The sequence below is a fragment of the Streptomyces sp. NPDC051963 genome (assembly GCF_044593495.1).
Classification (GTDB): Bacteria; Actinomycetota; Actinomycetes; order Streptomycetales; family Streptomycetaceae; genus Streptomyces.
Genome location: NZ_JBIUCC010000008.1, coordinates 561,181 through 616,850 on the forward strand (window position 1 = coordinate 561,181; position 55,670 = coordinate 616,850).

Sequence of the window (55,670 nt, forward strand, 5' to 3'; positions counted from 1 at the left end):
CTTCCTACATCAGCTTGAAGGGAGGACTATCCCGCTGTCAGTGCGTAACGTCACGAAAGGGACAGGGCTTTGGCCCTGATGTTTAGTGGTGAAACGGCTCTGAGCTGCGTAAATCCCTCTCTCGAGGGAGATAGGTCACATCCTGGGGGAGATTGGATCACAAAACGGCCCAGAACCTGGGTGGTTCCCGGGTTCTGGGCCTGAGGGTCACGTTGGGTCGTGCCTCAACTACCGTACGGGATCAGGTGTACGGGCTCAGCTCAGACGCTCGATGACCATCGCCATGCCCTGTCCGCCGCCCACGCACATCGTCTCCAGACCGAACTGCTTGTCGTGGAACTGGAGGGAGTTGATGAGCGTGCCGGTGATGCGGGCGCCGGTCATGCCGAAGGGGTGGCCCACGGCGATGGCGCCGCCGTTGACGTTCAGCTTGTCGAGGTCGATGCCCAGGTCGCGGTAGGAGGGGATCACCTGGGCGGCGAACGCCTCGTTGATCTCGACCAGGTCGATGTCGTCGATGGTCAGGCCGGCGCGGCCCAGGGCCTGCTGCGAGGCGGCGACCGGGCCCAGGCCCATGATCTCGGGGGAGAGGCCGGAGACGCCGGTGGACACGATGCGGGCGAGCGGCGTGAGGCCGAGCTCGCGGGCCTTGGTGTCGCTCATGATGACGACCGCGGCGGCGCCGTCGTTCAGGGGGCAGCAGTTGCCGGCCGTGACCAGGCCGTCGGGGCGGAAGACCGGCTTGAGGCCCTGGACGCCTTCCATGGTGACGCCGGCGCGGGGGCCGTCGTCCTTGGCGACGACCGTGCCGTCGGGGGTGGTGACCGGCGTGATCTCGCGCTCCCAGAAGCCGTTCTTGATGGCTTCCTCGGCGAGGTTCTGCGAGCGGACGCCGAACTCGTCCATGTCCTCGCGGGTGATGCCCTTGACGCGGGCGAGGTTCTCCGCGGTCTGGCCCATCGCGATGTAGGCGTCCGGCACGAGGCCGTCCTCGCGCGGGTCGTGCCAGGTCGTGCCCTCCTGCTGGGCGACGGCGGCGGTGCGGGCCTCGGCCTCCGCGAACAGCGGGTTGTGCGTGTCCGGGTGGCTGTCCGAGTTGCCCTTGGTGAAGCGGGAGACCATCTCGACGCCGGCCGAGATGAAGACGTCGCCCTCGCCGGCCTTGATGGCGTGCAGGGCCATGCGGCTGGTCTGGAGGGAGGAGGAGCAGTACCGGGTGATCGTGCAGCCCGGGAGGTGGTCCATGCCCATCTGTACGGCGACGATGCGGCCGAGGTTGTTGCCCTGCTCGCCGCCGGGGAGGCCGCAGCCGAGCATCAGGTCGTCGATGTCCTCGGGGTCCAGCTCGGGGACCTTGGCGAGGGCGGCCTGGATGATCGTGGCGGTGAGGTCGTCGGGGCGCAGGTCCTTGAGCGAGCCCTTGAAGGCGCGGCCGATGGGGGAGCGGGCGGTCGAGACGATCACGGCTTCGGGCATGACGGCTCCATTGGCGTACGGGTACGGGCAGGGCTGGTTTGGAAGTTACCCGTACGTATGAGCCAGGTCACGGGTGCGGGGGTGTGACTAGGACCGCAATTTTCTAAGCGCTTGCTTTTTCGGCTGCGGCGCTGCTCGCTTTCGGTGCTGCGGCTAGGACGGCTGTGGTGCCGGGTCCGTGACCGTCACCCGGCGCCGCCGCCTCCGCTTCAGGAGGGCCCAGGGGCCCCTCGGGCCCGTCGGCATTGCCGCTGTGACCTCGGTGCCGGCCTCGGAGGCTGCTTCGGCTGCTGCTCTGGCCACCGGGAGGAAGCCCTCGCGGCGGGAGGCGTCCGGGTGTTCCTCTTCGGCCGGCCAGAGGCCGAGGGAGGCGCAGACCGTGGGGAGGACGGCCATGGCGGCCGTTGCGTAGCCCTCCGCTGACGGGTGGTAGTGGTCGGGGCCGAAGAGTTCCCGTGGGTTGGCCGCGAACTCGGGGCCCAGCAGGTCGCCCAGTGACACCGTGCGGCCGCCCTGTTCGACGGTGCCGATCGTCTGGGCCGCCGCCAGCTGGCGGGACGCCCGGCGGGCCAGCCAGCGCAGTGGCTGCTGGACCGGCTCGATCGTGCCCAGGTCGGGGCAGGTGCCGACCACCACCTCCGCGCCGGCCGTGCGCAGCCGCCGTACCGCTGCCGAGAGATGACGCACCGAGCGCGTCGCCGGCATCCGGTTCGTCACGTCGTTCGCGCCGATCATGATCACGCAGACGTCGGGGGTGAGCGCGGGGTCCGCGAGGGCCAGCGTCACCTGGCGGTCCAGGTCGTCGGAACGGGCCCCTGGCAGCGCCACGTTCCGCAGGTCCACCGGGCGCTCCGCCACCGCCGCGAGACCGGACGCCAGCAGGGCGCCCGGTGTCTGGCCGGCCCGGCGGACGCCCTGGCCCGAGGCGGTGGAGTCGCCCAGCAGCGCGAGGCGCAGGGGCGGTGCGTCAGGGGTGGTGTAGGCGTCGCCGTACCGGCCGTTCGCGTTCGGCGGGTGCGGCGCCACGCCGTTGCCCACGTGACGCTTGGCCAACTGCACCTCCGCCAGCACCAGCCCCACGGCCGCGGCGCCGGCCAGGCCGACTCCGCCGCCTCCGTAGGCCGCGCCGGCCGCGATCCGCCTGGCCACCCTCGCCCTCGACATGCTCGTCATGCGTCGCCGCCACCTCCTCGTTGCCGTACATCCACTGCTTGCCCCGTACCGGGCGTCGCCCAATCTCAACGGGGAGTGAACGACCGCCGTGGGCCACGAACAGGTCATAGGCTGGCGGCACCAGTCACGACCACCCCTTTTGCAAGCATCCGGAGACAACGGTGCAATTCCACGACTCGATGATCAGTCTCGTCGGCAACACCCCGCTGCTGAGGCTCAACAACGTCACCAAGGGCATCAGGGCCACCGTCCTGGCCAAGGTGGAGTACTTCAACCCGGGCGGCTCCGTGAAGGACCGCATCGCGCTGCGCATGATCGAGGCCGCGGAGAAGAGCGGAGAGCTCCAGCCGGGCGGCACCATCGTGGAGCCGACCAGCGGGAACACCGGTGTGGGGCTGGCGATCGTGGCCCAGCAGAAGGGGTACAAGTGCATCTTCGTGTGCCCCGACAAGGTGTCGACGGACAAGATCAACGTCCTGCGGGCGTACGGGGCGGAGGTCGTGGTGTGCCCCACCGCCGTCGACCCGGAGCACCCCGACTCGTACTACAACGTCTCGGACCGGCTGGTGCGTGAGACGCCCGGCGCCTGGAAGCCCGACCAGTACTCCAACCCCAACAACCCCCTTTCGCACTATCACTCCACCGGCCCCGAGCTGTGGGAGCAGACGGAGGGGCGGATCACGCACTTCGTCGCCGGCGTCGGCACCGGCGGGACCATCTCCGGGACCGGGCGCTATCTGAAGGACGTCAGCGACGGCAAGGTGCGGGTGGTCGGCGCCGACCCCGAGGGGTCCGTGTACTCGGGCGGGTCCGGGCGGCCGTATCTCGTCGAGGGCGTCGGTGAGGACTTCTGGCCGACCGCGTACGACCGGACGGTCGCCGACGAGATCGTGCCGGTCTCGGACAAGGACTCCTTCCAGATGACCCGGCGGCTGGCCAAGGAGGAGGGGCTGCTGGTCGGCGGTTCCTGCGGTATGGCCGTCGTCGCGGCGCTGAACGTCGCCGAGCGGCTCGGGCCGGACGACATCGTGGTCGTCCTCCTCCCCGACAGCGGACGCGGCTACCTCAGCAAGATCTTCAACGACGAGTGGATGGCCGACTACGGCTTCCTGGAGGACGCCGGCCCCAGCGCCCGCGTCGCCGACGTGCTCGACGACAAGGAGCACGGCCACATCCCCTCGCTCGTCCACATGCACCCGGACGAGACGGTCGGTGAGGCCATCGAGGTGCTGCGCGAGTACGGCGTCTCGCAGATGCCGATCGTGAAGCCCGGCGCCGGTCACCCGGACGTGATGGCCGCCGAGGTGATCGGCTCCGTGGTCGAACGGGAGCTGCTCGATGCGCTGTTCACCAAGACGGCCTCGCTGGAGGACCCGCTGGAGAAGCACATGTCGCCGCCGCTGCCGCAGGTCGGCTCCGGCGAGCCGGTCGGGGACCTGATGGCCGTGCTGGGCAAGGCGGACGCGGCGATCGTCCTGGTCGAGGGCAAGCCGACCGGTGTCATCGGCAGGCAGGACCTGCTGGCCTTCCTCGCCAAGGGCAGTAAGTGACGGGAAACCTGCGGTGAACGGCCCGTGTCGCTGAGGAACTTGCGGCGATCGACGGCCTTCGTGGACTTCGCGGAAGTGGTACGAGCGCGTCACGTCCGCGCAGCACCCGCTTAACACGGGTCCGGCACATTAGTGGGTGTCGGCAGGGCGGGAGCGGCTCCCCGCCCCGGCCGGCACCGAAACGGCGTCAAGGACCTCCGGAGCGGCTCCCGGACCTCCATGGACGCCATGGACGCGCAAGCCCGGCCCTGACCAGGCCCGCGTCCCTCGCGGGGACCGCCGTCGTCCCGCCCCCCGGTATCGGGGGTGCGGCGGTCCCCGCGCATAGCCTTTTCTCAGCTACGCGGCGACCGGCCGCGGCGATTCGATCGGGCCGCGGCATTCAACCGGGCGGTTCAGCCCTCCCAGTCGCTGTCCTGCGAGGACGTGCGGCGGCGTCCGCGGAAGAGGCCGGGGTTGTTGCGGACGGCCTGCACCACGTTCACGCCGACGATGCCCGCCCAGGCGACGAGCAGGCCCGGCAGATCCGCGACGCCACCACCGATCCCGGACAGCGGGACCGCCAGGATCAGCGAGACGATGCCGAAGCCCCAGCGTTCGCCGAAGGAGTCGGAGTCGTTGGCCTTCGGTGACCGTGAGTCGCGGGCCACCACCATCTGCTGCTCGGCGAGCTGCCGGCGCACCCGGCGCTCCACCGCGCCGTCGATCCGCTGGTCGACCTTCTCCAGGAACGAGTCGACCAGCGCGGACTCGTAGTCCTCGCCCAGTTCCCTGCGGGCTTGCAGAGTGGCGTTGAGTTCCTTCTTGATCTCCGCGTCCCGCGCGTCCATTCCCGTCATGAGATCCACGGTAGGCAGCGCGGAAGCGGGCCGCACTGGGGTTAGCCCCCCTGTTCGGGTTCGGGCTACTCGGTGAGCCCGTGCTGCTCGGCGTACTCGTTCGCCACGTCCTCCGGGTCCTTCTTGTCCTTGTCCACCTGGCGGTTGAGCTCGGTGAGCTGAGCGGTGGTGAGGACGTTGCCGAGTCCGGCGAGGGCCTTGCGGACGGTGGAGTCGGCCTTGCGGTCGGCGATGAGGGGGACGACGTGCTGGCCGGGGATGAGGTTCTTGGGGTCGGTGAGGACCACCCAGTCGTTGGCCACGATGTCGGTGTCGGTGGTGAAGAGGTTCGCCACGTCCACATCGCCCTTCTTGAGGGCGCCCTTGACCAGCGGGCCGGAGGAGTCCAGGGACTTGAACTCCTTGAACTCCACGCCGTACACGTCCTTCAGGCCCACCGCGCCGACCTCGCGCTTCTTGACCTCCGGCGCGGCGCCGATGACCAGGTTGCCGTTCTGCTTCTTCAGATCGGCGAGGGAGGTCAGGCCGTACTTCTTCGCGGTCTCCCGGGTGACCACGAAGGCGTCGGAGTCCTCGGCCATGCCGTACGGCAGGATCTGCAGGCCCGCGGGGAGGGCGATGGCGAGGGCGTTCTGCATCTCGCCCTCCTCGGTCGCCGTGGCCTTGGGGGCGAGGTAGTGGAGCAGGGCGCCCTGGTACTCGGGGAGGAGATCGATGTCGCCGCCCTTGAGCGCGGGGATGAGGATCTCGCGGGTGCCGAGGTTGGGGCGGACCTTCACATCGACTCCGGCCGTGGTGAGCACGGCCGCGTACAGGTAGCCCAGCACCTGGTTCTCGGTGAAGTTGGCGGTGCCGATGGTGATGCCGCCCTTGCTGGAGCCGCCGCCACCGCTGGTGGTGCCTCCGCCGTCGAGGGAGGTGATGCCGCTGGAGCAGGCGGACAGGGCGGTGACGGAGCCTGCTGCGAACAGGCCGCCGAGGAGGGTACGACGATTCATTGCGGGTTCCCTAGGCGGTGCGGTGGCGGAAGAGGAAGCGCTGGAGGCCGGAGAGGGCGAGGTCGAGGGCGATGGCGACCACGGCGACGAGGACCGCGCCGCCCATCACCTGCACGAGGTCGCGCTGGGCGAGGCCGTCGAAGACATAGCGGCCCAGGCCGCCGAAGGAGACGTACGCGGCGATGGTGGCCGTGGCGACGACCTGGATCAGCGCCAGGCGCAGGCCCGTCATGATCAGCGGGAGGGCGAGCGGGAGTTCCACCTGGAGGAGGACCTGGTGGCCGCGCATGCCCTGGCCGCGTGCCGCGTCCTTCACATCCGGGTCGACGGCCGTCATGCCGGCGTAGGTGTTGGTGACGATCGCCGGGACCGCGAGGGCCACCAGGGCGACGTACACCGGAGTCATGGACAGGCCGCTGGAGAGGAAGACCAGCACGACCAGGCCGACGGTCGGCAGCGCGCGACCGAAGGACGCGAGGTTGATCGCGACGAAGGCGCCCTTGCCGGTGTGCCCGATCAGCAGGCCGAGCGGGAGGCCGATCGCGGCCGCGACGAGCGTGGCGATCAGCGAGTACTGGAGGTGCTCGGCGAGGCGGTGCGCGATGCCGTCGGAGCCCTGCCACTGCGTGCTGCTGGTCAGCCAGCTGCCGAGGTTCTTGAAGAGTTCGTACATCAGGCTCGCCGCCTCTTCCACGGGGTCAGGGCGTACTGGAGGGCGACCAGAGCCGCGTCCGCGACCACGGCGAGCAGCAGCGTGAGGACCACTCCCACGATCACCGGGGTCGGGAAGTCGCGCTGGAAGCCGTCCGTGAACAGCTGGCCGAGGCCGCCGTCGCCGATGTAGGTCGCGACGGAGACCAGGGAGATCGACATGACGGTCGCGATCCGTACGCCCGCCATGATCACGGGGAGGGCGAGGGGGAGTTCGACCGTGAGGAGCGTGCGCAGCGGGCGCGTGCCCATCGCCTTCGCCGCCTCCTTCGTCTTCGCGGGCACCGAGTCGAGGCCCTCGACGGTGTTCCGGAGCAGGACGACCAGGGTGTAGACGGTCAGGCCGATGACGGTCGTGGTGCGGGTCAGGCCGCTGACCGGGAGCAGCAGAACGAAGATCGCGATCGACGGGATCGTGAACAGGACGTTCGAGAGGCCGAGCAGGAAACCGCGCAGCGGGCGGATCCGGTGGGCCACGACCGCCAGCGGGAGCGAGATCAGCAGGCCGAGGAAGACCGCGCTCAGGGCCGCTTGGAGATGGGAGATCGTGAGGGTGGTGAGGTCGTCGGTGTGGTCGGATATCCACGACCAGTCGATGGTCATGCGGCCACTCGCGCTTCGGTGTGCGCGTTGCCCGCGTGCTCGTGGATGTCGTCGCGGGAGGAGACGCCGGTGAGGACGCCTTCGGCGTCGACCCGGGCGATCAGGCCGGTGGGGGAGGCGACGGACTCGTTGAGCGCGGACAGCAGGGAGTCGGTGTCCTTGAGCGGTCGCAGCGGGATCTGGGCGTCCTCGGAAGCCCAGTGGAGGGGCTTGCGGGCCTCGTCGAGTACGAGCGTGAAGGCGTCGCCCTCCGGCGCCGGGCCCTGCGGGACCTCCGCCAGGGTCTTCAGCGAGAGCAGCTTCAGACCGCGCTCGGCGCCGAGGAAGTCGGCCACGAAGTCGTCGGCGGGGCGGGCCAGCAGCTCGGCGGGGTTCGCGCACTGGACCAGGTGGCCGCCGGTGCGGAAGATCGCGATCTGGTCGCCGAGGCGTACGGCCTCGTCCACGTCGTGGGTGACGAAGACGATGGTCTTGCTCAACTCCTTCTGGAGCCGCAGCAGTTCGTCCTGGAGCTGGGTGCGGACCACCGGGTCGACCGCGCCGAACGGCTCGTCCATGAGCAGCACGGGCGGGTCGGCGGCGAGCGCGCGGGCCACGCCGACGCGCTGCTGCTGGCCGCCGGAGAGCTGGTGCGGATACCGCTTGCCGGTGTCGGCGGCGAGGCCGACGGTCTCGAGGAGCTCGGCGGCGCGGGAGCGGGCCTTCCGGCGACTCCAGCCGAGCAGGATCGGCACGGTGGCGATGTTGTCGAGCACCGTGCGGTGCGGGAAGAGCCCGGCCTGCTGGATGACGTACCCGATGGAGCGGCGCAGTTCGGCCGCGTCCTGCCGGGTGATGTCCTGGCCGCCGACCCGGATGGTGCCGGAGGTCGGCTCGACCATGCGGTTGATCATCCTGAGGGTGGTCGTCTTTCCGCAACCGGAGGATCCGACCAGCACGGTCACGCCGCCCTCCGGCATCTCCAGGGAGAGGTCGTTGACTGCTGTCGTGCCGTTCGGGAAGCGCTTGTGGACCGCGTCGAACTGGATCATGATGTGTCCCTTGCCCGGCTGTATAACGTCATGCAGAGTTCTTTGTGTCTGAATAGGTTGTCAATGCTCCGGGGTTAATCCGAGGTAACGGATGACCGGCAGACGAGATCGAATGTCTGAGTTGAGGGGAGTTTGGGCTTTATGTCGTCTCGGATCGTGGACGCGCAGGACGCTGTGCATACCGGCCTGGTCGTCCTCGACGGTGTGGGGCTCGGCGTCGCGGACGTCGTGCGCCTGGCCGGCGGTGCCGCGCGGCCGGTCCCCGGGACCGACGCCATGAAACGCGCCGAGGAGTCCTGGGACGCCGCCCGCCGTATCGCCGCGACCGGACGCGTCTACGGCCGGTCCACCGGCGTAGGCGCCAACCGGAACGAGGACATCCCCACCGAGGCCGCCGCCGGACACGGCCTTCGCCTGCTGCGCAGCCACGCCGGCGCCATCGGTGACGAACTCCCGGCCCGGCAGGTCCGCGCCATGCTCGCCGTCCGCGCCAATCAGCTGCTGGCCGGCGGCTCGGGTCTGCGCCCCACCGTCGTCACGGCCCTGTGCGAGGCGCTGGAGAGCGGCGCGTATCCGGTCGTGAACGAGTTCGGCTCCGTCGGCACCGGCGATCTCGCCGCCCTCGCACAGGTCGGGCTCGCGCTGGCCGGCGAGCACCCGTGGCGCGGCTCGGGCGCACCCGAACCCCAGCCCCTCGACAACAACGACGCCCTCGCGCTCATCAGCAGCAACGCCCTCACCCTCGGCCAGGCCGCCCTCGCCCTGCACGAGCTGCGCGGGCTGATCGGCGCCACCCAGGTCGTCGGCGCGCTGTCGCTGCTCGCCGTCGACGGGTCGTACGAGGCGTACGCCGCCCCCGTGCACGCCGCCCGCCCGCACCGGGGTTCCGCCGAAGTCGCCCGTCGGATGCGGGAGTTGCTCGGTGCTGCGGACCGGCCCACGCCTCCCCTCGGGCGGATCCAGGACCCGTACGGCTTCCGCTGCCTGCCGCAGATCCACGGGCCCGCGCAGGACGCCGCGGACGCGCTGGAGGAGGTGCTGAACATCGAGATCAACGCCGCCGCCGAGAACCCGCTGATCTCCCCCGAGGACATGACCGCCTACCACCACGGCGGCTTCTACCAGGCCCAACTCGCCCTGTCGCTGGACCACTTCAGGCTCGCGCTCACGCAGGTGGCGAGGTTGTCCACCTCCCGTCTGTCCACCCTCAACGAGCCCGCCTACACCCGTCTGAAGCCCTTCCTCGCCGACAACGAACCCGCCTCGTCCGGCGTGATGATCCTCGAGTACTCGGCCGCGGCCGCCCTCGGTGACCTGCGGGCCTTCTCCGCGCCCGCGTCGCTCGGCCACGCTGTACTCTCCCGAGGCGTCGAGGAGCAGGCCAGTTTCGCCTCGCTCGCCGCCCGGCAGACACTGCGCGCGTGCAGTGCGTACCGTCTCGTCGTCGGCTGCGAACTCGTCGCCGCCGTAAGGGCGTTGCGCCTGCGCGGCCTCAGGCCCGACCCTGAGCTGCCGGTGGGCAGGGCGCTGGAGCTGGCCGAGTCGGTGCTCGACGACGACCTGGCCGACCGGCCGCTCACGGACGACGTGACGGCCGCCGCCACACTGTTGGACCGGTTCACGGACATCTGGAGGGGGAGCGAGTCATGAGCGCGGACAGGAGTACGGGTGTGACCGACAGCCCGGCCGCACGGCTTCAGGCGCTCTTCGAGGGGCACCGGCTGACGCCGACCCAGCGGCGCATCGCGCACAGCATGGTGCGGCAGGCCGCCGACGTGCCGTTCCTGTCCAGCGTGGAGCTGGCCGAACTGGCCGGGGTCAGCCAGCCGTCGGTGACCCGGTTCGCGGTCGCCCTCGGCTTCGACGGCTACCCCGCGCTGCGCAAGCACCTGCGCGAGGTCGCGCCCACCGAACAGACGGCGGCCTCGGCCTCGTACAACGAGTACCAGCAGGCCGTCGAGGCCGAGATCGAGAACCTGCGGCATCTGGCGGAGCTGCTCGCCGACCCGCGGCCGGTCGCGAGGGCGGGCAGGCTGCTGGCCGCGTCCCGGCCGCTCCTGGTGCTCGGGCTGCGGGCCGCGGCCTCCCAGGCGTACGGCTTCGCCTACTTCGCCGCCAAGGTCCATCCGGACGTCCGGCTGCTCAACGAGGGCGGCACGATGATCCACGACCGGATCGACGCGGCCGTCCGGGCCGGCGCCACGACCCTGCTGTGCTTCGCGCTGCCCCGCCATCCGCGCGAGGTCGTGGACACACTGGGCTATGCGAAGGAGGCCGGGCTGACGGTGGTGACGGTCGCCGACTCCGCCTTCGCGCCGGTCGCCAAGGTCTCCGACCTGCTGCTGCCCGCCGCCGTCGGCACCGGGCTCGCCTTCGACACGGCCTGCGCGCCGATGCTGCTCGGGCGAGTGCTGCTGGAGGCGATGTGCGACGACCTGCCGGACGCGCAGGCCCGCCTGGAGGAGTTCGATGCGAAGGCGGCGGCGAAGGGGCTCTTCGTCGAGTGACGCGCCTCTCAGATTCGTCTCACGTTGTGCCGCTAGCCTCCCGCTCCAACGAGGACTGTGAGTCGACACGACGAGGAGGCGGAACGTGTCTCGGGGAGGTCAGGGGCTGGCTCGGGTGGCCGTCGTCGTACGGGCCGGAGCGGCACCCATGTGGTGGCTGGGGGTGTTCGCCGCGGGCATCGGGATCCTGGTGCCGGGGCTGACGGGACGCCGGATCGGCGTGCTCGCCGGGGCCGCGCTGTTCATCGTGGCGACAGCCGTGGTGGCTTGGGCCCGGCGCAGGCGATACGTCGCACTCGCCCGATCGGCCGCCCGCGCGAGCAAGCACGACGTACTCCAGGACCGCCATGTGACGGTACGGAACTGGCGCCGCGGACACCGGTGGTGGCTGCTGCTCGCCTTCCTCGCCGCGCTGGGCAGCGCCTTCGCCGTGCCGGTAGCCGGCGGGGCGTTGCTGGCGGGGTGCGGGGTCGGGCTGTGGCTGAAGGCGGCATGGCTCGGCCGGCGCGAACGGGCCGGGGAGGCGTTGCTGTGGGTGCGGGTCGACTGGCTCGCCGGGAACGGCGGACGTCCGGCCGGCAAGACCGTGAAGGCCTACCGCAGCACCGGCATCGCGGCGGGCGACGCGGCCCCGGGCGGGGCACGCGTCGCTGCGCGGGCCTGAGCGGCTGGGTAGTGCCGCGATGTGTCGTCGGTTCGGTGCGGCGCCGTCGTGGCTGGTCGCGCCCGCGCGGCGGAGCCGCACATTGATACAGCCCCGCGCCCCTGAAGGGGCGCTGCTGAGCCGTACGCTCAGACTTCGATGTCCTGCTCGATCTTCTTCAACTGGTGGCGGGCCATCGCCAGGTTGGAGCGCTTCATGTCCAGGACCAGGTAGAGGAAGAGTCCGTTGCCGCTGCGGCCGCTGAGCAGGCGGATCAGGTGGTACTGGTCGGTCAGCGTGATCAGGATGTCCTCCAGCTGGCCCTTGAGCCCGAGGTGCTCCATCGTGCGCATCTTGGCCCGTACGACATCGGTGTTGCCGGCGGCGGCCACGCCCAGGTCGAAGTTCTTGCTGCCGCCCAGGGTGCCGAGCGCCATGCCGCTGGTGTAGTCGACGAGCGCGACTCCGGTCGCGCCTTCGATGGAGGTCAGGGCCTCTTTGAGTGCGGTCTCGGTGTTGGCCATGTCGGGGCTCCTCTCAACTTTCGGTGGTGGTGGGTGTGCTGCGGTTGGTACGGGGGGTTCTGGTGCGCGTGGGCGGGGACTTGGCGGGCGCTCTGGCCGGGGCCTTGGCCTGCGCCTGGGGCTTGGTCTGCGGCCGGGCGTCGACGAGCTCTCCGATACGGGTCGCCGCGCGCCGGCCCTCCAGGTGCAGGCGGCCGACGCTCACGTCGTCCCGGGCGAGCAGCGTCAGTACGGCGGTACGGCCCGCCGCATACGTCGCCACATAGCCCTGCACGCCGCGCACCAGCAGTTCGCGCAGCTCGCCCTGGCCGGTGACGTCCGTCATCCGTACCGCCACGCCCAGCGCGGCGGCGGTCAGGGCGGCCAGGCTCTCCGGTTCGGAGCCGGGGGTGTCGGCGGCGATGACGAGGCCGTCGACACTGGCGGCGAGGGCGCCGGTGAGCTGCGGGACGCGGGCTCTGAGCCGGTGGAGTTCGTCGGCTATTGCGGGGTCGGCCGCCATCAGGGTTCTCCTCGGTCGGTCAAAGGGCCTCCAGCGCATCCCTGACCCTCTTCAGCAAGGCGATGTCGGGGTCTTGCGTCGGCAGCGGCTCGGCGGGCACGGAGAGTCGGTCGCCGGGTGCCTCGGCCGGCGTCGTGGTCACCAGTCCGGCCGCCGCCAGCCGCCGTACGTCCACCAGCGTGTGGAAGGCCGGGCGGCCCAGCTCCCGGGCGATGTCCGTCGCCGTCCGTGTGCCGTCCACCCGGGTCAGCACCGCTCTCTGCCGCGGTGTGACCCGTGGGGCGTCGGCGGGGTCCGCCCTGATGAGGGGATCGGCGTCCATGGTGGGATCGGGCCAGATGGCGTCGAGGAGGTCGCGGCGGCGCAGGGTCTCCTGTTCCACGGCGGCCACCGGGACCGGGTGGCCGGAGCCGGGCGGGGGCTCGGCCTCGTAGCGGAAGCGGCCCGGGGTGCTGCTGGGGGACAGGGCGAAGTACGCGGCGTCGTACAGCGCGACCAGGTGGCAGATCTCCAGCGCGCCCTCGGCCAGGGCGTCGCCGGCCGCGCGGAGCACGTCGAGGCCGGGGGAGGACGGACTCTCGGCGTGCACCACGCGGCCCTCGGCGAGGTGGAGCGTGCCGCGTTCGCGGAGGAGGACGCCGGTGGCGCGCTCGTCCGCGAGGCGGCCGAGCATCGGCGACGCTCCGCCCCACGTACGCCGGCCGGCCACCGCCCGGTCCCGCACCGGCAGACGGGGCGGCGGCGTGGCAGGGGAGGTTCGGACGGTCGTCATCCCAGCACCAGCCGTCCGGCCATCTCACCGAGCCGGATGCGGGCCAGCGCGAGGTTGCCCTCCGCGCGGGCCAGCCACAGATGCAGAAAGACGCTGCTGTCGAAGGACGTCCACACGAACCGCAGCACGTGATAGCTGTCCCGGTTGCTGATGATCAGGTCCTCGACCGGGAGATCGGCCTCATCGGCGTCGTCGCCCGGCGCGAACGCCCGGTGTTCGGCGGCCAGTCGGGCCAGCTCCGCGGTCTCCGCGGCGGTCGTGTCCGGATCGCCGCCGGGGGACTCGCCGACCGTGCCCAGGGCCAGGCCGCTGGTCCAGTCGACCAGGGCGGCGCCCCGGGCGCCGGGCAGGCGCATGGCTTCCAGTAAGCACTCGTCGATTCCGGGCACCGTGGCTCCCCTCCCGCCTGGCGTTCGGCTGAGTGACGCCGAAACTACGCTCCGTGTGAGCGGCGGGTGAGGCTTCTGGCATTTTCCAGTGGAACATGCGGCGAGTGACTAAGGTGGGTCAACTGACCTCTTTTCCCCACCCGTTCAACCTTGGCCTGCCGGATGCGTCAAGGGCGCCCGGGCGTGCGAAGGGTGGTGAGTGCGGTGGCGTGCGCCCCTCCCGATTCGCCCACGATCTCGTCGAGGCTCTGCGGCTCCCGCACGGTCGCGAAGGCGACGCCCCCGGACCCGTCCGGCGTGAAGCCGTAAACCCCCGGTCGGGCAAGGGAGTTGTAGGCGTAGTGATGCGCGAAGTAGTAGGCGCCCGTGTCCAGCGCCGCCGCAAAGTCGCCCTGCTCCAGCAGGGGCAGCGCCCGCCCCTCGGCGAGCAGGTCGCCCGCGAAGCAGGCCGGACCGGCCACGTCCTGCACCACCTCGGGCCCCGCCTTGGGCCGCCCCTTCCCGTCGTACGCCGCGATCCTGAGCGGCCACGACCGAGGCACGTACACCGTCCGCGTCGCCACCTGCACGCCCGCGTGCGTGACCGCGACCGGCCGCCCGCCCGCGCTCTTGGCGTACTCGACCCGCGCCACCACCGTCCCGTGCTTGGCCAGCAACGACCGACCGAACTCCGTGACCAGCCCGTACCGCCCGTCGAACAGTCCCGGCACCGCCTCCCGCAGCACGCGCGCGTACTGGGCGTACGTCGGCGTCGTCGCGTCCGACCCGAAGTTCACCGGCAGCCCGCCGCCGATGTCGATCGTGTCGATCTGCGGTCGCCCGAGCCGCCGGTTGATCTCCTCGGCCAGCGCGAACATCTCCGCGGTGCCCTGCGCCATCAGCTCCAGCGGGATGCCTTGCGACCCCGTGTGCGCATGCAGCCGCGTCAGCCACGGGCGCACGGCATACGCCCGCACCACCCACTCCCGCGCCCCCTCGTCCCGCAGTGCCACCCCGAACTTCGAGGTCGCGGTGGCCGTGGACGTCGCCTCGATGGAGCCCCCGCCGACCTGCGGATTCACCCGGATCCCGATGGGCGAGCGGCTGACGGCGGACCGCATGAGCCCGTCGATACGGTCCAGCTCCTGCGGATTGTCCGCATTGACGGCGATACCCAGCGCCAGCGCCTCGCGCAGTTCGGCCGGGGTCTTCGCGGGCGAGTCGAGCACCGTCCGGGCCGGCGGCAGTCCCGCCGCGCGCGCCAGCGCCAGCTCGCCCGGGCTCGCCACCTCGGCGCCGATGCCCTCGTCGTGCAGCAGCCGCAGCACCGGCACCAGCGGGGTCGCCTTCACCGCGAAGGCGTGCAGCACCGGCGTGCCCGGCGCGACGACCGCGTCGAACGCCGCCCGCAGCTCGGCCGCCGACTCCCGGATGCCGGTGACGTCGAGAAGGCCGACGATGGGGGTGTCGGGGCCGAGCAGCCCCCGCTCCACGGCAGCGCGGACCGCGTCGTCGCGGCGGCCGGTCCGATCGAGGCCGTTCCCGCGGTGGTCGGTGACGTCGTCCATGGCATCCCCCGTCGTGTCGTTGCCTGCGTCCGGCCTGTGTATCCAGCCAAACATCCGTGACCTACCTGTGCCGACGCAAGAATGTATTGACTAGTTCTATTCAGGAAGCCAGGATGTGAATAACGGCCGAAACAATCCGCGGTACATCCGCTAGGAGGCAGACCATGTCAGGACCCCGCCCCGTACGAGCGCCGCGCGGTACGGAACTGAGCGCCCTGGGATGGCAGCAGGAGGCCGCCCTGCGGATGCTCCAGAACAACCTCGACCCCGAGGTCGCCGAGCACCCCGACAAGCTCGTCGTCTACGGCGGCACCGGCAAGGCCGCCCGTGACTGGCGCTCCTTCGACGCCATGGTCCGCACGCTGCGGACGCTGAAGCAGGACGAGACGATGCTGGTCCAGTCGGGCCGCCCCGTCGGCGTCATGCAGACCCACGAGTGGGCGCCGCGCGTCCTCATCGCCAACTCCAACCTCGTCGGCGACTGGGCCAACTGGGAGGAGTTCCGCCGCCTCGAGCAGCTCGGCCTGACCATGTACGGCCAGATGACCGCCGGCTCCTGGATCTACATCGGCACCCAGGGCATCCTCCAGGGCACCTACGAGACGTTCGCCGCCGTAGCCGCGAAGAAGTTCAACGGCACCCTCGCCGGCACGATCACCCTCACCGCCGGCCTCGGTGGCATGGGCGGCGCCCAGCCGCTCGCCGTGACCATGAACGACGGCGTCGCCCTATGCATCGACTGCGACCCGCGCGCCATCGAGCGCCGTATCGAGCACCGCTACCTCGACGTGCGCGCGGACTCCCTGGAGCACGCCCTCCAGCTGGCCGTCGAGGCCCGCGACGCCCGGCGCCCGCTCTCCATCGGCCTCCTCGGCAACGCGGCGGAGCTGCTGCCGCGCATGCTCGCCGAGGGCGCCCCCATCGACATCGTCACCGACCAGACCTCGGCCCACGACCCGCTGTCGTACCTGCCGCTGGGCGTCGACTTCGACGACATGGCGTCCTACGCGGCGAAGGACCCGGCCGGTTTCACGACCCGTGCGCGTGAGTCCATGGCCAGGCATGTCGAGGCCATGGTCGGCTTCATGGACGCCGGCGCGGAGGTCTTCGACTACGGCAACTCCATCCGCGGCGAGGCCCAACTCGCCGGTTATGAGCGGGCGTTCGCCTTCCCCGGCTTCGTCCCTGCCTACATCCGGCCGCTGTTCTGCGAGGGCAAGGGCCCCTTCCGCTGGGCCGCCCTGTCCGGTGAGGCGTCCGACATCGCCAAGACCGACAAGGCGATGCTCGACCTCTTCCCGGAGAACGAGTCCCTCGCCCGCTGGATCAAGCTGGCCGGTGAGCGCGTCCACTTCCAGGGGCTGCCCGCGCGTATCTGCTGGCTCGGGTACGGCGAGCGGGACAAGGCCGGTGAGCGGTTCAACGACATGGTGGCGAGCGGTGAGCTGGCCGCTCCGCTGGCGATCGGGCGGGATCACCTCGACTGTGGGTCCGTGGCGTCTCCGTACCGGGAGACCGAGGCGATGCTGGACGGCTCCGACGCGATTGCCGACTGGCCGTTGCTGAACGCGATGGTGAACGTGGCTTCGGGTGCGTCCTGGGTGTCCATCCACCATGGTGGTGGGGTCGGCATGGGCCGGTCCATCCACGCCGGGCAGGTCTCGGTCGCCGACGGCACGAAGCTTGCCGGTGAGAAGATCCGGCGGGTGCTGACGAATGACCCGGGTATGGGTGTCATTCGGCACGTGGATGCCGGGTACGACATCGCGGAGTCCGTTGCGGATGAGCGGGGTGTTCGGGTGCCTATGCGTGAGGGTGACGACGCGTGACCCTTCCGGGAGATGAGCGGGGCGGCAACCGTCCGGCGGGGGCTCAGGTCTCGTCGCCGGGTGCGGGGTCGGCTGTGCCCACCCGTTCCGCCCTGCGGAACGACTGCCCACAGCCTGGCGGGTCGTCTGCGCAGCCCGTATCGGCTGTGGGTGCGAGCGGTGGTTCCTTCCATGGCATGTGGCGGGAGCTGCTTCCCATCGGCCGTCACCCCGACTCCCGGGGCTATCGGCGCTTCGCCTGGACCGGTGCTGATGCCGAGTGCCGGGAGTGGTTCAAGGGGCAGGCCGAGGCTCGTGGGCTGAGCTATGAGGTTGACCGCAATGGCAATCAGTGGGCGTGGCTCGGGGACCCAGCCGGAGGGGATGCGGTCGTCACGGGGTCGCATCTTGACTCCGTGCCGGACGGGGGTGCCTTCGACGGGCCTCTCGGGGTCGTGTCCTCCTTTGCTGCTGTCGATGAACTCCGCCGACGGGACGTGCACTTCACCAAGCCCCTCGCCATCGTCAACTTCGGCGACGAGGAGGGCGCGCGGTTCGGGCTGGCCTGTGTCGGGTCGCGGCTGGTCGCCGGACAGCTCGGCGTCGAGCAGGCGCATCGGCTGACCGACGGGGACGGGGTGACGCTGCCGCGGGCCATGGAGGCCGCCGGGTACGACCCCGAGGCCATCGGGCCCGACCCCGAGCGGCTCGCGCGCATCGGTGCCTTCGTCGAGCTGCACGTCGAGCAGGGACGGGCGCTGGATCTGTCCGGCGACCGGGTGGGCATCGCCAGTGCCATCTGGCCGCACGGGCGGTGGCGGTTCGACTTCCGGGGTGAGGCCAACCACGCGGGGACCACGCGGCTCGTGGACCGGCGTGACCCGATGCTGTCGTACGCCGAGACCGTGCTCGCGGCTCGTCGGGAAGCCCAACTCGCCGGCGCCGTCGCCACCTTCGGCAAGATTGCCGTCGAGCCCAACGGTGTGAACGCGATTCCCTCCTTGGTGCGCGGCTGGCTCGACTCCCGTGCCGCCGACCAGCGGACCCTCGACACCGTGGTCAACGGCGTCGAGAAGGCCGCCCGGGAGTACGCCGAGGCGCACGGCGTCGACCTCGCGGTGGTGCGTGAGTCCTTCACTCCCGTCGTCGAGTTCGACCACGCCCTGCGCGACCAACTCGGCCGGATCCTCGGCAAGGACACCGACCTCAAGGTGCCCGTCCTCGGCACCGGCGCCGGACACGACGCGGGGATCCTCTCCGGGACCGTCCCCACCGCCATGCTGTTCGTACGCAACCCCACGGGCGTCTCGCACTCCCCGGCCGAGTTCGCCGCCGAGGACGACTGCGTGGCCGGGGTGCTCGCACTCGCCGACGTACTGGAAGGGCTGGCCTGCACGTGACGCAGCGGACCTACTGGCTGGAGCACGCCTGGCTCGACACGCACGTCGAGCCGGGCGTGGCCGTCGACGTCGTGGACGGCCGCATCGCAACCGTCCACACCGATGTCCCCGCCCCGCCCCCCGGCGCCGAGATCCTCCGCGGACTCACCCTCCCCGGGCTCGCCAACGCCCACAGCCACGCCTTCCACCGCGCCCTGCGCGGCACCGTCCAGGTCGGCTCCGGCACCTTCTGGACCTGGCGCGAGGTGATGTACGCGTTCGCCGACCGGCTGACACCCGACACCTACCACGCACTGGCCCGCGCCGTGTATGCCGAGATGGCTCTCGCCGGCGTCACGTCCGTCGGTGAGTTCCACTACGTGCACCACGCCCACGGCGGCACCCCGTACGCCGACCCCAACGCCATGGGCGAAGCCCTCATCGCGGCCGCCGCCGACGCCGGTATCCGCATCACCCTCCTCGACACCGCCTACCTTTCCTCCGGCTTCGGACAGCCGCCCAACACCCACCAGCTCCGCTTCTCCGACGGCAGCGCGGACGCCTGGGCGGAACGCTGTTCAGTTCTCAAGGAACGGGATCACGCGCGGATCGGTGCGGCGATTCACTCCGTACGGGCCGTGCCCGCCCGCCAGTTGGCGACCGTGGCGCGATGGGCGGAGGAACGGCGGGCCCCGCTCCATGTGCACCTGTCCGAGCAGACCGCCGAGAACGACGCCTGCCGCGAGGCCCATGGCCGCACCCCCGCCCAGCTCCTCGCCGAGCACGGTGTCCTCGGGCCGCGCACCACCGGCGTGCACAACACCCACCTCACCGACGAGGACATCGCGCTGCTCGGCGGCAGCGGCACCGGCACCTGTATGTGCCCGACCACCGAGCGGGACCTCGCCGACGGCATCGGACCGGCCGTCGCCCTCCAGCGCGCCGGCTCCCCGCTCTCCCTCGGCTCCGACAGCCACGCCGTCATCGACCTGCTCGAAGAGGCGCGCGCCATGGAGCTGAACGAGCGGCTGCGCACCCGCACCCGCGGTCACTGGACGGCCGCCGCCCTGCTGCGCGCGGCCTCCGCCGACGGCCATGCCGCGCTGGGCTGGCACGACGCGGGCACCATCGAGGCGGGCGCCCTCGCCGACCTCACGACGATCGCGCTCGACTCGGTCAGAACCGCGGGGCCGCTGCCCAGGCTCGGCGCCGAGACGGCCGTATTCGCCGCGACGGCAGCGGACGTACGCCACACGATCGTCGGCGGGCGGTACGTCGTACGAGACGGAACGCATGCCCTTGTGCCGGATGTGCCGCAGGCCCTCGCCCGGGCTGTGGACGCCCTGCGCGCCTGACGGCGCCCACCGAACCGAGCCCCCACGAGGACGCAATGAGCAGCAGCACCGTCATCACCAACATCGCCACGCTGGTCACCAACGACCCCTCCCTCGGATGGGGGTCCCCCCGCTCGAGCAAATTCGAGAGTGGGGGAAGAACTCCCCTCGGTCTGATCCAGGACGCGGCCGTCGTCATCGACGGCGACCGCGTCGCGTGGACCGGTGAATCAAGCAAAGCACCCGCCACTGACAGTCGCGTCGACGCCGGCGGCCGGGCCGTCCTCCCCGGCTTCGTCGACTCCCACTCGCACCTCGTCTTCGCGGGCGACCGGACGCAGGAGTTCAACGCCCGGATGTCCGGCCGGTCCTACAGCGCGGGCGGCATCCGTACGACGGTCGCCGCCACCCGGGCCGCGAGCGACGAGGAACTCGACGCGAACGTCACCCGTTATCTCGAAGAGGCCCTCCGCCAGGGCACCACCACCTTCGAGACGAAGTCGGGGTACGGCCTGACCGTCGAGGACGAGTCCCGCGCCCTGCGCATCGCCGCCGCGCACACGGACGAGGTCACCTACCTCGGCGCCCACATCGTCTCCCCGGACTACGCAGACGACCCGGCCGGCTATGTCGCCCTGGTCACCGGCGAGATGCTCGACGCCTGCGCCCCGTACGCCCGTTGGATCGACGTCTTCTGCGAGAAGGGCGCCTTCGACGGCGACCAGGCCCGCACGATCCTCACGGCGGGCAAGGCGAAGGGCCTGCACCCGCGCGTCCACGCCAACCAGCTGTCGTACGGCCCCGGGGTCCAGCTCGCCGTGGAGCTCGACGCCGCCAGCGCCGACCACTGCACGCACCTCACGGACGCGGACGTCGACGCCCTCGCGGGCGGCGCCACCGTTGCGACCCTCCTCCCCGGCGCCGAGTTCTCGACGCGTGCCGAGTGGCCGAACGCCCGCCGTCTCCTGGACGCGGGCGTCACCGTCGCCCTCTCCACCGACTGCAACCCCGGCTCGTCGTTCACCTCCTCCGTCCCCTTCTGCATCGCGCTCGCGGTACGGGACATGGGGATGACGCCGGACGAGGCGGTGTGGTCGGCCACGGCGGGCGGCGCGGCAGCCCTCCGCCGCGACGACATCGGCCGCATCACTCCGGGCGCGCGCGCCGACCTCACCCTCCTCGACGCGCCGAGCCATGTGCACCTGGCCTACCGGCCCGGCGTGCCCCTGGTCACCGGCGTGTGGCGCAGGGGCGAGCGGCTGGTGTGAGGGCGGGGCGCCGGCGTCACTGGGGAGGGGCCGCCTTCGTCCGTACCGTCAGCGGGTTGACGAAGTCGCCCTGACCGGCGTTGTACTGCTTCTCGTGGAAACGCTGGCCGGCGCCTGATCCGTACATCCGGAAGAACCACTTGCTCTGCCAGGCCTCCTTGGCCATGCCCAGGGCCACGTACTCCGCCTGTGCCTTCGCGCGCGTCACCTTCGCGAGTTCCTGGATCATCTCCACGATCCGGTCGCTCTCGAACATGCCCTTGGGCGTCTTGCCCTCGCTGTTGAAGAACCCACTGGTCTTCTTCTTGTACGCGTCGAGCAGTTTGCCCTCCAGCTGGTGCAGTGCCTTCTGCGCCTGCTGGTCCCGGGTGTAGTTCTCCAGCGTCACCCAGTCGTTGCCGTCCGCGCTGCGGGCGACGACTCCGGCGAAGTGGTAGTTCCACACGTCCTCGTGCGTTCGGTCCGTGGACGTAGCGCCCTCCGCGGCGGTCGCGTAGTCGATCTTCTTGTCGCTGCCGATCGACAGGGTGGCGAAGGCCTCGCCCACCTCCGGCAGGGCGTAGTTGTTGACGCCCAACTGCTGTGCGGCAGCGTCGGCTTCAACGGGATGCTCGCGCAGGGCGGTGCCGTACTGCTCGGCCGCGGAGGTGTCGGACTCGGGCGCCGTGCCCCCGGTCATCTCACGAACCAACTCCGCTATGCGCCCGGCGATCTCGGCGCCCTTGCTTTCGCTCCAGGGCGCGGTCTCGTCGGCGGAGGTCCCCCGGAGCGAGATCTCCATCGCGTAGCTGCCGATCACCTTGCGTGCCACGTCGATGCACTGCACCTTGATCAGATCGGCGAACCCCGCGGCCCTGGCCTGCTCCTCCTGGCCGTCGACCTCGGGCGTGACGCGCTGGAGGTCTCCGTTCTCGGTCTGGACCGTTCCCCCGGACTGCACCAGGGTGTAGGCGCTGCCGCGCGCCTGAAGTTCCGCGACCGACTGGTTGAACACCGCCGGGGACGCGTAGAACTCCTTGGGCTCGCGCTCGGTGTTGTGGACGGCGAGCGTGCCGTCGTTCGAGATCAGCAGGGAGACATCACCGGGATGGTGCACCCGGATGTCCATGTGGTCGACCTCGGCGCCGATCAGTTGGTTGGGCGACTTGCCCGGACGCAGCACGGCGTCGGGCCCCTGCGTCACGAAGTGGTCGACCTTCTTCCGGCTGCCGAGGTCCGTGTTCTCGCCCTCCACACCGCTGAAGCCGCCGGACGCGTACCGCTGCACGGCCGGCAGCGCGGCGGTCGCGCCGCCCGCCGACGATCCCTCGGGGAGCGCCCGTTGGACATCCGGTACCGGTCCTGCCAGCGCACGGGACGCGTTCGCCTCGGCCGCCCGCTCGAACCGGTCCGCCGGGTCGCTGACGGCGAGCCCGTCTCCGTGGTCGGTGCCGGCGACGGGTCCCTGCCGCTGCTGGATGACGTGGGTGAGTTCGTGGGCGAGGGTGTGCTTGTCCCCGCCGCCGTCGCCGACCACGATGTGGCTGCCGGAGGTGTACGCACGGGCCCCGAGCTCCTTCGCGGAGGCACGGGCCGCGTGGTCGGTGTGAAGGCGCACGTCGGAGAAGTCCGCACCGAGACGCGCCTCCATTTCACCGCGGACGGTGTGGTCGAGCGGACGTCCCGCCCCACGCAGGACGCCATGGACGGCAGACCGCTGCACGGCCGGCTGATCCCGATGCCCGCACTCCGGACCGTGCTGATGCTGCTCCACACCGTCGCCGAGTCCGTGCCCGGCCCTGCGGAGCATCTGCACGACAGCGGAGTTCCCGGCGCTGCGCTGCCGCCCGAGAAGGTCTGCCGAGGGCGCGCCGAGTGCCCGCGCGAAGGACGAGGCGTCGGCCGACTCGGGGGTACGTCGCGCCACCACCGGCTGCTTCTGCGGCATGTCGTCTCGACGTTGGGCGTGCATGAATCTCCTTGGCGTCCCGGGAGCGCTCCAGCCACATGTACGGTGCTGTGGCCGGCCGGGCAAGGGCCCCGAGGGCAGAGAAGCTGCACGCTCCACCGCCCTTTCGTACCCGGGCGCGTCCCATCACGGCGTGCGGATGCCTTCAGGGAAACAGGACGACGAAAAGCGGCCCGGCGCGATGCCGGGCCGCCCTTGTGGCAGGTGTCGAGGGCGGGTCACTCCTCGACTGTCAGGCCCTTCCGGAGCCGTACCAGCGTGCGCGACAGGAGTCGGGACACGTGCATCTGCGAGATGCCCAGCTCGTCGCCGATCTCCGACTGGGTCATGCCGGCGACGAAGCGCAGGGAGAGGATCTTCCGGTCCCGGGACGGGAGTTCCGCGATCAGGGGCTTCAACGACTCGACGTACTCGATGCCTTCGAGCCCGTGGTCCTCGTAGCCGATGCGGTCCGCGAGGGCGCCCTCCGCGTCGTCCTCCTCGGGCTGGGCGTCGAGTGAGCTGGCCGTGTAGGCGTTGGACGCCGCCATGCCCTCGACCACCTCGTCCTTGGTGAGGCCGAGCCGCTCCGCCAGCTCTCCGACCGTTGGGGCGCGGTCGAACTTCTGGGCCAGCTCGTCGCCGGCCTTGGCCAGGTCGAGCCGGAGCTCCTGGAGTCGGCGCGGTACGCGCACGGACCATGAGGTGTCACGGAAGAAGCGCTTGATCTCGCCGACGATGGTCGGCATCGCGAAGGTGGGGAACTCCACACCGCGGCTCAGCTCGAAGCGGTCGATCGCCTTGATCAGGCCGATGGTGCCGACCTGGATGATGTCCTCCATCGGCTCGCTGCGGGAGCGGAAGCGGGAGGCGGCGAACTTGACCAGCGCGAGGTTGAGTTCGACGAGTGTGTTGCGGACGTACGAATATTCGTGGGTGCCTTCCTCCAGCGACTCCAGCCGCTCGAAGAGGGTCTTGGACAGGGCCCGCGCGTCCACCGGCCCCACCTCGTCGTACGGGGGGATGTCCGGGAGACCGGCGAGCAGGTCGTCCTGCTCTGGGGGTACGTCCGCGTCCGCGATGGGATCCAGATGTTCCGGGGGGGATGTCGACGTCGCTGTATGGGTATGCGATGCGTCGAGCCGGGGTGACATGATGTCCTCCATCGTTCTCGGCATATGGCTGCCGAAGCCTGTACGTGCACTGCGGTGTGCGGCGCCTCCAAAGCCGGCCGTGTTTGGTTACGTGTACTTACTAGCCCTACCCGGTTTACCGAGCTCCCCGCAAGTGCGTTCTGTGGGGAAATGTCCGTTTCTGGGCGGATGTTCGGGTGTCGGAGCACGTAGGGAAGGCGTAGTGTTCGAGGGCGTCAGTCAGCAGTCACGACGTCGGGAGAGAGAGACGGCATGGACCGCGGCACGGTCGGCAGCGCACAGTCTGGCCGGCTTTTGGTGGAGGTCAGGGAAGAGGGCCCCAGTGCCGTCGTGACCCCGGCGGGTGAGCTCGATCACCACACCGCCGATTTGTTGCGTGAGCCACTCGAGGAATGTCTGGCCAAAGGATTCAGCAGGCTGGTCGTCGACTGCTCCCGGCTGGAGTTCTGTGATTCGACCGGACTCAATGTGCTGCTCGGTGCGCGACTCAAGGCGGAGGCCGCCGGCGGCGGCGTGCATCTCGCCGGAATGCTGCCCGTGGTGGCGCGTGTGTTCGAAATCACGGGGGCCGAAGCGGTCTTCACCGTGCATGACTCGCTCGAGGCGGCTTTGGCCGACCAGACCGGCTGAATCGGCCGGTATGAGCGCCCCGCCCGCCCCTCGGGGACCGGCGGTTTCCGGGCGTCGCACCCTTCATACGGCCTCTGTGGCCGAAGACGGGGGTGTTCCCCGGGTTCGGCAGGGCAGGAGAAACGCGTACTGCCCTTGTAGCCGTACTGACCGTGTAGTGACTTTTGAATCGTGAACTGGTGAATCGGTGAGGTGAAGCGCTGATGAGCACCACCCGGCCCCACTCGCCGGGCGACCGCGGCCCCGAGCCAAGCGGCGCGGAGCCCGGCGGCGCTTCGGGGGCGCCAGGGGGCCGACAGGTCCGCCGGCTGAGTTTTGCCGGCGCGAGCGGGATCGTTCCGCTCGCCCGTGATTTCACTCGGCAGGCGTTGCACGAGTGGGGTTGGATGCCGGCCGCGACCGCCGACCAGCGGGCGGCCGCGGAGGACGTTCTGCTGGTCGTCTCCGAGCTGGTCACCAATGCGTGTCTGCATGCCGAAGGACCGGACGAGATGCTGATCGCCTGCGACAACAAGGTGATCCGTATCGAGGTCTCCGACCGGGGTGCGGGTCAGCCCGCGCCGCGGACTCCGCATCGCGCGGGGCGGCCCGGTGGGCACGGGATGTTCATCGTGCAGCGGCTCTGCCTGGACTGGGGAGTCGTACGGACTTCCGGGGCGGCCGGTAAGACCGTGTGGGCCGAGCTGGGGGCGCCCGCGTAACCGGCGCCCTCCATCGGCACACTTCCAACACTCCCTTTGTCTTCCCTCCTTACACGCCCCGGCGTACCTTGACGGCTCGATCTGATGTGCCGTCAGGAACTCGAGAGGGAGCGGAACCGTGTCGTACCGGAAACGAACCGCCGCGCTCGCGTCCGTCGCGGCCCTGGCCGGCTCGGCGGTGCTGATGGCCGCCCCCGCAGCCCGGGCCGAGGTCGTCGACGTCAACTACCAGTGCAAGACGCCGATCGGTGACAAGTCCGCCGTATCGCCGATCGACATCAAGGGCGTCGAGAGCGGCAGCGGCTACAAGATCACCATGTCGTGGCAGAAGGGCGTCTCGTCCAGCCCGGTCGAACTGGGCAAGGGAGCGATGAACCCGAGCGCCACCATCAAGCTGGGCGGCGCCGACAGCGGCACGATGTCCGTCACCGGGCCCGCCAACCAGGAAGCGATTCCCGCCAACACCCCCATCAAGATCAATGACTTGACGGGCACCTACACCCCGAAGAAGACCGGCAAGGTCACCTTCACGGCGGCCATCCTCACCATCAAGGCGCTCGGCACGACGACGACCTGCACCCCGTCCAACAGCCCCGGCCCCTCCCTGACCCTCGACGTCACGGCCGCCGAGGGCGCCACCGGCTCCACCCAGTCCGGCGCCGACTCCGGTGCCGAACTTCCGCAGACCGGCCCCGAGGACTCGGCCATCGCCCTCGGCACCCTCGGCGGCACGGTGCTGCTGGCGGGAGCGGCGGGCGCGCTGTGGCTGACGCGGAGGAACCAGACGGCGCGCTGACCGTCGTCGCACGACTGTTGGAGCCGCCGATGTCGTCCGCCTACCGTGTCCTGATCCTCGCTGCTCTCGTCCTGGTGGGTGCCGCCCCGGCCGCCTCCGCCGCCGAGGCATGGTCCCTCGCGCCCTCCGGCGGTGGGCGGCCGTCCTTCTACGCCGAGGGTGCGCCCGGGACGGTTCTCCAGGACACGGTGTCCGTGCTCAACCGGAGCGGGGAGCCGGTCACCGTGCGGCTGCGCGGGACCGGGCTCGCGGTCGCCTTCACCGACGGCTCGGTCCGGGTGCCCGCCCGTACGCGCGCCGATGTCCCCTTCACCGTGAGCGTTCCGGCGGGGGCCGCGCCCGGCGATCTCGCGGGCGCGATCGTCGCGCGTGACGGCGACGGGCGTTCGGGGACGGTGGCGCTGCGGCTGCGGCTGCGGGTGGTCGGGCCCACGCTGTCCGCGCTGACCGTCGAGCACCTGACGGTGGGCGCCACCGGTATCTCGTACGAGCTGGTCAACCGCGGTACGACCACCCTCGTCCCGACGCTCGCCGTCCGCGCCGACGGCGCCTTCGGCCGCCGCGTCCTCGACCGCGCCCCGCGGACCCTCCCCGTCGAACTGGCCCCCGGGCGCCGCGTGAAGCTCACCGAGCCGTGGGCCGACCGGCCGGCCCTCGACTCGGTCGACGTGCGGCTGACGGTGACGGCGGCGGGCGGGGCGCGTGACGAGGCGGGGGCGTCGGTGTGGTGCGTGCCGTGGGGTGCGGTGGCGGGAGGAGTGGGTGCGGTGGCCGCGTTCGGTGCGCTGGCAGTCGTACGACGTCGAAGGCGCCGTACGGACGCAGGCGACGCGGTGCCCGAACCCCCGCGTACGGAGGTCGAGTTGACGGGAGCGGTGACGTGAGCGGCAAGGTGCGGATCTCGGTGCTCGTCGCGGTGCTCGCGCTCCTTGTGGCGCCCCTGGTGGCACCGGCGGCCGCGGCGGAGAAGCCCGCCGTCGAGTTGTCCAAGTCGCAGGCGGGGACCGGGGGTTCGATCACCGTCACCGGGAGCGGCTGGCGGGCGCGGGCGCTGCTGATGATCCTGATCTGCGGGCAGTCCGTACCGTCCCGTGGAGTGATCGGCGGGACCAACTCCTGTGCCAACGCGGACGGGCGGGCGGTGACGACGGACGGTGAGGGCCGGTTCGAGCGGAAGCTGCCGGTCGCCGAGCCGCCGGTGCCGTGTCCCTGCGTGGTGCATGTCGCCACCGTGACCGGGGCGAAGGCCGAGGCGGACGCCGTCTTCCAGGTCGCCGGGCATGCGGTGGAACCCCTGCCCGCGGAGGCGGCCGGCGGGCGGCTGTCGGTGCTGACGGACACGCGGCTCGACGGGTCCGGTGGGCTGCTCACCTGGTTCGGGGCGCCGCCCACGCGCTCGCTCGTCTTCACCGTCGGCAATGTCGGCACCTCCACCATCAAGAACCCGGTCTTCCAGGTCGGCACCTCGCACGGTGTGTTCGCCCCCGAGTGGCAGGACCAGCAGTGGCGCGGCACCGTCGGGCCCGGCCGGAAGGCGCGCATCGAGCTGCCGGTCGAGCTGTCCGGCGGTGCGCACGGCGACTACACCGTCTCGCTCAAGTACGGCGGGAAGGTCCTCGCCGAGCAGCCCTGGGGCGTGGGCCGGCCGTGGGGCGTGACCCTGTTCTGGGTCCTGGTCTGCCTGGTCGTTCCGGCGGCGGTGTTCCGCGTCGGGATGGCGGTGGTGGACCGGGTGCGGCCGCGTCGCAGCACCGGGCGCGGACGGCTCCGTATGCCCGAACTCTCCCTGCACCTGCCCAAGTTGACCGCGTCCGCCACGGGGCGCGACGTATCCACCACTTCGACTTCGACCTCGACCCTGCCGTGGTTCACCCCGGACGCCGATCCGGGCACGGCCGGTCAGCTCTCCGCACCGCACGACGACAGTCCGACGAGTCCTACGACTCCCACCAGGAAGGGACAGACGTGAGCAAGCCAAGGAGAGTCACACCGGCCCGCGGACGCAGAACGGGCGCGGCGGGCGTCGCCATGATGCTGGGCGGCGCGGGCATCCTGATCGGCGTCACCGCCGCGCCCGCCCAGGCCGCCGAGGTGTCGTACGCCACCGAGTGCATCCCGCCGGCGATCTCCGGACTGCCGCCGGTCCAGGGCACGACGAAGGTGGAGATCACCGCGCCCGCCGAGGCCAAGGTCGGCGACGAGGTCGAGATCACCTGGAAGTTCGTCCAGGCCGCCTCCAAGAACCCCGACATCCTCGACCTGGAGAAGGACACCGTCCAGCCGACCGGGACCCTCAAGGCGGCGGGTGCCCAGACCGGGAACATCGCGATGGAGGGACCGCGGACCAATCCGCCGATCCCCAAGAACAGCGACATGAAGCTGTCCGACATGAAGGGCAAGCTGAAGCTCACGGCGGCCGGAGAGGTGACGCTGACGCCCGAGGCGTACAACATCAACGTCAACAAGCCGATCTCCACGGACACCAAGTGCTCCCCGAAGGAGACGGTGCAGAAGGCCGCGACCATCAAGGTGACGGACGGCGGCGGGAGTTCGGGCGGTACGACGGGAGGGTTGCCGACGGGGCTGCCGACGCTGCCGACCGGACTGCCCACGGGATCCTCGCCGTCACCCAGTGAGAGCGAGACGGGCGGCGACACGGGCGGTGGGTCCGCCGGCGGTTCCGACACCGGAGGCTCCAGCACCGGCGGGGACGACGGCGGCCAGACCGACTTCACGGGCAAGGAGGTCCAGGTCCCGTACAAGTGCAAGACGCCCATCGGAGACAAGGAAGCGACCTCGCCGGTGCAGATCAACGCCAAGAAGGACGGCGGGAGTTTCGACCTCATGGTGCAGTTCAAGAAGTCGGTGATGGACAGTCCCGCCGACATCCCGGCGGACTCGGTCAAGCCGTCGATGGAGGTGGCCCTGGGCGGCGCCGACACCGGCACGGTCCATGTGGAGGGTCCCACCAACGCCGAGCCCATCGAATCGGGCGACCCGATCGAGATCCCGGACCTGACCGGCACCTACAAGCCGGGCGCGAGCGGCGAGTCGACGCTGTCGCCGGGCGTCCTCACGATCGAGGCCCTCGGTACGACCACGACCTGCACGCCGGCCAAGTCGGAGGTCTCCCTGACCCTGGACACCACCGAGCAGGCGAGCGGCGCCTCGGGCGGCGGCTCCGGTTCGGCCGGTTCGGCCTCCGGCGGCGGTTCGTCGACGGACGGCGGCCTCGCCGCCACGGGCTCCGACGAACACGGCATCCTGAAGGCCCTGGCACTGGTGGCGGGGACGGCCGTCCTCCTGGGCGGCGCGGTGTTCACGTTCATGCCGCGACGCAGGCTCCGCTAGCGGGCCCCCAGGGGCGAGGGGAACCGCGCACGTCCCCGAAACGCACGGAGGGCGCTGCACCCACGTGGATGCAGCGCCCTCCGTCGGCTCAGCCGGGCCGGGCAGGTCTCAGTTGACGTTGCCCATCAGTTCCTTGACCTTCTTGCGGTACATCCACACCGCGACACCGGCGATGACGGCGAGCGTGGCCTCCAGGGCCACGATGCCCGTCTTGTTGAGGTCGACGCCGGCGATGGAGAGCAGACCGGTCGTGGCGTCACCGGCGGTGACGGCCAGGAACCAGACGCCCATCATCTGGGAGGCGTACTTCGCGGGGGCCATCTTCGTGGTGACCGACAGGCCCACCGGGGAGACCGTCAGCTCACCGACGGTCTGGACGAAGTAGATCGCCGCCAGCCACAGCGCCGCCGCCTTGTGACCGCCCTCGGCGATCGACAGCGGGGCCAGGAAGAGGAAGAAGGACGCGCCGACCAGGACCAGGCCCGTCGCGAACTTCGCCGCCGTGCTCGGCTCCTTGCCGCGCCGGGCCAGCGCCAGCCACAGCCAGGCGAAGACCGGCGCCAGCGCCATGATCATGACCGGGTTGACCGACTGGTACCAGGAGACCGGGAACTCCCAGCCGAAGACGGAGTTGTCGGCGGAGGACTCGGCGAACAGCGACAGCGTCGAGCCACCCTGGTCGTAGATCATCCAGAACACGGCCGCGGCCACGAAGAACCAGATGTACGCGGTCAGCTTCGACTGCTCGGCACGGTCCAGCTCCTTGTCCCGCTTCATCCGGGCGATCACCATGATCGGGATGATCAGGCCGGCGAGCGTGATCGGGACCAGCAGCCAGTTCAGCGTGTAGACGCCGGAGACGCCGACGACGGCGTAGAAGACGATCGCGACGGCCGCCCAGAAGCCCGCCTTGCGCAGCGTCGCCGCCTTCTGCTCGGCGGTCAGCGGCGTCGGGACGATGTCCGAGCGGGAGCTCAGGTGCCGGCTGCCGAGCAGGAACTGGGCGAGACCCAGGCCCATGCCGAGCGCGGCGAGCGCGAAGCCCAGGTGCCAGTTCACGTTCTCACCGACGGTGCCGATGATCAGCGGAGCGGCGAACGCGCCGACGTTGATGCCGATGTAGAAGAGCGTGAACCCACCGTCGCGGCGCGGGTCGTCCGGGCCGTCGTAGAGGTGCCCGACCATCGTCGAGATGTTGGCCTTCAGCAGACCGGAACCGATCGCGACCAGACCGAGGCCCGCGAAGAAGCTGCCGGACCAGGGGAGAGCCAGGGTGAGGTGGCCGAGCATGATGATCCCGCCCGCGACGGCGACCGTCTTGCGGGGGCCGAGCACGCGGTCCGCGAACCAGCCGCCCGGGAGGGCGAGCAGGTACACGAGCGACAGGTACACCGAGTAGATCGCGGTCGCGGTGGTCGCACTGAGGTGCAGGCCGCCGGGGGCCACCAGGTACAGCGGGAGCAGGGCCCTCATGCCGTAGTAGGAGAACCGCTCCCACATCTCGGTCATGAACAGAGTGGCCAGTCCGCGGGGGTGGCCGAAGAAGGTCCATCCGGAACCGGGGGTGCCCGGCTCAAAGGATTCCTTCGTCAGGCTGGACGCCATGGTCGATCCTTGCTGGTCGGGACGCGCTCGAAGAGCGATGCGCGCCCGGTGGGGGGCGGCCGGCACCGGCCGGGACAGTCCGTCCACCCCCACGCCCACGGGGAGTCCGCTCCGGGTCACGGAACGGTGAACGGTGCCCACCGGGATCCACGCCCCCACCGACTGGGGGCCCGGCCACAGGTCATTCCTTTCAGGGCTGGCCGGGGCCAGCCCGCACACAAAAGAGACCTTCAGCGTCAAATACTCGCCAAAGGTCCCCGCGGTGCTACAGGCGTTCGTTCACCATAAGGCAGGACACCGCCGGATATGGAAGGACTTGAGACACGGATCACAGGTGTCGGCGGAACCGCAAGCATACTTTCCAAGGTCTCCATGACATTCGCATCCCAGAGCCGCAGGTTCGGCCGGGAGAGTCCACAGGTAAGAATCGTTCCATGGGACGGTAAGAATCCGGCTCGCCGATCACACCCCGGCTCTTGTCATCCGCGGACTACCATCACTTCATGACCCGTGTACTGCTCGCCGAGGACGACGCGTCCATCTCGGAGCCGCTGGCCCGCGCCCTGCGCCGGGAAGGGTACGAGGTCGAGGTGCGTGAGGACGGACCCACCGCGCTCGACGCCGGCATCCAGGGCGGCATCGACCTGTGTGTCCTGGACCTCGGCCTGCCCGGCATGGACGGCCTGGAAGTGGCCCGCCGGCTGCGTGCCGAAGGCCACACCGTCCCGATCCTCATCCTCACCGCGCGCGCCGACGAGGTGGACACCGTCGTCGGCCTGGACGCCGGCGCCGACGACTACGTCACCAAGCCCTTCCGGCTCGCCGAGCTGCTCGCCCGGGTACGGGCCCTGCTGCGGCGCGGCGCCGCCGAGCCGCAGCAGCCGCCCGCCACGCACGGCGTGCGCATCGACGTCGAGTCGCACCGCGCGTGGATGGGCGACGAGGAACTCCAGCTCACCGCCAAGGAGTTCGACCTGCTGCGGGTCCTCGTGCGGGACGCCGGACGGGTCGTCACGCGCGACCAGCTGATGCGCGAGGTCTGGGACACCACCTGGTGGTCGTCGACCAAGACCCTCGACATGCACATCTCCTGGCTGCGCAAGAAACTCGGCGACGACGCGGCGAACCCCCGGTACATCGCCACCGTGCGGGGCGTCGGCTTCCGCTTCGAGAAGAGCTGAGTAGTACGCGTCCATGCGCCGTCGACTGATCCAGTCCACGCTCGCCGTGGTGCTCGTCGTGATCGCCGTCTTCGGCGTCTCCCTCGTGATCGTCGAGACCCGGACGATCAGCAGCACCGCGCAGGAGCGCGTGGACTCCGAGGCGATCCGGCTCGCCAGCATCGTGGACAGCCGGCTGATCGCCACCGGGGCCGTCACGGCCGACGTGCTGCGCGAACAGGTGCCGGCCGAGCGCTACGCCGTGATCCGCATCCCGGGCCGGCAGCCCATCGAGATCGGCACCAAGCCCTCCGGCGACACCATCAGCGCCACCCGCAAGGGCGAGCAGAAGGAGACGGTCACCGTCCAGGAGCCGCGATCCGTGGTGACCCGCGAGGTCTGGCGGACGCTGCTGATCATCGCGGCGGTGGCGCTGCTGGCGGTCATCGCCGCCGTGCTGCTCGCCGTACGGCAGGCCAATCGGCTCGCCTCACCGCTCACCGACCTCGCCGAGACCGCCGAACGGCTCGGCTCCGGGGATCCGCGGCCCCGGCACAAGCGCTACGGCGTCCCGGAGCTGGACCGTGTCGCGGACGTGCTGGACGGCTCCGCCGAGCGGATCGCCCGCATGCTGACCGCCGAACGCCGGCTGGCCGCCGACGCCTCCCATCAGCTCCGTACGCCGCTCACCGCGCTGTCCATGCGGCTGGAGGAGATCACCCTCACCGACGATCCGGACACGGTGAAGGACGAGGCCACGATCGCGCTGGCGCAGGTGGAACGGCTGACGGACGTGGTCGAGCGGCTGCTCACGAACTCCCGCGACCCCCGCACCGGCTCCGCCGTCACCTTCGACCTCGACGAGGTCATCCAGCAGCAGCTCGCCGAGTGGCGGCCCGCCTACCGCAGCGTGGGGCGGGCGATCGTCAGCTCCGGCAAACGGCATCTGCACGCCGTGGGGACACCGGGTGCGGTGGCACAGGTGCTGGCCGCACTGATCGAGAACTCGCTCATGCACGGCGGCGGCACGGTCGCGCTGCGTACACGCGTCACCGGTAACCAGGCCGTGGTCGAGGTCACGGACGAGGGGCCGGGGGTGCCCGCCGATCTCGGGGCGCGGATCTTCGAGCGGGCGATCAGCGGGCGGAACTCCACGGGCATCGGGCTCGCGGTGGCCCGGGATCTGGCGGAGGCCGACGGGGGGCGACTGGAGATGCTCCAGGCCGCGCCGCCGGTGTTCGGACTGTTTCTGTCGCGTACGGCGACGAAGAAGTCCGGGGCGACGGGGGATTCGGAGCCGACGGTTCGATAGGCCGTCGAGCTGCGGGCATGCGGGCCGCCCGACTACAGGGAGCGGCGCCCCGCTGCCGCCGGTGCCGGACGCTCCTCCGCCGGCGACCCCTTGCGCTGCTCCGTCAGGAACGATTCCGCGTCGGAGATCGCTTCCTTCGCCGGGAGGGTCTTGAAGACCCAGGTGCGGTAGGACCAGAAGCGGAAGAGGGTGGCGACGCCGATGCCGAGGAACTTGAAGACGTTGCTCTGGAGGGGGCTGTCCCAGCCGAAGCCGTAGGTCGCCGCGTAGAGCACGCCGTTCTCGATGACCAGGCCGACCGCGCTGAACAGCAGGAACAGGGTCAGTTCCTTGGTACGGCCGCTCTTGTCACGGTCGCGATACGTGAAGTAACGGAACCCGACGTAGTTGAAGACGATCGCCACCACCGTCGCGATGACGCTCGCCCGCACCACCTGGAGGTCGGTGACATGCCGTACCAGGTTGAACACGAGGAGGTTGACCAGGAGCCCCGCGCCACCCACCGCCCCGAACTTGGCGATCTCACGCCCGAGCCGGTCGATGCGCTGTCGCAGCGCTTGGGGGGCCGAATGAAGCCCCGAGGAACCATGTCCCATGGTCGTGCAGGCCCCCATCGGGTCGAATTCGTCAACGCAGCCATGCTAACCACCCCCCATGGCAAACGCCTGTGGGCCGGAGCACACCCAGGGGAAAGGCAGCGGAAAGCCTTGGGAAAGGCGCGGAAACCGGCCGCGGTGGCGTGACCGATACCCTGGGGTCGTGACGTTCCCGGTAGTCGGCATGGTCGGCGGAGGCCAGCTCGCTCGTATGACACACGAGGCAGGCATCCCGCTAGGCATCAGGTTCAAGCTCCTCAGTGACACCCCTCAGGATTCCGCGGCGCAGGTCGTCGGTGATGTCGTCATCGGCGACTACCGCGACCTGGACACGCTGCGCGCCTTCGCACGCGGCTGTGACGTGATCACCTTCGATCACGAGCACGTCCCGACGGAGCATCTGCGGGCCCTCGAAGCGGACGGCATCCCCGTCCGCCCCGGCCCCGACGCGCTCCAGCACGCCCAGGACAAGGGCGTGATGCGCGCGAAGCTCGACGCGATCGGCGTGCCCTGCCCACGGCACCGCATCGTCGGCGATCCGCAGGACGTCGTCGCGTTCGCGGATGAGGGCGACGGCTTCCCCGTCGTCCTGAAGACCGTCCGCGGAGGCTACGACGGCAAGGGCGTGTGGGTCGTACGGACCGTCGAGGAAGCGGCCGAGCCCTTCCGCGCCGGCGTGCCCGTCCTCGCCGAGGAGAAGGTCGACTTCGTCCGGGAGCTGGCCGCGAACGTCGTACGGTCGCCGCACGGTCAGGCGGTCGCGTACCCCGTCGTGGAGTCCCGCCAGGTCGACGGCGTCTGCGACACCGTCATCGCGCCCGCCCCCGACCTCGACCGCCATCTCGCCCTGCGCGCCGAGGAGATGGCGCTGCGCATCGCCAAGGACCTGGACGTCGTCGGCCACCTCGCCGTCGAGCTGTTCCAGACCCGCGACGGCCGCATACTCGTCAACGAACTGGCCATGCGCCCCCACAACTCCGGTCACTGGACCCAGGACGGCGCGATCACCAGCCAGTTCGCCAACCATGTCCGCGCGGTCCTCGACCTGCCCCTCGGCGACCCGCGCCCCCGCGCGAAGTGGACCGTCATGGTCAACGTCCTCGGCGGCGACTACCCCGACATGTACTCCGCGTACCTGCACTGCATGGCCCGCGACCCCCAGCTGAAGATCCACATGTACGGCAAGGACGTGAAGCCCGGCCGCAAGGTGGGCCACGTCAACACTTACGGCGACGACCTCGACGACGTGCTGGAGCGCGCCCGTCACGCTGCCGGCTACCTGAGAGGCACGATCACCGAATGAGCCCCGCTCACCCGTCGCCCGACCACCACCCCTCAACGAGCGCTGACGCGCGCCCCTTTCCTTTGGTCGGCATCGTCATGGGGTCGGACTCCGACTGGCCCGTCATGGAGGCCGCCGCGCAGGCCCTCGACGAGTTCGAGATCGCCTACGAGGTCGACGTCGTCTCCGCGCACCGTATGCCGCGCGAGATGGTGACGTACGGGGAGCAGGCCGCCGAGCGCGGCCTCAAGGTGATCATCGCCGGCGCGGGCGGCGCCGCCCATCTGCCCGGCATGCTCGCCTCGGTCACCCCGCTGCCGGTCATCGGCGTCCCCGTGCCGCTGAAGTACCTCGACGGCATGGACTCGCTGCTGTCCATCGTGCAGATGCCGGCCGGCGTCCCGGTCGCGACGGTCTCCGTCGCCGGCGCCCGCAACGCCGGTCTCCTCGCCGCCCGTATCCTCGCCACCCACGACGAGGAACTCCTCGGCCGGATGCGGGATTTCCAGCAGGACCTGAACGACCAGGCCACCGAGAAGGGCCGGCGCCTGCGCGCCAAGGTCGAGGGCACCAACGGCTTCGGCTTCAGGAAGTGACGGCCATGACCTCACTGGAGGAAGCCCGGGAGTTGCTGCGCGACTTCCCGGTCGTCGACGGGCACAACGACCTGCCCTGGGCGCTGCGCGAGCAGGTGCGCTACGACCTCGACGCCCGTGACATCGCGACCCACCAGAACGCCCATCTGCACACCGACATCCCGCGGCTGCGGGAGGGCGGTGTCGGTGCGCAGTACTGGTCGGTGTACGTCCGCGCCGACCAGCCCGAGCCCGTGGCGGCGACGCTGGAACAGATCGACTGCGTACGGCAGTTGCTGGCGCGTTATCCGAAGGACCTGAGGCCCGCGACGACGGCCGCCGACATGGAGGCGGCGCGCGCGGAGGGCCGGATCGCGTCGCTGATGGGCGCCGAAGGCGGCCACTCCATCGCCAACTCCCTTGCCACGCTACGGGCGTTGTCGGCGCTCGGCGTGCGCTACATGACCCTCACCCACAACGACAACGTGGACTGGGCGGACTCGGCGACGGACGATCCCGGCGTCGGGGGTCTGTCGGCCTTCGGCCGTGCGGTGGTGCGGGAGATGAACCGCGAGGGCATGCTCGTGGACCTCTCGCACGTGGCGGCGACGACGATGCGGGACGCGATGGACGCGACCCTGGCGCCGGTGATCTTCTCCCACTCGTCGTCGAGGGCCGTCTGCGACCATCCGCGCAACATCCCCGACGACGTGCTGGAGCGGCTGGCCGGCAACGGCGGCATGGCGATGGTGACGTTCGTGCCGAAGTTCGTGCTCCAGGCGGCCGTGGACTGGACGGCCGCCGCGGACGACAACATGCGCGCGAACGGCTTCCACCATCTCGCCACCACGCCCGAGGCGATGAAGGTCCACCGTGACTTCGAGGAGCGGCACCCGCGCCCGGTCGCCACCGTGTCCACGGTCGCCGACCACCTCGACCACATGCGCGAGGTCGCCGGCATCGACCACCTCGGCATCGGCGGCGACTACGACGGCACGGCCTTCACCCCCGACGGGCTGAACGACGTCTCCGGCTACCCGAACCTGATCGCCGAGCTCCTCGACCGCGGCTGGTCGAAGCCCGACCTCACCAAGCTGACCTGGCAGAACGCGGTACGGGTACTGGGCGCCGCCGAGGACGTGGCCCGCGAGGTCCGGGCGACCCGGGGGCCGTCCAACGCGACCATCGGGGAACTGGACGGCTGATCGCCGACCTGGTCCGGTCCCGGGAGTCGTGGTCGTACCCCCGAACGCACCGCCCACCAGGAAGCGCCCTCGGCGGCGTGCGACGGTGACCGTATCCCCCGGGACGATCACGACGTACGGAGCCCGCCATGGCAGACCTCCAGGACGAAGTGCACACGACGAGCGACGTCGACGGGCCGTTCGAGGACGAGGCCTTTCCGGCGGACCCGGCGGAGCCCTTCGTGTCGGTGTCCGACCCGGACACCGACCCCCTGGAGCGGGCGCACGCCATCCTCGCCGCGCACCCTGTGGCCGACGGCTACAGCGGGCTGCCGTGGGCGCTGCGGCACCTGCCCTGGTACGACCTGGAGACAGGTGAGGCGGCCGTCGACACGGACATGCCGCGGCTGCGCGAAGGGCATGTGGGTGCGCTGTTCTGGTCGCTGCACCTGCCCGAGGGCATGGACGGCGACCGGGCCGTCGGGGCCACGCTGGAGCAGCTCGACCTGGTGCGGGCGGTGGTCCGTACCCACCCCGAGGGCCTGCGTCTGGCCTGCACCGTCGGGCAGACCACGGACGTCCGCCGGTGCGGCCGGGTCGCCGTGCTGCTGGGCCCCGCCGACGCGGCCGCCGTCGGCGACTCGCTCGGCATCCTGCGCTCCCTGTGCGCGCTGGGCCTGCGCGTCCTCACCCTGTCCCGGGTGTCCTGGGCGAGCGAGGCCGGGCTCACCCGGTTCGGCGAGGAGGTCCTGCGGGAGATGAACCGGCTCGGCGTGCTCGCCGACCTCTCCGGCGCCTCCGGGGAGACCCTCCGCCGTGCCTTGACGGTCTCCAAGTCACCCGTTCTCTGCACCCGTTCCGCCGCTCACGCCCTGCGCCCGCACCCGGCCAACCTCCCCGACGACCTGCTCGTCGAGCTGGGGGAGGCCAAGGGCCTGTGCATGGTGCCGCTGACCGCCAAGCAGACCGGCCCGGCCGTCCGCGACGTCGCCGACCACCTCGACCATGTGCGGGCGCTCGCGGGCCCCGAGTCCGTCGGCCTGTCCGGCACGTACGACGTCGGCACCGCCCACCCGCTCGAACTCGCCGACGCCTCCTGCTATCCGCGCCTCATCGCCGAGCTCCTCGGCCGAGGCTGGCCGGAGGCCGATATCACCCTGCTGACCTGGGGAAACGTACAGCGGGTCCTGCGCAGTGCCGACTTCACGGCCCGCGCCACACAGCAGCGCCGCGAGCCGTCGACGGCGAAGATCGCCGAGCTGGACGGGTGATCAGGCCTCCGGGATCATGCACAGGCAGAACGGGTGCCCCGCCGGGTCGGCGAACACCCGGAAGTCCTTCTTGCCGCCCTCGTCGTCCAGGTCCAGCGGCCGCGCTCCCAGCGTCAGCACCCTCTCCTGAGCGGCGTCGACGTCGGCCCAGCTGGGCCCCGCGTCGAAGTCCAGATGGAACTGCTGTCCGTTCCGGTCCGCCCGCGGCCACTGGGGCGGGGTGTAGCCGTGGGAGTACTGGAAGCCCAGTCGGGGACCCCCGGGCACCTGGAGCACGACCCACTCCGGGTCCTCCTCGTCCACTTCGGGCGTACCCCCCGCGACCTGCGCGTAGAAGCCGGCCAGCGCGCGCGGATCGGGGCAGTCGAGGACGACGTTGCGCAGACGTGCCACGGGTGCCATGAGGTTTCTCCTCGTCAGCTCTCGATCAGGTCTCGTCCCTCCCGCGCGGAGCGGCCGCCCGGGAGCCCACCAACAGTAGGCACAGTACGGCGACCCCGGCGACGATCCCGCTCAGCAGGAGCAGCGGGTCCAGGGGCCGTGCCGAGGCGACGGGCTGCGTCTGCGGGGCCGCCGCGGCCGCCGAGGGGGACGTGGCCGGCACGGCCGGGGCGGCGGTGGTCGTGGGCATGACCATGGACGGGGTCGGGGTCGGGGTCGAGGAGGGCGATGCCGGTGCCTTGCTCGTCGCCGTCGGCCTGGCCGGGGCCGTCGTCCGGTGCTCGTCGTGTCCCTGGCCCGAGGCGGTCTCCTGGTGCGTGTGGGTGGGCGCGGGCGCCGCGGTGGTGGCGGGTGCCGCCGCCCGGACCGTGATCCCGGCCGTCATGTCGGGGTGCACGGTGCAGTAGTAGCCGTACGCACCGGCGGTGCCGAAGGTGAAGCTCCAGCTCTCGCCCTTGTCCAGCATGGGGGAGTGGATCGACACCGGGCCCGAGGTGGTCTTCACGTCGTGCGGTGCCGTGTCCTGGTTGGTCCAGGTCACCGTGGACCCGGCGGGGACGGTGAGGTTCGCGGGGGAGAAGGCGTACCCCTGCATCGTCACCCGGTACGTGGCCGCCGACGCCTCGCCGGGCACGGCCACCGGGAGCGCGGCGAGAGCGAGTACGGCCGCCGGCAGGGCCGCCCGCCGTGCCGTCCTCATGCGAACTCCGCGGCGAGAAGCAGCCGCAGCCGGGTGGCCGGGCGCAGCAGGCCGAGGCGGAACCCGGTCGCCCGGCGCAACAGCCGGTACGGCAGCCGGGCGGTGCCCACGACGAGCAGCCGGTCGTCGGCACACTCCACGACGCGCAGGCGCAGCAGGGCGGGGAAGAGGATCCCGCGCAGCTCCAGGTCACCGGTCAGCTGCAACCGGCGTCCGCCGTCGAGGGGTTCGACGTCCTCGGACGTGAGCGCGACCGGGGCGCCGGACCGGTCCAGTCCCTCGAACTCGAAGCGCAGGGCGGGGCGTTCGGCATCGTCGGGCACGGTCAGTGCGGCCGAGGTGAGGGTGATGCGCCGGCGCCGGGTGGGCAACGGGCCGTACCAGGCGGTGAGTTCGACGAGCGAGCGGCCGGGGGCCACGGTGTACCGGCCGGGCAGGGGCAGCCCGGTCGCCGAGTCGCGTGACTCCGGCGGGGGCGGGACGGTGGGCAGGGTGACGGTCGTCATCCCGGATCTCCTTGGAAGCGGTTCCCGAGGTATGGCGGAGGTGTGGAGAATGGGGCGGGCGCCGGTCCGGCCGACTGAGCCTCGGCCGGACCGGCGTCCACCTTCGGGGAGGGTCAGCAGCTGCCGGTGATGAAGTCCTCGGTGGGCGCGAGCATGTGCTCGGCCCAGACCGTGTGCATCTTCACGTAGCTGTCGACGTCGAGCAGATCGGTGATCTGCTGCCCGAGCGACTCCTCCAGGTGCGCCGAGTTGATGTGGGCCAGCAGCACGCTGAGCGTGTCGTCGAGGACCGTGCCGCCGCCTTCGACGGCGGGCTTGAGGATGCTCTCGACCCACACCGTGTGCATCTTGATGTACGAGTCGAGCGCCAGCGCGTCCTGCACCTGCTGCCCCGGGGACTGCTCCAGGTGCGCCGAGTAGAGGTGCTGGAGGATCGGCAGCAGCACGTTCTGGACGCTGGTGCACTGCTCGTCGCCGCCGTCACCGGTGCCGCCCGTGGCCGTCGGGGTGGCCGTCGGCCCGGTGGTCGGGGTGCCGGTCGGTGTCGCCGTGGGAGTGGCGGTGGGCGTCGATGTCGGCGTGGCGGTGGGCGTGGGTGCGGGCGTCGATCCGCCGCCGTCGGACGGCTCGACGACCTTCACCGACGCCACCATGTCCGGGTGCACCGCGCAGTAGTACTCGTAGGTCCCGGCCTTGGTGAAGGTGTACGACCACGAATCGCCCTGCTCCAGCGTCCCCGAGTCGAAGGACACCGGGGCCTTCGTCGTGGTGACCGTGTGCGGCGCGCTGTCGTGGTTGGTCCACTGGACCGTCTGGCCGACCTCGACGACGAGCTGCTTCCCGTCGCCGTACTTGTAACTCATGATGTCGACCTGGTAGTCGGCAGCGGCGGCAGCGGCCGGCTGGGCCTCGGCAGCGGCGGCGACGGGCGCCTGAGCCGCGCCCGCTGCCTCCTTGGAGGCTGCCGTCGTGGAACCCGAGGCCGCGCTCAGCAGCCCGAGGCTGAGGACGGCCGCCAGGGCCGCGCCGAGTCCCGCGACGAGCAGGGACCGGTTCCCGACCGGCGACCTGCGCCGCCGGTCACCGGTCTCATTACTACTTTTCACTTCAACTCCTAATTGTTTCCAGGGGAGTTCAGCGGCCGGGATCGGCCGTGACCAGCAGACTCGTCACGGCGAGTACGACGAGGACGAGCCCCGTCTCCGCCGCGACCGAGAAACCGAAGGGCCGCATGGTGGCGGCGTCGCCGCGCAGCAGCACGGCGAGATCGAGGCGGGTGCGCACCCACTGGCGGCTGCACTGGGCGGCCACCAGGACGGCGCCGAGCACGGCCGTCTTGATCAGCAGCAACTGCCCGTACGAGGTGTGCAGCAGGGCGTCGTACGACCCCACTACCTGCCAGGCCAGTACCAGCCCGGCGGCGGCGATAGCGGCGACCGAGACGGCCGCGAGCCGTGAGTAGCCGGACACCACCGCCGCCAGTTCGCCGGGTTCGCGGCGCGGCAGCACGGCCACCGTGAGCATCACCAGGCCGCCGATCCACAGGGCGGCGCCGAGAAGGTGGACGAGATCGGCGATCGCGCCCCAGGTCGGCTCGGTGCCCTCGGCGTTGTGGCCCCGCATGCCGGTCGTGCGGAGCAGGCCCAGGGCCACGGCGAGGGCGCCCACGCGCCAGCCCGGTGAGCGGGAGGTGCCCGCGCCGCCCTGGAGCAGCGCGCTCAGCACCACGGCCGCGAGCACCCACAGCAGACCGCGCGCGGCGAGTGCGATGCCGGGCTCGGTGGTGAGGACGTCGGCGTAGGTCGCCGGGCGCAGCGCGTCCCGCACGCCGCCGAAGGAGGCGTACGCGCCCTGGAGCCCGATCGCCGCGATCGTCGACAGCAGCCCGCACGCCCAGGCCGGCCCGAGCAGTGCCCGGGCCCGGGGTTCGTCCGCGCCGCGCGGCCACAGCAGTGCGACGAAGGCGAGCCCTCCGATGAACAGGGCCAGCGAGAGGTACCCGGCCCAGCGGGCGGCGACGAGGCTCTTCCGCACCAGGGGTGAGGGGGAAGGTGCGGTGGCCTCGTCGCCGCGGTCCTGGGCGGCCGCCGCCCCCGCCGCCCCCGCCGCGCTCGCCGCGGTCCCCGCGCTCTCCGCGCCGACGGCGAAGGTGAGCCGGCCGGAGGAGGCGTGGCCGTCCTCCTCGTCGACGACGGACCAGACGACGGCGAGTTCACCGTCCGCGGGACTGCCGAGGGACACCCGCACGGTGTCGGTGCCGCCCTGCGGCGCACGGGCCACGGGGAGCCGGTCGCCGTCGAGGGTCATGGCGCGGACGTCGGTGAGCCCGACGGGTTCGTCGAAGACGAGGGTGAGGTGGTCGGGGGCCTTGGCGAGTTCCGTGCCGTCCTTGGGGGTCGAGCGGACCAGCTCGGTGTGGGCGGCGGCGGGGGCCGCGCCGAACAGGGCGTACAGGAGCGGCGTGAGGAGGAGCAGGAGGAGGGCGCGGCGGCGGGTCGTGCGGGTCATGGGGTGGCCTCCGGCAGCGGGGAGGCGCCGGTGACGCCGAGCAGGCCGGTGGTGGTCCCCGTGATGCCGAGCAGCCCGGTGGGGGCGACGAGGCCGATGCAGGGGGAGGCGGCGGGCTCGGGGGTCTCGTCGTCCGCGCCTTCGTCCGTGCCGTCGAGGAGGCCGAACACCGACTCGGTGAGGCCGGTGAGCAGCGGTGCCACGAGATGCACCTCGCCGTCCTCGCAGGTGTCGTCCCCCTGCGGCGGCTCCGTGGGCGCGGAGCCCGACGGGGAGGGGGACGGGGCGGGCGAGGTGCCGGGCGCGGTCGGGGTGGTGTGGTCGTGTCCGGAGCCGTCGCCGCCGGACCCCGTGCCGCTGTCGTGCCCGGTGTGCGCGCCGCTTCCTCCGGGCGCCGGGATCACCCCGCCGCCCACCGGTACCCCGGCGCCCGGAACCACGGGTGCCAAGTCCCCGGGAGCGGTCGTGGAGCCGCTCGGCGGGGCGGTGGCCGCGGGCGGTGACGAGGGGGGAGCGGCGGCCTCGACGGCGCCGGGGGCGGAGGACGGGCCGATGCCCGACGCGTAGCCGAGCACGATCACCACCGCCCCGACGAGGGCCCCGGCGACGAACTCGTCCCGATGGTCCCTCGGCCACTGCGCCCTGCGGAACAAGGGCATGATCACTCACTCCTGGCATGGTCCGGTCATTCCGGTCAGCGAATGTGGACCATTGGGGGGTGGCGCGGATTCCGCATGGCTACGCGGCAGTTAAGCGCTTGTTGCCTGCCTCTCTTTCGGGTGGGGGTGCACTGTGAGAAGGGGCGACACCGACGCCAATGCGCGCATTGCGTCCGTGAAGAAATCGGGTTGAGGGCACACCAATTCCCTCACATTGCTCGAATTGAATTCGAACCCGAGACCGCCCGGAATTCCTCCGTCAGGCCGTCGGACGCCCCATCGCCCGGTACGACCATCCGGCCCGCCGCCACAGCTCCGGGTCGAGGGCGTTGCGCCCGTCGAGCAGCACACGGGCCGTGGCGACCTCGCCGAGCGCGGCCGGGTCCAGCTCGCGGAACTCCCGCCACTCGGTGAGGTGCAGGACGACATCGGCGCCCCGGACGGCGTCGACGGCGGTATCCGCGTACCCGAGCGTCGGGAAGAGCCTGCGGGCGTTCTCCATGCCCTTCGGGTCGTAGACCGTGACCTGGCCGCCCTGGAGGTGTATCTGCCCGGCGACGTTCAGCGCGGGCGAGTCGCGGACGTCGTCCGAGTCGGGCTTGAAGCTGGCGCCGAGCACGGCGACCCGCTTGCCGAGGAAGGAGTCGCCGCCGAGCGCCTCCCGCGCCATCTCGACCATCTGGCCGCGGCGCCGCATGTTGATGGAGTCGATCTCGCGCAGGAAGGTCAGCGCCTGGTCCGCCCCCAGCTCACCGGCGCGTGCCATGAACGCCCGGATGTCCTTGGGCAGACAGCCGCCGCCGAAGCCGATCCCGGCCCGCAGGAACTTCCTTCCGATCCGGTCGTCGTGCCCGATCGCCTCGGCGAGCTTGGCGACATCGCCGCCCGCCGCCTCGCAGACCTCCGCCATGGCGTTGATGAAGGAGATCTTGGTCGCCAGGAAGGAGTTCGCGGAGGTCTTCACCAGCTCGGCGGTCGGGAAGTCGGTGACGACGAAGGGCGCGCCCTCGGCGATCGGCGTGGCGTACACCTCGCGCAGCAGCTTCTCCGCCCGCTCGCTGTGTACGCCGACGACGAGCCGGTCGGGATGCAGCGTGTCCTCGACGGCGAAGCCCTCGCGCAGGAACTCCGGGTTCCAGGCCAGCTCCGCGTCCGCACCGGCCGGCGCGTGCTCGGCGAGGTAGGCAGCGAGGCGCTCGGCGGAGCCGACGGGGACGGTGGACTTGCCGACGACGAGGGCGGGGCCGGTCAGGTGCGGGGCGAGCAGCTCGAAGGCGCTGTCGACGTAGCTCATGTCGGCCGCGTACTCGCCGTGCCGCTGCGGGGTGTTCACGCACACGAAGTGGACGTCGCCGAACGCGGCCACCTCGGCCCAGTCCATGGTGAAGCGCAGCCGGCCGGAGGATCCCTCGATCCCGGCCACGTGCTTGCGGAGCAGGTCCTCCAGGCCCGGCTCGTACATCGGGACCTCGCCGCGCTTGAGCATCTCGACCTTCGCGGGCACGACGTCCAGGCCCAGCACCTCGAACCCCAGCTCGGCCATGGCCGCGGCGTGTGTGGCGCCGAGATAGCCGGTGCCGATCACGGTGATCTTGAGGGCCATGGGGTGCTCCAGGAGGGTTCGTCGGCAGTGCGGGGCCGAGCATAGTCGGAGGGTCTGACGGGCAACTTTCCCGCTGTCGCCAAGCTCACGTACCCGTCCCGTGGGCCGCCCTCTAAAATTTGGGTTACTTAACGGTAATTAGCGCCAGCATCACAGCTTTGGAGCGTGAGAGACCTTGGCCGGATCGGCTGATTTCGACCTGTACCGCCCGTCCGAGGAGCACGACATGCTCCGTGACGCCATCCGCTCCCTGGCCGAGGCGAAGATCGCGCCGTACGCCGCAGCGGTGGACGAGGAGGCCCGTTTCCCGCAGGAGGCGCTGGACGCGCTGGTCGCGAGCGACCTGCACGCCGTACACGTACCCGAGTCGTACGGCGGCGCGGGCGCGGACGCCCTGGCGACGGTGATCGTGATCGAGGAGGTGGCGCGGGTCTGCGCGTCCTCCTCCCTCATCCCCGCGGTGAACAAGCTGGGTTCGCTCCCCGTGATCCTCTCCGGCTCGGAGGACCTGAAGAAGAAGTACATGACGCCGCTCGCCAAGGGCGACGGGATGTTCTCGTACTGCCTCTCCGAGCCCGACGCGGGCTCCGACGCCGCCGGCATGAAGACGAAGGCGGTCCGCGACGGCGACCACTACGTGCTGAACGGCGTGAAGCGCTGGATCACCAACGCGGGCGAGTCCGAGTACTACACCGTGATGGCCGTGACGGACCCGGAGAAGCGCTCGAAGGGCATCTCGGCCTTCGTCGTCGAGAAGTCGGACGCCGGCGTCTCCTTCGGCGCCCCGGAGAAGAAGCTCGGCATCAAGGGCTCCCCGACCCGCGAGGTCTACCTCGACAACGTCCGCATCCCCGCGGACCGCATGATCGGCGAGGAGGGCACCGGCTTCGCGACGGCGATGAAGACCCTCGACCACACCCGCATCACCATCGCCGCCCAGGCCCTCGGCATCGCCCAGGGCGCCCTCGACTACGCCAAGGGCTATGTCCAGGAGCGCAAGCAGTTCGGCAAGCCGATCGCCGACTTCCAGGGCATCCAGTTCATGCTCGCCGACATGGCCATGAAGATCGAGGCCGCCCGTCAGCTGACGTACGCGGCCGCCGCCAAGTCGGAGCGGGGCGACAAGGACCTCACCTTCCAGGGCGCGGCCGCCAAGTGCTTCGCCTCGGACGTGGCCATGGAGGTCACCACGGACGCGGTCCAGCTGCTCGGCGGCTACGGCTACACCCGCGACTACCCGGTCGAGCGCATGATGCGCGACGCCAAGATCACGCAGATCTACGAAGGAACGAACCAGGTCCAGCGCATCGTGATGGCCAGGAATCTCCCCTAGCGGGACCTCGGCGAGACCCCGGCGGAACCTTGTTGGAACGGTCACAGCCCCCGGAACGCCCCCGGGGGCTGTGACCGTTCCGCACTGCGATCGTCAGGAAAAGTCCGCGAGGGACCCTCATGGGTGCCTTTTCGGCCTTAACTTGGTCGCATGATTGGCTCCTCTCGGTTCCGCACCGACGTGTCGCACTCGGCGCGGATCTGGAACTACTGGCTCGGCGGCATGGGGCACTACCCCGTGGACGCCGAGGTCGGCGACCGGATCCTGTCGCTCGTACCGGCGCTGCCGCGCTCGGCGGTGGCGGACCGGCGCTTCCTGGCGCGTGCGGTGCGGTATCTGGCCGGGGAGGCGGGGATCCGCCAGTTCCTGGACATCGGGACCGGGCTGCCCACCACCGACAACACCCACGAGATCGCCCAGCGGGTGGATCCGTCGTGCCGGATCGTCTGTGTGGACAACGACCCCCTGGTCTTCGCCCACGCGCACGCCCTGCTCAACAGCACGCCGGAGGGGGCCGCCGTCTTCATCGAGGGCGATGTGCACGACCCCGAGGCGATCCTGAGCGAGGCCGCCCGCACGCTGGACCTCAGCCGCCCCGTCGCCATCACCATGCTGGGCATACTGAACTTCGTCCTGCGCACCGACGAGGCCGCCTCCGTCGTACGCCGGCTGCTGGACGCCGTACCCTCCGGCAGCTACCTGGTCGTCTCCCACCCCACCACCGAGGTCGACGCCGAGGCGATGTCCGCGGCGGTGGACTACTGGAACGGCACGGGAACGGCACCGATGACCCTGCGCAGCCGTACCGACCTCGTCCGGTTCTTCGAGGACGTAGAGGTCCTGGAGCCCGGCATCGTGTCCTGCTCCCGCTGGCGCCCCGACGCCGCGGACCGGGAGACCGCCGACGTCACCCACTTCGGCGGCATCGGCAGGAAGCCGTAATCGGCACGACTGGCGGAATACGTACGTCCGTCCCGTGGCGGGGGCGCGCGGAGGGGCGTACGACGGAGGGGCGAGGGTCCGACTTCCGGCCCCGCAACTCCGAGGAGGAACCATGCAGCAGCAGTCCAACACCATGACCGCGATGAGCAAGGAGATGCAGGACTGCGTCGAGGCGTGCATGACGTGCCACAGCATGTGTGAGGAGACCATGAGCTCCTGCATGCAGATGGGCGGTCAGGCCCAGATGCAGATCATGCGCGCGCTCATGGACTGCGCCGAGACGACCCGTATGTGCGCGGACATGATGATGCGCCGCTCGCCCATGTCGGCCGAGATGTGCGCGATGTGCGCCAAGGCCTGCGACATGTGCGCCGAGGCGTGTATGTCCATGCCGGACGACCCCCAGATGATGCGCTGCGCCGAGGCGTGTCGTCGCTGTGCCGAGAGCTGTCGCACCATGGCCGGCGCCAGGATGTGACACCCGCCTGAACGCCATCAAGGGCACCCCGAGGGGTGCCCTTGATGCTGGTGCCCTGCGTGCCCGGGCCCTGCGCCTCAGTTGCCCGAGACGGTGACCGTCTCGTCGTTGTTCAGCTGGCTGACCAGCGTCTTGACCTTGGCCTCGTCCCAGACGAGGTTGCCGCCGGAGGAGCCGGAGATCGGCATGTTCATGGACTTGCCGTCGCCGCCGGTGACGCCTTTCATGGCCCAGAACATGTCGGCCAGGTCCCACAGGCTCATGTCCTTGTCGACGACGAGGGTGTCGAGGCCGGCGCTCATCGTCGGGTAGAGCTTGAAGGGGTTGAGGATCGTGCTCGGCGTCGCGGTCTGGTTGGCCAGCGCCGCGAGGAACTTCTGCTGGTTCTTCGTACGGTCCAGGTCGCTGCCCGCGAGCGCGTACCGGGTGCGGACGAAGGCCAGGGCCTGCTCGCCGTTCAGCGTCTGCTTGCCCGCCTCGAAGTCGGCGCCGGACTTGGTGTCCTTCATCCCGCCCTTGGGGATGTCGATCTCCACGCCGCCGACCGAGTCCACGATGTTGGCGAAGCCCGCGAAGCCGATCTCGACGTAGTGGTCGATGTGCAGGCCCATGTTGGCCTCCACCGTCCGCACCAGCAGCTCGGGGCCGTCCTCGGCGTAGGCCGCGTTCAGCTTCACGTGCCGGCCGGTGCCCTCGTACGTCTTGCCGGACTCGGAGCCGACGAAGGTCGGGATCTCCACGTCCGAGTCACGGGGGAGGGAGATGAGCGTCGGGCCGTTGTCGCCGGTGTGCAGGATCATCATCGAGTCCGTGCGCTTGCCCTCGGCGGAGCCGGTGTGGAGTGCCTTCTTCTCCTCCGCGGACATGCCCTCACGGCTGTCGGAGCCGACGATCAGGTAGTTGGTGCCGTCGCCCGCCTCGGGCCGGTCGATCACCTTCGACAGGTCGACGTCGCGGTTGAGCTTGGAGTCGGCCCAGAAGTACGTGCCGACGGACACCACGACGAACAGCGTCACCAGCGTGATCGCCGTCCACTTGATACGACGGCGCCAGTTCGGCCGGGGGCGCCGGCCGTACTGGTCCTCCGGGCCGCCCGGACCCCCGCCGCCGGGCGAGCCGTAGACCTGGCCGGTGTTGTAGCCGTCGTACCCGTCATCGGTGTAACCGCCGTTGACGTACGACTGCTGCTGCGGGACCCCGCCGTACGCGCCCTGCCCGGGCGGTGCCGCCTGGCCGCGGCGGACCTGCCGCATCACGCGCGCGCCCTCGGGCTGTGCGCTCGCGCTGCCGCGTCCGTACCGGTTGCCGCGGTTCTCGTCGGACCTTGCCTCGGGCCAATCGCTCATGCGCCCCAGTGTGCAGGTCTGCACTGTGTGGCTTACAAGGTTCGTCGGAAAATAAGGTCGCGGCTGTTGCGAATCTGACACAAAGTCCGCGCATGTCGACTCGGCATAAGGTGGGGGTCATGACAGACCAGGCCAGCGCCACGGAATCCGACACCCCGGCTATTCCGGGCAAGCCCACCTCGGCCTCGCGGACCACTCTCAGCCACATCATGACCCACAACGACACCAACCTGTTGGGCACCGTGCACGGCGGTGTGATCATGAAGCTGGCCGACGACGCGGCGGGCGCGGTGGCCGGCCGGCACAGCGGCGGTCCCGCCGTCACCGCGTCCATGGACGAGATGGCTTTCCTGGAGCCGGTCCGCGTGGGCGATCTGGTCCATGTGAAGGCCCAGGTCAACTGGACCGGCCGGACGTCGATGGAGGTCGGTGTGCGGGTGCTGGCCGAGCGGTGGAACGAATCCACCCCGCCCACCCAGGTCGGCTCGGCCTATCTCGTCTTCGCCGCGGTCGACGCCGACGGCAAGCCCCGCGCGGTACCGCCGGTGATTCCCGAGACGGAGCGGGACAAGCGGCGTTACCAGGAGGCCCAGATCCGCCGCACCCACCGGCTGGCGCGACGCCGGGCGATCATGGAACTGCGGGAGCAGCGGGCGGCAGAGGGCTTCGAGGACTGATCCCGGCTGTTACGAACGCCAGGACCGGCCCCGACCGTCACGCGCACTTCGCCTCGTCCCCCCGCACCACACCGGCCTCCGTCTGATCCGGATCCTCGGCCCGCACCTTCCGTACCTCCCGGAAGTCCGCCCCGACGATCACCTTCAGCACCGGCCCCAGCCCCCTGACCGCGCGCAGCTCGCTGCCGGGCAGCGCGGCGGCCAGCGACTTCGCGGACCGGTCCCAGCGGGGGTCGTAGGAGACCACCGTCCGCTTCACGGCTTCCCGCGCCGTCACCGGCTGCCGCGTGGTGAGGAACCCGGTCGCCGCCAGCTGCCGGTCCACCTGAGTGCCGAGCCCCGACTTGGGCGACCCGTTCTCCACCTGGACGCGGATCTGCTTCGGGGCCACCTCCACGCTCACGGCCGTGCTCTTCGGACGCTCCGCGGCCAGCGGTTTGTCGTCGCGCAGGGCCTGGAAGATCCGGCCGGCCCCGACCGTGTCCCACTTCAGCGTGGAACCGACGTCCTTCACGGCGTATCCCATCTGCCCGATCGGCACCGTCGTGAACTCGGACGACGAAGGAGAGAAGTTCCGCATCGCCCGCCCGAGGCCGATCAGCTCGCCCGCGCCGAAGCCCTTGTCGGCCCGCACGGACCCGAGCACCGCCCGGGTCACGTCCCGGAACTTCATCGGGTTCAGCAGCACACCGGACGACGTGGCCCGGTCGACCATCGAGGCCATGAACCGCTGCTGCCGCTTCATCCGGCCGAGGTCGGAGGCCCCGTCGACATGCCGGGAGCGGACGAACTGGAGCGCCGCACCGCCCTTCAGCCGGTGGGTGCCGGCGGCCAGGTCGAGTCCGGTGTACGAGTCCTTCATCGGCTCGGCGAGGCAGATCTGCACACCGCCGAGCACGTCCACGGTCCTCATGAAGCTGGTGAAGTCGACCTCCAGGTAGTGGTCGATCTTCACGTGCGTCATGTGCTCGACGGTCCGCACGGTCAGCTGCGGTCCGCCCTCCGCGTACGCCGCGTTGATCTTGAGGGGGTGGCCCTGGTGCCGTTCGCCGGTGGTCGTGTCGACGTGCGGGGGAGTCTCGGCGTAGGAGTCGCGCGGCAGGCTCACCACGCTCGCCCGCTCCCGGTCCTCCGAGATGTGCACGATCATGATGGTGTCGGTGCAGTTGCAGGGGGCGCCGCCCAGCCGGTATCTGCGCCGCTCGGCCTCGCCGATCTTCTCGCGGCCGTCGGTGCCGACCAGCAGCACGTTCATGCCGTGGCCGGCCTGCGGACGGTTCTTCATGTCCTTGAAGGGGTCGACCCGGGCGATGTCGGAGTCGAGGCTGGTGATCACCGAGTGCCCGATGCCGGCGGAGGCGAGGACCACCACGGACAGCGTGGTCACCACCCGCATGGCCCAGCGGGGCTTGCTCCGCCGTACGGGCGGCTGCGGCGCGCGGGGTACCGGCTGGGGGCGGCGCTGCGTCCGGGCTTTGGACCGAGGCGGCGTGGGCAAGGAAGGAACCTCCGCTAGGGCCGTACGGCGGGCTGATCCGGGATCCGTGAGCACCGTAGGCCCATACGATCTGTGGCCCGGGGCACCGCCACGGGTGGGGCGCATCGGTGTCCCCCATTCGCGGTAACGTGAGCCCCCTATGAACGCCAAGGCCGACGTGCAGCTCCCCGCCGTGTCCGTGATCATGCCCGTCCTCAACGAGGAGCGGCATCTGCGCGGAGCCGTCCAAGCGATCCTCGCGCAGGAGTACGCCGGCGAGATGGAGGTCGTGATCGCCCTCGGTCCGTCCACGGACCGCACGGACGAGATCGCCGCCGAGCTCGTCTCCGGCGACCCGCGCGTCCACACCGTCCCGAACCCCACCGGCCGCACGCCCGCCGCCCTCAACGCCGCGATCAAGGCCTCCCGCCACCCGATCGTCGTCCGCGTCGACGGACACGGCATGCTCTCGCCGAACTACATCGCCACCGCCGTCCGGCTCCTGGAGGAGACCGGCGCGCAGAACGTCGGCGGCATCATGCACGCCGAGGGCGAGAACGACTGGGAGCACGCGGTCGCCGCCGCGATGACCTCCAGGATCGGTGTCGGCAACGCGGCCTTCCACACGGGCGGCGAGGCACAGCAGGCCGAGACCGTCTACCTCGGTGTCTTCCGGCGCGAGGCGCTGGAGCAACAGGGCGGCTACAACGAGGAGTTCATCCGCGCCCAGGACTGGGAGCTCAACTTCCGGATCCGTGAGGCGGGCGGGCTGATCTGGTTCTCGCCGGAGCTGAAGGTGTCGTACCGGCCGCGGCCGAGCGTGCGCGAGCTCGCCAAGCAGTACCGCAACTACGGCCGCTGGCGGCACGTCGTCGCCCGCTACCACGAGGGTTCCATCAACCTGCGCTACCTCGCCCCGCCGACCGCGGTGTGCGCCATCGCGGCGGGTGTGGTCGTGGGCGCGCTGGTGACGCCGTGGGGCTTGGTCGTCCCCGGCGGCTATCTCGCGGCGATCGCCCTCGGCTCCGTCCCCGCGGGCAAGGGGTTGTCGCTCAAGGCACGGCTCCAGATCCCGGTCGCGCTCGCCACCATGCACATGTCGTGGGGCTGGGGCTTTCTGACCAGTCCCCGCTCGCTGGCCCGCAAGGTGATCGCCAGCCGGCGCCCCGCGGTGCGGGTGGACGCCGGCCGGAGCTGATCAGCGGTCGTCACCAGGTGAACCCCGGGTTCACGTGCATACAGGCCTCGTCGTCCGCGCCGTTGAGGGCCTCCGCGGACTCCGGGGTGGTGTCGTCGGTCTTCGGCGCCTTGTACGTCGTACCCTCGCGCCAGTCCGCGCCCACGACGAGCGTGACACCGGAGACGCCCGTCGACTGCTCGACCGAACTCAGCGGAATTCCGAGGGACTTGGCGACGGCCTGGGCGTCGCCCTTGAGGCCGGCGCTCGGGTAGCGGACGAGCGTCGTGTCCGAGCTGTCCGAGGTGCCCGGGTCGGCGATCGCCTGGTCGAAGCCCTTCCCGACGAGCAGGTTGGTGACGGCCTTCGCGCGGCCGTTCACCGCGGCCAGGGTGTCGGTACCGGTGCCGTTCTGGACCAGGACAGCGATGTCGGAGTCGGCGGCCGCCGGGTCGTCGGACGACGCCTTCTCGGCCTCGGCGGCCTTCTCCTCGGGCGTCTTCTTCGCGTCCTTGCCGTCCAGCGCGATGTCCTCGCGCACCAGCCGGAAGAGCTGCTCGGCGTCCTCCGTCGGCTCCACGCGCGCGCCCACCAGGCGGTTGGGCATCGTGGTCATCGTGATGCGCTTCGGCTCCACCTTGCGCAGTTGGTTGCTGAGGTCGTAGAGCGCCTTGACGGTGCCCAGACCCGGGTCGACCGTGATCGCCGCGGTGGCCCGCTCGGCAAGCCGGCGCAGCTTGTTCGGGTTGCTGAGCGTGGCGTTCTCGCGCAGCACCCGGACCATCGAGTTCATGTACATGTGCTGGGCCTTGGCACGGGCGAGGTCGCTGCCGTCCTCGAAGCCGTAGCGCGTGCGCAGCCACTGGAGGGCCTGCTCGCCCTGCACCGGATGCGTGCCCTCCTTCAGCTTCAGACCGGAGCCATGGCCCTGGCTGTCCTTCGAGTAGATGTTGGCGTCCACGCACACCGGGACGCCGCCGATGGCGTCCGCCATCGACACCACGCCGGCGAAGTCGACCATCATGAAGTGGTCGATATGGATGCCGGTGAGCTCCTGCCAGGTGGCCACCGTGCAGCCGGGACCGCCGTGACCGAGGCTCTGGTTGGTCATCACCCGGCCGTCGCTCGCCTCGTAGGTCTCGCCGTCGTCGGGGTCGGTGCACTTCGGGATCTGGACGAGGGTGTCGCGCGGCATGCTGACGACCGACATGTTGCTGCGGTCGGCCGACAGGTGCACCAGCATCTGCACATCGGCCAGCGGGGTGCCGCCGAAGGTCTCGCGGGCGCCGCCGAGTTTCTGGTTCTCCTCGGTGTCCCGGGCGTCGGAGCCGATGATCAGGATGTTCAGCGGGGTCTGGCCCGCGGAGTTCGGCGTCGGCTCGGCGACCTTGCTGTCGCCCAGGTTCAGCTCGTCCTGCTTGATGTTGCCGTTCAGATGGCGGTAGTAGAGGTATCCGGCGCCGGACACGCCCAGTATCAGGACGGCGAGGGTCACCGCCGACCACCGCAGCATGCGGCGCCCCCGGCGCGGCGGGCGGGTGCCGTGCCGGACGTCACCTTCCGCGTCCCGCCCGCCGTCCCCCTCGGCGGCCGGTACGGCCTCTCGAACACTGTTCTGCGTCAACTCCGAGCCCTCCCCACCCCTTGCGCCCACAACCGGCGCCACACACAGGCCCGCCGTATGTCCTGGAGACATACGACGGGCCCGTGAGGTTGCCCCTAACGCCTCAACTGGCGCACTGGACCTTGTCGGCCGTGGACTTCTCCACGTCCGGCGTCGCCGCCGAGGCGGAGTTGAGCTTCACGCCCGCGCCCTTGAAGTCCTTGCCCAGCGTGAGTGTCATCGTCGGCAGGCCCTGGGAGTTGTCCACGCTCTTGCCGGGCTTCATCGCGGACCCCGACAGGCCCATGATGTCGGCCAGCCGACGGGCCTGGTCGGCCTGGTCGGGAGCGTACTCCAGCGTCGTTTTCGCCAGTGTTGCCTCGGCGTTGCCGGCGTTTTCCGACTTGGACACGCCCGCCTCGGTCTGCAGGTAGGCCAGCTCCGCCTGTGCACTGCCGGCGGCGGCACCGCCGTTGAGGATGCGCACCCGCACCTCGGAGGCGTCGGACTTGGTGCCCTTCAGCCGGGCGGCGACCGCGGCGGCCTCCTTCTTCTGCTCCGCCTTGACCTCGGTGAACGAGATGTCGTTCTGGATCATGTCGAAGACCTGGGGCGCCCTCGTCTCGTCGACCACCACCGTCACCTTGACCTCCTCGGCGGGGTTGTCCACCACCGGGATCGTCGCGAAGGTGATGTTCTTCGTCGGCACCTTCTTCAGCTCCAGGCCGATGTCCTTGAGCGTGCCGACCTTGCCGATCGCACTGTCCACGGTCAGCGCCTCGGTGGCGGCCTCGGCCAGCTTCAGCAGCTTGGCGGGGTTGGTGAGGGTGTCCCCGGAGGCCATCTTGCGCATCAGCGAGCCCAGGAACTGCTGCTGCACCTTGATGCGGTCGAGGTCGCCGCTGTTGCCGAAGGCCTTCCGGGTGCGGAGGAAGGCGAGGGCCTGCTCGCCCTCGACCGTCGACTCGCCCGCGGGCAGCACCAGCTTCGACTGCTTGTCGTTGACCGCGTTCTCCACACAGACGTCGACGCCCTCCACGGCCGTGGTCAGCGTCTTCACCGCATTGAAGTCGGCCATCATGAAGTGGTCCGGCGAGATGCCGGTGGCCGCCTTCACGGTGCGCATGGTGCAGCCCGGGTCCCGGCCGTTCTCGCCGAGGCTCCGGTTGAAGCGGGCGCCTGCAAGACCCGCGATGGTCTTCTCGGTGCCGTCCTCCTGCTTCGTCGGACAGTCCGGGATGTCGACGATCAGGTCGCGCGGGATGCTGAGCGCGGTCGCGTTCGAACGGTCCTTGGAGACGTGCAGCAGGATCGTGGTGTCGGCGTGTCCGACGCTGCCGGTGTCGCCGTAGCTCTCGTTGCCCTCACCGGTCCGCTTGTCGGTGCCGATGATGAGGATGTTGAAGGCCTCGTCCTTGCTGAAGCTGCTGGCGCCCGCGTCGCCGACGTCCGTCGTCGAGACGTTGCCTTCCAGGTGCTTGAGGTAGACGTAGCCGCCTCCCGCCAGGGCGATGAGGACGAAGGCCATGGTGCCGCCGGTCCACAGCACGGCCTTCTTCGCCTTCGACTTCTGCTGCTTCGCCGGCCGTCGCCCACGCCGCCCGGGCGGCGGCTCCTCGGGC

At 70.7% G+C, this 55,670-nt stretch carries 52 protein-coding genes (1 of these 52 running past the window's edge); 25 read left to right on the top strand and 27 right to left on the bottom strand.

Features of this window, described 5'->3' with window-relative positions; translation table 11 throughout:
* Positions 1-255: 255 nt before the first annotated feature.
* Both ACIHFB_RS34005 and ACIHFB_RS34010 read right to left on the bottom strand, forming a co-directional pair.
* A complete protein-coding gene (locus tag ACIHFB_RS34005) occupies positions 256-1,476 on the bottom strand; it encodes an acetyl-CoA C-acetyltransferase (RefSeq protein ID WP_400128932.1) in 1,221 nt (406 codons plus the stop codon).
* Between the two features lie 153 nt (positions 1,477-1,629).
* On the bottom strand, positions 1,630-2,649 hold the full coding sequence (locus tag ACIHFB_RS34010; protein WP_365276554.1) for an SGNH/GDSL hydrolase family protein: 1,020 nt from the start codon (positions 2,647-2,649) through the stop codon (positions 1,630-1,632).
* A 161-nt stretch (positions 2,650-2,810) separates the two neighbouring features.
* On the opposite strand from ACIHFB_RS34010, the gene ACIHFB_RS34015 reads away from it, so the two are divergent.
* Entirely contained in the window at positions 2,811-4,199 is a 1,389-nt protein-coding gene (locus tag ACIHFB_RS34015; RefSeq protein WP_365276557.1) for a cystathionine beta-synthase, read from the top strand.
* A gap of 395 nt (positions 4,200-4,594) precedes the next feature.
* On the opposite strand, the gene ACIHFB_RS34020 is transcribed toward ACIHFB_RS34015, so the two are convergent.
* From ACIHFB_RS34020 to ACIHFB_RS34040, 5 genes are all read right to left on the bottom strand, one after another.
* Entirely contained in the window at positions 4,595-5,029 is a 435-nt protein-coding gene (locus tag ACIHFB_RS34020) for a hypothetical protein (RefSeq protein ID WP_365276815.1), read from the bottom strand.
* A 74-nt stretch (positions 5,030-5,103) separates the two neighbouring features.
* Entirely contained in the window at positions 5,104-6,036 is a 933-nt protein-coding gene (locus ACIHFB_RS34025; protein ID WP_400128933.1) for an ABC transporter substrate-binding protein, read from the bottom strand.
* Positions 6,037-6,046: 10 nt separating this feature from the next.
* Positions 6,047-6,709, bottom strand: a complete 663-nt coding sequence (locus tag ACIHFB_RS34030; protein WP_365276818.1) for an ABC transporter permease — start codon at positions 6,707-6,709, stop codon at positions 6,047-6,049.
* The gene (locus ACIHFB_RS34035; RefSeq protein WP_365276563.1) at positions 6,709-7,350 is read right to left on the bottom strand and encodes an ABC transporter permease; all 642 of its coding nucleotides are present in this window, start codon (positions 7,348-7,350) and stop codon (positions 6,709-6,711) included. The genes ACIHFB_RS34030 and ACIHFB_RS34035 overlap by 1 nt, the downstream gene beginning before the upstream one ends.
* Complete coding sequence (locus tag ACIHFB_RS34040) at positions 7,347-8,381, bottom strand: ATP-binding cassette domain-containing protein (protein WP_365276566.1); 1,035 nt, start codon at positions 8,379-8,381, stop codon at positions 7,347-7,349. Before ACIHFB_RS34040 ends, ACIHFB_RS34035 begins: the two co-directional genes overlap by 4 nt.
* 141 nt (positions 8,382-8,522) lie before the next feature.
* On the opposite strand from ACIHFB_RS34040, the gene ACIHFB_RS34045 reads away from it, so the two are divergent.
* The 3 genes from ACIHFB_RS34045 to ACIHFB_RS34055 all read left to right on the top strand — a co-directional run bounded on the left by ACIHFB_RS34045 (position 8,523) and on the right by ACIHFB_RS34055 (position 11,552).
* Positions 8,523-10,031, top strand: coding sequence for an aromatic amino acid ammonia-lyase (locus ACIHFB_RS34045; RefSeq protein WP_400128934.1), 1,509 nt, complete (start codon positions 8,523-8,525; stop codon positions 10,029-10,031).
* Positions 10,028-10,888 (top strand): MurR/RpiR family transcriptional regulator, encoded by an 861-nt coding sequence (locus ACIHFB_RS34050; protein WP_365276572.1) that lies wholly within the window; start codon positions 10,028-10,030, stop codon positions 10,886-10,888. Before ACIHFB_RS34045 ends, ACIHFB_RS34050 begins: the two co-directional genes overlap by 4 nt.
* A gap of 85 nt (positions 10,889-10,973) precedes the next feature.
* Positions 10,974-11,552, top strand: coding sequence for a hypothetical protein (locus ACIHFB_RS34055; RefSeq protein WP_365276575.1), 579 nt, complete (start codon positions 10,974-10,976; stop codon positions 11,550-11,552).
* Positions 11,553-11,680: 128 nt separating this feature from the next.
* On the opposite strand, the gene ACIHFB_RS34060 is transcribed toward ACIHFB_RS34055, so the two are convergent.
* The 5 genes from ACIHFB_RS34060 to ACIHFB_RS34080 all read right to left on the bottom strand — a co-directional run bounded on the left by ACIHFB_RS34060 (position 11,681) and on the right by ACIHFB_RS34080 (position 15,265).
* Positions 11,681-12,055: a hypothetical protein gene (locus ACIHFB_RS34060; protein WP_365276578.1), complete on the bottom strand. Its 375-nt coding sequence runs from the start codon at positions 12,053-12,055 to the stop codon at positions 11,681-11,683.
* Between the two features lie 13 nt (positions 12,056-12,068).
* Positions 12,069-12,557 carry a roadblock/LC7 domain-containing protein gene (locus tag ACIHFB_RS34065; RefSeq protein WP_400128935.1) on the bottom strand — a complete coding sequence of 163 codons (489 nt, stop codon included), beginning with the start codon at positions 12,555-12,557 and terminating at the stop codon, positions 12,069-12,071.
* 19 nt (positions 12,558-12,576) lie between these two features.
* Positions 12,577-13,329, bottom strand: coding sequence for a transcriptional regulator (locus tag ACIHFB_RS34070; RefSeq protein ID WP_365276584.1), 753 nt, complete (start codon positions 13,327-13,329; stop codon positions 12,577-12,579).
* Positions 13,326-13,718, bottom strand: coding sequence for a hypothetical protein (locus ACIHFB_RS34075; protein WP_210588219.1), 393 nt, complete (start codon positions 13,716-13,718; stop codon positions 13,326-13,328). Before ACIHFB_RS34075 ends, ACIHFB_RS34070 begins: the two co-directional genes overlap by 4 nt.
* Positions 13,719-13,885: 167 nt before the next feature.
* Positions 13,886-15,265 carry a diaminopimelate decarboxylase gene (locus ACIHFB_RS34080; RefSeq protein ID WP_400128936.1) on the bottom strand — a complete coding sequence of 460 codons (1,380 nt, stop codon included), beginning with the start codon at positions 15,263-15,265 and terminating at the stop codon, positions 13,886-13,888.
* A gap of 164 nt (positions 15,266-15,429) precedes the next feature.
* On the opposite strand from ACIHFB_RS34080, the gene hutU reads away from it, so the two are divergent.
* The 4 genes from hutU to hutI all read left to right on the top strand — a co-directional run bounded on the left by hutU (position 15,430) and on the right by hutI (position 21,054).
* Positions 15,430-17,094 (top strand): urocanate hydratase, encoded by a 1,665-nt coding sequence (gene hutU, locus ACIHFB_RS34085; RefSeq protein WP_365276590.1) that lies wholly within the window; start codon positions 15,430-15,432, stop codon positions 17,092-17,094.
* 176 nt (positions 17,095-17,270) lie between these two features.
* The gene (locus ACIHFB_RS34090) at positions 17,271-18,473 is read left to right on the top strand and encodes an allantoate amidohydrolase (protein ID WP_400128937.1); all 1,203 of its coding nucleotides are present in this window, start codon (positions 17,271-17,273) and stop codon (positions 18,471-18,473) included.
* Positions 18,464-19,807 (top strand): formimidoylglutamate deiminase, encoded by a 1,344-nt coding sequence (locus ACIHFB_RS34095; protein ID WP_365276821.1) that lies wholly within the window; start codon positions 18,464-18,466, stop codon positions 19,805-19,807. Before ACIHFB_RS34090 ends, ACIHFB_RS34095 begins: the two co-directional genes overlap by 10 nt.
* A 35-nt stretch (positions 19,808-19,842) precedes the next feature.
* Positions 19,843-21,054, top strand: coding sequence for an imidazolonepropionase (hutI, locus tag ACIHFB_RS34100; RefSeq protein ID WP_400128938.1), 1,212 nt, complete (start codon positions 19,843-19,845; stop codon positions 21,052-21,054).
* A gap of 16 nt (positions 21,055-21,070) precedes the next feature.
* On the opposite strand, the gene ACIHFB_RS34105 is transcribed toward hutI, so the two are convergent.
* Entirely contained in the window at positions 21,071-23,005 is a 1,935-nt protein-coding gene (locus ACIHFB_RS34105) for a DUF4157 domain-containing protein (RefSeq protein WP_400128939.1), read from the bottom strand.
* A 215-nt stretch (positions 23,006-23,220) separates the two neighbouring features.
* On the bottom strand, positions 23,221-24,135 hold the full coding sequence (locus tag ACIHFB_RS34110; RefSeq protein WP_365276599.1) for an RNA polymerase sigma factor SigF: 915 nt from the start codon (positions 24,133-24,135) through the stop codon (positions 23,221-23,223).
* Between the two features lie 252 nt (positions 24,136-24,387).
* On the opposite strand from ACIHFB_RS34110, the gene ACIHFB_RS34115 reads away from it, so the two are divergent.
* The 6 genes from ACIHFB_RS34115 (at position 24,388) to ACIHFB_RS34140 (ending at position 29,613) form a co-directional block, all read left to right on the top strand.
* Positions 24,388-24,765 carry an STAS domain-containing protein gene (locus ACIHFB_RS34115; RefSeq protein ID WP_365276602.1) on the top strand — a complete coding sequence of 126 codons (378 nt, stop codon included), beginning with the start codon at positions 24,388-24,390 and terminating at the stop codon, positions 24,763-24,765.
* 203 nt (positions 24,766-24,968) lie between these two features.
* Positions 24,969-25,466, top strand: a complete 498-nt coding sequence (locus ACIHFB_RS34120) for an ATP-binding protein (RefSeq protein ID WP_400128940.1) — start codon at positions 24,969-24,971, stop codon at positions 25,464-25,466.
* A 118-nt stretch (positions 25,467-25,584) separates the two neighbouring features.
* Positions 25,585-26,262, top strand: a complete 678-nt coding sequence (locus ACIHFB_RS34125; protein WP_400128941.1) for an LPXTG cell wall anchor domain-containing protein — start codon at positions 25,585-25,587, stop codon at positions 26,260-26,262.
* A 29-nt stretch (positions 26,263-26,291) separates the two neighbouring features.
* Positions 26,292-27,146, top strand: a complete 855-nt coding sequence (locus ACIHFB_RS34130) for a hypothetical protein (RefSeq protein WP_400128970.1) — start codon at positions 26,292-26,294, stop codon at positions 27,144-27,146.
* Positions 27,143-28,231, top strand: coding sequence for a hypothetical protein (locus ACIHFB_RS34135; protein ID WP_365276610.1), 1,089 nt, complete (start codon positions 27,143-27,145; stop codon positions 28,229-28,231). Before ACIHFB_RS34130 ends, ACIHFB_RS34135 begins: the two co-directional genes overlap by 4 nt.
* 62 nt (positions 28,232-28,293) lie before the next feature.
* On the top strand, positions 28,294-29,613 hold the full coding sequence (locus ACIHFB_RS34140; protein ID WP_400128971.1) for a hypothetical protein: 1,320 nt from the start codon (positions 28,294-28,296) through the stop codon (positions 29,611-29,613).
* 108 nt (positions 29,614-29,721) lie between these two features.
* Here ACIHFB_RS34140 and ACIHFB_RS34145 read toward each other — a convergent pair whose 3' ends face one another.
* A complete protein-coding gene (locus ACIHFB_RS34145) occupies positions 29,722-31,218 on the bottom strand; it encodes an oligopeptide:H+ symporter (RefSeq protein WP_365276613.1) in 1,497 nt (498 codons plus the stop codon).
* 503 nt (positions 31,219-31,721) lie between these two features.
* Here ACIHFB_RS34145 and ACIHFB_RS34150 point away from each other — a divergent pair.
* Both ACIHFB_RS34150 and ACIHFB_RS34155 read left to right on the top strand, forming a co-directional pair.
* On the top strand, positions 31,722-32,399 hold the full coding sequence (locus ACIHFB_RS34150) for a response regulator transcription factor (RefSeq protein WP_037748267.1): 678 nt from the start codon (positions 31,722-31,724) through the stop codon (positions 32,397-32,399).
* 13 nt (positions 32,400-32,412) lie between these two features.
* Positions 32,413-33,690: an ATP-binding protein gene (locus ACIHFB_RS34155; protein ID WP_365276617.1), complete on the top strand. Its 1,278-nt coding sequence runs from the start codon at positions 32,413-32,415 to the stop codon at positions 33,688-33,690.
* Between the two features lie 32 nt (positions 33,691-33,722).
* On the opposite strand, the gene ACIHFB_RS34160 is transcribed toward ACIHFB_RS34155, so the two are convergent.
* The gene (locus ACIHFB_RS34160) at positions 33,723-34,286 is read right to left on the bottom strand and encodes a GtrA family protein (RefSeq protein ID WP_365276620.1); all 564 of its coding nucleotides are present in this window, start codon (positions 34,284-34,286) and stop codon (positions 33,723-33,725) included.
* A gap of 163 nt (positions 34,287-34,449) precedes the next feature.
* On the opposite strand from ACIHFB_RS34160, the gene ACIHFB_RS34165 reads away from it, so the two are divergent.
* From ACIHFB_RS34165 to ACIHFB_RS34180, 4 genes are all read left to right on the top strand, one after another.
* Positions 34,450-35,589, top strand: coding sequence for a 5-(carboxyamino)imidazole ribonucleotide synthase (locus ACIHFB_RS34165; RefSeq protein ID WP_365276622.1), 1,140 nt, complete (start codon positions 34,450-34,452; stop codon positions 35,587-35,589).
* Positions 35,586-36,164, top strand: a complete 579-nt coding sequence (gene purE, locus ACIHFB_RS34170; protein WP_365276626.1) for a 5-(carboxyamino)imidazole ribonucleotide mutase — start codon at positions 35,586-35,588, stop codon at positions 36,162-36,164. The genes ACIHFB_RS34165 and purE overlap by 4 nt, the downstream gene beginning before the upstream one ends.
* A gap of 5 nt (positions 36,165-36,169) precedes the next feature.
* Positions 36,170-37,348, top strand: a complete 1,179-nt coding sequence (locus ACIHFB_RS34175) for a dipeptidase (protein ID WP_365276629.1) — start codon at positions 36,170-36,172, stop codon at positions 37,346-37,348.
* Between the two features lie 128 nt (positions 37,349-37,476).
* On the top strand, positions 37,477-38,598 hold the full coding sequence (locus tag ACIHFB_RS34180; protein WP_400128942.1) for a dipeptidase: 1,122 nt from the start codon (positions 37,477-37,479) through the stop codon (positions 38,596-38,598).
* On the opposite strand, the gene ACIHFB_RS34185 is transcribed toward ACIHFB_RS34180, so the two are convergent.
* The 7 genes from ACIHFB_RS34185 to ACIHFB_RS34215 all read right to left on the bottom strand — a co-directional run bounded on the left by ACIHFB_RS34185 (position 38,599) and on the right by ACIHFB_RS34215 (position 45,015).
* Positions 38,599-39,000, bottom strand: coding sequence for a VOC family protein (locus tag ACIHFB_RS34185; RefSeq protein WP_365276633.1), 402 nt, complete (start codon positions 38,998-39,000; stop codon positions 38,599-38,601).
* Between the two features lie 25 nt (positions 39,001-39,025).
* Entirely contained in the window at positions 39,026-39,739 is a 714-nt protein-coding gene (locus tag ACIHFB_RS34190; protein ID WP_400128943.1) for a cupredoxin family copper-binding protein, read from the bottom strand.
* Positions 39,736-40,245, bottom strand: coding sequence for a hypothetical protein (locus tag ACIHFB_RS34195; protein ID WP_400128944.1), 510 nt, complete (start codon positions 40,243-40,245; stop codon positions 39,736-39,738). Before ACIHFB_RS34195 ends, ACIHFB_RS34190 begins: the two co-directional genes overlap by 4 nt.
* 113 nt (positions 40,246-40,358) lie before the next feature.
* Entirely contained in the window at positions 40,359-41,351 is a 993-nt protein-coding gene (locus ACIHFB_RS34200; protein WP_365276642.1) for a cupredoxin family copper-binding protein, read from the bottom strand.
* Positions 41,352-41,379: 28 nt separating this feature from the next.
* Entirely contained in the window at positions 41,380-42,753 is a 1,374-nt protein-coding gene (locus ACIHFB_RS34205; protein WP_365276644.1) for a copper resistance protein CopC, read from the bottom strand.
* The gene (locus ACIHFB_RS34210) at positions 42,750-43,412 is read right to left on the bottom strand and encodes a hypothetical protein (protein ID WP_365276647.1); all 663 of its coding nucleotides are present in this window, start codon (positions 43,410-43,412) and stop codon (positions 42,750-42,752) included. Before ACIHFB_RS34210 ends, ACIHFB_RS34205 begins: the two co-directional genes overlap by 4 nt.
* Before the next feature lie 259 nt (positions 43,413-43,671).
* Entirely contained in the window at positions 43,672-45,015 is a 1,344-nt protein-coding gene (locus tag ACIHFB_RS34215) for a UDP-glucose/GDP-mannose dehydrogenase family protein (protein WP_365276649.1), read from the bottom strand.
* 175 nt (positions 45,016-45,190) lie between these two features.
* On the opposite strand from ACIHFB_RS34215, the gene ACIHFB_RS34220 reads away from it, so the two are divergent.
* From ACIHFB_RS34220 to ACIHFB_RS34230, 3 genes are all read left to right on the top strand, one after another.
* Entirely contained in the window at positions 45,191-46,348 is a 1,158-nt protein-coding gene (locus tag ACIHFB_RS34220; RefSeq protein ID WP_365276652.1) for an acyl-CoA dehydrogenase, read from the top strand.
* A 150-nt stretch (positions 46,349-46,498) separates the two neighbouring features.
* The gene (locus ACIHFB_RS34225; RefSeq protein WP_365276655.1) at positions 46,499-47,290 is read left to right on the top strand and encodes an SAM-dependent methyltransferase; all 792 of its coding nucleotides are present in this window, start codon (positions 46,499-46,501) and stop codon (positions 47,288-47,290) included.
* 112 nt (positions 47,291-47,402) lie between these two features.
* On the top strand, positions 47,403-47,768 hold the full coding sequence (locus ACIHFB_RS34230) for a four-helix bundle copper-binding protein (RefSeq protein WP_365276657.1): 366 nt from the start codon (positions 47,403-47,405) through the stop codon (positions 47,766-47,768).
* 77 nt (positions 47,769-47,845) lie between these two features.
* On the opposite strand, the gene ACIHFB_RS34235 is transcribed toward ACIHFB_RS34230, so the two are convergent.
* Positions 47,846-49,114: an LCP family protein gene (locus ACIHFB_RS34235; protein ID WP_365276660.1), complete on the bottom strand. Its 1,269-nt coding sequence runs from the start codon at positions 49,112-49,114 to the stop codon at positions 47,846-47,848.
* A 119-nt stretch (positions 49,115-49,233) separates the two neighbouring features.
* On the opposite strand from ACIHFB_RS34235, the gene ACIHFB_RS34240 reads away from it, so the two are divergent.
* Positions 49,234-49,791, top strand: coding sequence for an acyl-CoA thioesterase (locus ACIHFB_RS34240; protein WP_365276662.1), 558 nt, complete (start codon positions 49,234-49,236; stop codon positions 49,789-49,791).
* A 37-nt stretch (positions 49,792-49,828) separates the two neighbouring features.
* On the opposite strand, the gene ACIHFB_RS34245 is transcribed toward ACIHFB_RS34240, so the two are convergent.
* Complete coding sequence (locus tag ACIHFB_RS34245; protein ID WP_365276829.1) at positions 49,829-51,187, bottom strand: LCP family protein; 1,359 nt, start codon at positions 51,185-51,187, stop codon at positions 49,829-49,831.
* Between the two features lie 241 nt (positions 51,188-51,428).
* On the opposite strand from ACIHFB_RS34245, the gene ACIHFB_RS34250 reads away from it, so the two are divergent.
* Positions 51,429-52,466, top strand: a complete 1,038-nt coding sequence (locus ACIHFB_RS34250; RefSeq protein ID WP_365276665.1) for a glycosyltransferase family 2 protein — start codon at positions 51,429-51,431, stop codon at positions 52,464-52,466.
* 10 nt (positions 52,467-52,476) lie between these two features.
* Here the strand turns inward: ACIHFB_RS34250 and ACIHFB_RS34255 are convergent, their stop codons facing one another.
* Positions 52,477-54,141, bottom strand: a complete 1,665-nt coding sequence (locus tag ACIHFB_RS34255) for an LCP family protein (protein WP_400128945.1) — start codon at positions 54,139-54,141, stop codon at positions 52,477-52,479.
* Between the two features lie 31 nt (positions 54,142-54,172).
* A protein-coding gene (locus tag ACIHFB_RS34260) for an LCP family protein (protein WP_400128946.1) crosses the window boundary here: on the bottom strand, positions 54,173-55,670 show its 3' portion. 221 nt of this gene lie beyond the right edge of the window; 1,498 of the gene's 1,719 nt are visible here — the last part of the coding sequence; the start codon falls outside the window, past its right edge — the gene reads right to left on this strand; its stop codon occupies positions 54,173-54,175.

What these genes read in the sequence shown, in the direction of transcription:
- ACIHFB_RS34005 (WP_400128932.1), bottom strand. Translation starts at nt 1,476, where the DNA reads ATGCCCGAAGCCGTGATCGTCTCGACCGCCCGCTCCCCCATCGGCCGC.
- ACIHFB_RS34010 (WP_365276554.1), bottom strand. Translation starts at nt 2,649, where the DNA reads ATGACGAGCATGTCGAGGGCGAGGGTGGCCAGGCGGATCGCGGCCGGC.
- ACIHFB_RS34020 (WP_365276815.1), bottom strand. Translation starts at nt 5,029, where the DNA reads ATGGACGCGCGGGACGCGGAGATCAAGAAGGAACTCAACGCCACTCTG.
- ACIHFB_RS34025 (WP_400128933.1), bottom strand. Translation starts at nt 6,036, where the DNA reads ATGAATCGTCGTACCCTCCTCGGCGGCCTGTTCGCAGCAGGCTCCGTC.
- ACIHFB_RS34030 (WP_365276818.1), bottom strand. Translation starts at nt 6,709, where the DNA reads ATGTACGAACTCTTCAAGAACCTCGGCAGCTGGCTGACCAGCAGCACG.
- ACIHFB_RS34035 (WP_365276563.1), bottom strand. Translation starts at nt 7,350, where the DNA reads ATGACCATCGACTGGTCGTGGATATCCGACCACACCGACGACCTCACC.
- ACIHFB_RS34040 (WP_365276566.1), bottom strand. Translation starts at nt 8,381, where the DNA reads ATGATCCAGTTCGACGCGGTCCACAAGCGCTTCCCGAACGGCACGACA.
- ACIHFB_RS34045 (WP_400128934.1), top strand. Translation starts at nt 8,523, where the DNA reads ATGTCGTCTCGGATCGTGGACGCGCAGGACGCTGTGCATACCGGCCTG.
- ACIHFB_RS34050 (WP_365276572.1), top strand. Translation starts at nt 10,028, where the DNA reads ATGAGCGCGGACAGGAGTACGGGTGTGACCGACAGCCCGGCCGCACGG.
- ACIHFB_RS34060 (WP_365276578.1), bottom strand. Translation starts at nt 12,055, where the DNA reads ATGGCCAACACCGAGACCGCACTCAAAGAGGCCCTGACCTCCATCGAA.
- ACIHFB_RS34065 (WP_400128935.1), bottom strand. Translation starts at nt 12,557, where the DNA reads ATGGCGGCCGACCCCGCAATAGCCGACGAACTCCACCGGCTCAGAGCC.
- ACIHFB_RS34070 (WP_365276584.1), bottom strand. Translation starts at nt 13,329, where the DNA reads ATGACGACCGTCCGAACCTCCCCTGCCACGCCGCCGCCCCGTCTGCCG.
- ACIHFB_RS34080 (WP_400128936.1), bottom strand. Translation starts at nt 15,265, where the DNA reads ATGGACGACGTCACCGACCACCGCGGGAACGGCCTCGATCGGACCGGC.
- hutU (WP_365276590.1), top strand. Translation starts at nt 15,430, where the DNA reads ATGTCAGGACCCCGCCCCGTACGAGCGCCGCGCGGTACGGAACTGAGC.
- ACIHFB_RS34090 (WP_400128937.1), top strand. Translation starts at nt 17,271, where the DNA reads ATGTGGCGGGAGCTGCTTCCCATCGGCCGTCACCCCGACTCCCGGGGC.
- hutI (WP_400128938.1), top strand. Translation starts at nt 19,843, where the DNA reads ATGAGCAGCAGCACCGTCATCACCAACATCGCCACGCTGGTCACCAAC.
- ACIHFB_RS34105 (WP_400128939.1), bottom strand. Translation starts at nt 23,005, where the DNA reads ATGCACGCCCAACGTCGAGACGACATGCCGCAGAAGCAGCCGGTGGTG.
- ACIHFB_RS34110 (WP_365276599.1), bottom strand. Translation starts at nt 24,135, where the DNA reads ATGTCACCCCGGCTCGACGCATCGCATACCCATACAGCGACGTCGACA.
- ACIHFB_RS34115 (WP_365276602.1), top strand. Translation starts at nt 24,388, where the DNA reads ATGGACCGCGGCACGGTCGGCAGCGCACAGTCTGGCCGGCTTTTGGTG.
- ACIHFB_RS34120 (WP_400128940.1), top strand. Translation starts at nt 24,969, where the DNA reads ATGAGCACCACCCGGCCCCACTCGCCGGGCGACCGCGGCCCCGAGCCA.
- ACIHFB_RS34130 (WP_400128970.1), top strand. Translation starts at nt 26,292, where the DNA reads ATGTCGTCCGCCTACCGTGTCCTGATCCTCGCTGCTCTCGTCCTGGTG.
- ACIHFB_RS34140 (WP_400128971.1), top strand. Translation starts at nt 28,294, where the DNA reads ATGCTGGGCGGCGCGGGCATCCTGATCGGCGTCACCGCCGCGCCCGCC.
- ACIHFB_RS34145 (WP_365276613.1), bottom strand. Translation starts at nt 31,218, where the DNA reads ATGGCGTCCAGCCTGACGAAGGAATCCTTTGAGCCGGGCACCCCCGGT.
- ACIHFB_RS34150 (WP_037748267.1), top strand. Translation starts at nt 31,722, where the DNA reads ATGACCCGTGTACTGCTCGCCGAGGACGACGCGTCCATCTCGGAGCCG.
- ACIHFB_RS34155 (WP_365276617.1), top strand. Translation starts at nt 32,413, where the DNA reads ATGCGCCGTCGACTGATCCAGTCCACGCTCGCCGTGGTGCTCGTCGTG.
- ACIHFB_RS34160 (WP_365276620.1), bottom strand. Translation starts at nt 34,286, where the DNA reads ATGGGACATGGTTCCTCGGGGCTTCATTCGGCCCCCCAAGCGCTGCGA.
- purE (WP_365276626.1), top strand. Translation starts at nt 35,586, where the DNA reads ATGAGCCCCGCTCACCCGTCGCCCGACCACCACCCCTCAACGAGCGCT.
- ACIHFB_RS34175 (WP_365276629.1), top strand. Translation starts at nt 36,170, where the DNA reads ATGACCTCACTGGAGGAAGCCCGGGAGTTGCTGCGCGACTTCCCGGTC.
- ACIHFB_RS34180 (WP_400128942.1), top strand. Translation starts at nt 37,477, where the DNA reads ATGGCAGACCTCCAGGACGAAGTGCACACGACGAGCGACGTCGACGGG.
- ACIHFB_RS34185 (WP_365276633.1), bottom strand. Translation starts at nt 39,000, where the DNA reads ATGGCACCCGTGGCACGTCTGCGCAACGTCGTCCTCGACTGCCCCGAT.
- ACIHFB_RS34190 (WP_400128943.1), bottom strand. Translation starts at nt 39,739, where the DNA reads ATGAGGACGGCACGGCGGGCGGCCCTGCCGGCGGCCGTACTCGCTCTC.
- ACIHFB_RS34195 (WP_400128944.1), bottom strand. Translation starts at nt 40,245, where the DNA reads ATGACGACCGTCACCCTGCCCACCGTCCCGCCCCCGCCGGAGTCACGC.
- ACIHFB_RS34205 (WP_365276644.1), bottom strand. Translation starts at nt 42,753, where the DNA reads ATGACCCGCACGACCCGCCGCCGCGCCCTCCTCCTGCTCCTCCTCACG.
- ACIHFB_RS34210 (WP_365276647.1), bottom strand. Translation starts at nt 43,412, where the DNA reads ATGCCCTTGTTCCGCAGGGCGCAGTGGCCGAGGGACCATCGGGACGAG.
- ACIHFB_RS34215 (WP_365276649.1), bottom strand. Translation starts at nt 45,015, where the DNA reads ATGGCCCTCAAGATCACCGTGATCGGCACCGGCTATCTCGGCGCCACA.
- ACIHFB_RS34225 (WP_365276655.1), top strand. Translation starts at nt 46,499, where the DNA reads ATGATTGGCTCCTCTCGGTTCCGCACCGACGTGTCGCACTCGGCGCGG.
- ACIHFB_RS34230 (WP_365276657.1), top strand. Translation starts at nt 47,403, where the DNA reads ATGCAGCAGCAGTCCAACACCATGACCGCGATGAGCAAGGAGATGCAG.
- ACIHFB_RS34235 (WP_365276660.1), bottom strand. Translation starts at nt 49,114, where the DNA reads ATGAGCGATTGGCCCGAGGCAAGGTCCGACGAGAACCGCGGCAACCGG.
- ACIHFB_RS34240 (WP_365276662.1), top strand. Translation starts at nt 49,234, where the DNA reads ATGACAGACCAGGCCAGCGCCACGGAATCCGACACCCCGGCTATTCCG.
- ACIHFB_RS34245 (WP_365276829.1), bottom strand. Translation starts at nt 51,187, where the DNA reads ATGCGGGTGGTGACCACGCTGTCCGTGGTGGTCCTCGCCTCCGCCGGC.
- ACIHFB_RS34250 (WP_365276665.1), top strand. Translation starts at nt 51,429, where the DNA reads ATGAACGCCAAGGCCGACGTGCAGCTCCCCGCCGTGTCCGTGATCATG.
- ACIHFB_RS34255 (WP_400128945.1), bottom strand. Translation starts at nt 54,141, where the DNA reads ATGTCTCCAGGACATACGGCGGGCCTGTGTGTGGCGCCGGTTGTGGGC.